Source organism: Spirillospora sp. NPDC047418 (assembly GCF_040643275.1).
Classification (GTDB): domain Bacteria; phylum Actinomycetota; class Actinomycetes; order Streptosporangiales; family Streptosporangiaceae; genus Spirillospora.
Genome location: NZ_JBEYTW010000010.1, coordinates 111,463 through 164,400 on the forward strand (window position 1 = coordinate 111,463; position 52,938 = coordinate 164,400).

Sequence of the window (52,938 nt, forward strand, 5' to 3'; positions counted from 1 at the left end):
CCGACACCGCACCCTTGCCCGACACCGCGCTCTTGGCCGGGGCTGCGTCCGGCGGCTCACGTCGCGCACGCCGCCCGGGCGTCCTGTCGCTCACCGCTCCATGCTGGCACCACCCCCGCCTCCGGCGGCCCCGCCCGCCCGGCGTGTCGCCTTTGTCATCACCCACACCCGCACCGTCACCCCGCGCCGGTTTTCGGGTGGGACGCGAAAGACGCCCGGGCCGTGGGGCGGCTCGGGCGTCTTTTCGGGTGCTGCGCCGAAGGTCAGCGGTTCTTCATGATCTCGCGCATGAGGACGGCGGTCTCGCTCGGGGTCTTGCCGACGCGGACGCCGACCTTCTCCAGGGCCTCCTTCTTCGCCTGCGCGGTGCCGGCGGAGCCGGAGACGATCGCGCCCGCGTGGCCCATGGTCTTGCCCTCGGGGGCGGTGAACCCGGCGACGTAGCCGACGACCGGCTTGGTCACGTTCTTCTCGATGTAGGCGGCGGCGCGCTCCTCGGCGTCGCCCCCGATCTCACCGATCATCACGATGGCGTCGGTCTCCGGGTCGTCCTGGAACGCCTGGAGGGCGTCGATGTGGGTCGTCCCGATGACGGGGTCGCCGCCGATGCCGACGCAGGTGGTGAAGCCGATGTCGCGCAGCTCGTACATCATCTGGTAGGTCAGCGTGCCCGACTTCGACACGAGGCCGATGCGGCCCGGCGTGGTGATGTCGGCCGGGATGATGCCCGCGTTCGACTTGCCGGGGGACGCGATGCCGGGGCAGTTCGGCCCGATGATGCGGGTCTTGTTCCCGGCCTTCTCCGCGTACGCCCAGAAGTAGGCGGTGTCGTGCACCGGGACGCCCTCGGTGATGACCACGCAGAGCGGGATCCCGGCGTCGATCGCCTCGACGACGGCGTCCTTGGTGAACTTCGGCGGGACGAAGACGACGGACACGTCCGCGCCCGTCTGCTCCATGGCCTCCTTGACGGTGCCGAGCACCGGGAGGCTGGTGCCGTCGAAGTCGACGCTCTGCCCGGCCTTGCGGGCGTTCACGCCGCCGACGACCCGGGCGCCGGAGGCGAGCATGCGGCGGGAGTGCTTCATGCCCTCCGAACCGGTCATGCCCTGCACGATGATCTTGCTGTTCTCGGTGAGCCAGATGGCCATGCTCATGCACCTGCCGCTGCGAGTTCGGCGGCGCGCCTGGCCGCCTCGTCCATGGTGTCGACCTGCTGGACGCCGGGCAGCGCCGCGTCGTTGAGGATCTTGCGCCCGAGTTCGGCGTTGTTGCCGTCCAGCCGGACGACGAGCGGCCGGTCGACGGCCTCGCCGCGGTCGGCCAGCAGCTTGTAGGCCGAGACGACGCCGTTCGCGACCGCGTCGCAGGCGGTGATGCCGCCGAAGACGTTCACGAAGACCGACTTGACGGCCGCGTCGGACAGGACGATCTCCAGCCCGTTCGCCATCACCTCGGCGGACGCGCCGCCGCCGATGTCGAGGAAGTTCGCCGGCTTCTGCCCGTCGAACTGCTCGCCCGCGTAGGCCACGACGTCGAGGGTCGACATGACCAGGCCCGCGCCGTTGCCGATGATGCCGACGCTGCCGTCCAGCTTCACGTAGTTGAGGTCCTTGGCCTTGGCGGCGGCCTCGAGCGGGTCGGCGGCGGCCTTGTCCTCGAACTTCTCGTGGTCCTGGCGGAACCCGGCGTTGTCGTCCAGGGTGACCTTGCCGTCGAGGGCCTTCACCTGGCCGTCGGCGGTGAGGATCATCGGGTTCACCTCGACGAGCGAGGCGTCCTCGTCGGTGAACACGGCCCACAGCCGCTCGATCAGCTCGGCGGCGCCGTCCAGGGCCTCCTGGGGCAGGCGGCCCTGCTCGGCGATCTCGCGCGCCTTGGCCCGGTCCACGCCGTCCAGCGGCGAGAGCGGCACCAGCGCGAGCCGGTCGTGCGGCACCTCCTCGATCTCCACGCCGCCCTCGACGGAGCAGATGGACAGGAAGGTGCGGTTGGCGCGGTCGAGCAGGAAGGAGAAGTAGTACTCCTGCGCGATCGCGCTCCCCTCCTCGATCAGGACCTTGTGGACCGTGTGGCCCTTGATGTCCATGCCGAGGATCTGGCCGGCGAGCGTCTCCGCCTCGTCGGCCGTGTCGGCCAGCTTCACGCCGCCGGCCTTGCCGCGGCCGCCGGTCTTCACCTGGGCCTTGACCACGACCTTCTTGCTGCCCGCGGAGAAGAGCTCCTCCGCGATGGCGCGCGCTTCCTGGGGAGTACGGGCGACCTTGCCGGTAGGCACCGGTACCCCGTACTCGGCGAAGAGTTCCTTCGCCTGATGTTCGAACAGGTCCACGAGGGCGTCCTTAACGGATCGACAGCCAAAGACCACACGAGTCGGCGATCTACACGGGTTTCCGTGCGGCCGGCACTCTGCGGTCCGCTCCGTCGATGCAGCCTAGTCAACCCGTCTCCGTGGTGATGCCGCCGGGTCCATATGTCACGGAGTGTCCGTCCTTGCAGGCAACTGTCACCGGGCGGCAGGTGTCTCCTCCTGAGGGGTGGGCACGAGTGGCTCGTGAGGAGGATGAACCAATTGACTTAGTTTGATGTACTTATTTCGCTTCTGCGTGCAGGTGCACGGTGTGGGACGCACGGTGTTCGGACGCGCGGTGCGGGACGCAGGGTGCGGCAAAGGGGGCGGACGCATGGCGATGGCGGAGGAACGGGACCCGTGCGTCGCCGCTCCCGTCCGCGGGCGGCCCGCGGAGACCGGCCCGGCGCGGCCGGCAGGGGTGGCTGGGTCGGCAGGGGCGGCAGAAGCGGCGGGGTCGGCAGGGGCGGCACGGTCGGCAGGTGCGGCACGGTCCCCGCAGCCCGGACGGCGGCGCCCGCGCAGGCGGTCGGGCATGCGCAAGGTCCGCCGCACCACCGCCCTGCTGATGGTCGCCGCGCTGGTCGCCACCGGCGGCGCCACCGTGCCGGAACCGTCCAGCCCCGGCTGGGCGAGCCCCGGGCTCGTCGGCGGAGGCGGCTGGCCGTTCGCCGGCGTCCCGCTCTCCCCCGAGCAGGCCGAGGGGGCCTCCTACCTGCCGGACAGCTCGGTCATCCGGCTCGCGGACGGGAGCGTCCGGCTCGTCCCGTCCGGCGGTGACACGCCCATCACGGTGGACGCGTCCGACCCGCGCGTCGACACGGCCGTCCGGTCCGACAACGCGTGGCTGTCGCAGGGCACGGTCCCGACCGGCGGGATGGGCCAGACCTACCGCGACATGGCGGCCCGCGCGCTGCTCGACCTGCGGCTCCTCACCCGCCCGAACGGGGCATCGCTCGCCTCCTGGTACACCAAGTGGCGGTACTGCTGGCCGCGCGACTCCGCGTTCACCGTCGCCGCGTTCACCGTCACCGGCCACCCGTCGGAGGCCCGCCGCGTGCTGCGGTTCCTCGCCCGCACGCAGAGCGGCGACGGCATGTGGGCCGCGCGCTACAACGCCGACGGGACGGCGGTCGCCGACGGCCGCCCGCCCCAGCTCGACTCGCTCGGCTGGGTGCTGTGGGCGGCCTGGTTCTACCGCGTCCAGACCGGCCCGCCCGACGAGCTTCCCGACCTGTGGACGATGGTGGAGCGCGCCGCCGACCACCTGGCGCGCTCGCTGGACGCCGAGGGCCTGCCGCCCGCCTCGTCCGACTACTGGGAGCGCGACCCGCGCCGCGAGCAGGACCCCCGGCGCCCCACGCTCGGCGTCGTCGGGCCGGTGCTCGCGGGCCTGCGGTCGGCCGCCGACCTCGCCCGGCTGCGCGGCGACACCGCCAAGCAGGCCGAGTGGCAGCGTGCCGCGCAACGCGTCTCCGACGCCGTGGCCAGGCAGTTCGCCCCCTACGGCTACCCGCGCTCGCCGCTGCCCGGCGGGTTGATGGACACCTCGGTGACCTTCCTCGCCCCGCCGTTCGCCCCGGCCGACGCCGGGATCACCACCGCGATCCAGGACGCGGCCCGCAAGCAGACGCTGCCGAACGGCGGGGTGCTGCCGGGCGAGCGCTGGTCCGGTACCCCGGACGTCGCCTGGACACCGGAAACGGCCCTGTTCGGCCTGAACTCCGCCGCCTCCGGCCGCACGGACGAGGCGGTCGACCGGCTCAGCTGGCTCGCCGCGCACCGCACGTCCCTCGGCGTCCTCCCGGAGAAGGTCGGCCCGACCGGCAAGCCCGCCGGCCCCGCCCCCCTCGGCTGGACGGCGTCCCTGGTCCTACTCAGCCTGTCCGCACTGGAACACCCACTCCCCATCCCCTAACCGAACCCCCGGATGCGTTGATCTGCGGCGTGTTGTTGTTATGAGCGCGTCGAAAACAACAACACGCCGCAGGTCAACGTTGTGGTGAGCCGGCGAGGTTCGTGGACACGCGCTAGGCGAACTGCTCGTAGGCCAGTTTCGCTACGAGCGCGGTGACGACGCAGAGCAGGACGATCCGCACGAATCCGGCGCCGCGCCTGATCGCCATGCGGGCACCGAGCTGCGCGCCGACCGCGTTGGCGACGGCCATGCCCAGCCCGACCGCCCACAGCACGTGCCCCTGCGCCGCGAAGACGAGCAGCGCGCCCAGGTTGGTGCAGCCGTTGATGATCTTCGAGGTGGCGGACGCGTCCACGAAGTCCAGGCCGAGCAGCGCGGTGAACGCGAGGACCAGGAACGTCCCGGTGCCCGGCCCGACCAGCCCGTCGTAGAAGGCGATCGCGACGCCCGGGACGAGGACGGCGGCGGCGACCCGGCGGCGGGTCCGCAGCACCGTGCGCGGCGCCCGGCCGAGGTCCGGCCGGAACACCACGATCGCGGCGACGGCCAGCAGCACCACCATGATGACCGGTTTCAGCACGTCCGAGGAGATCGCCGACGCGCACAGCGCCCCGCCCGCCGCGCAGCAGACCGCGAGCGCGCCCGCCGGGACGGCGACGCGGACGTCCGGCTTGGCCTTGCGCGCGTAGGCGACCGCGGCCGAGGCGGTGCCCGCGATCGAGCCGAGCTTGTTGGTGGCGAGCGCCGCCGCGACCGGCTGCCCCGGGGTGACCAGCAGCAGCGCCGGCAACTGGATCAGCCCGCCCCCGCCCACCACCGCGTCGACCCAGCCGGCCGCGACGGCGGCGGCCAGCAGCATGAGCACCTGCTCGGCGTGCACGGAGACTCCGGAGGTCAGGAGTGAAGGGTGAGAGGAGTGAAGGGGTGAGAGAAGTGAGGGGGCAGAGGAATGAGGGGGCAGCGGAGTGAGAGGACGGAAGTGAAGGAGGCGGAAGTGAGGGGGCGGCCCGGAATAGGGGGGCCGGTGTGAAGGACGGGGTGAAGGGGACGGCTCGGAGTAAGGGGGCCAGGGTAAAGGGATCAGGGCGAAGGGGCCGGGGGGCCACGGCGGGTAAAAGGGCCGGGGGCGGGGGTGGGGGTAAGGAGTTAACTTCAGGTCATTGATGACTCTATCGGTGCTGCCGGGGCGTTAGGAGGGCCACTCGTCGGCGAGGACGGCCCAGACTTGGGTGTCTCGGCGTTCGCCGTCCAGTGTGAACGCCTGCCGCAGGACGCCTTCGCACGTCATGCCGAGCCGCTTCGCCACGGCGGCGCTCGCGGTGTTGCGGGGGTCGCAGAGCCATTCGACGCGGTGCATCCCGCGCACCCGGAAGGCCCAGTCGATCATGACGCGGACGGCCGAGGTGACCAGGCCGCGCCCCCGCGCCTCGGGGGCGAGCCAGACGCCCGCCTCGCAGACGCCCTGGGCCGCGTTGAACACCCGGAAGACCGTCCCGCCCTGGAGGACGCCGTCCACCCAGATGCCGTACATGCGGCCCGCGTCCTTGGCCTGCTTGTCGGCGTAGGACTGGAGCAGGGCGCGCGCCGACTCCACGTCCAGCACGGTCCGCGCCCAGGGGATGTACTCCTCGATGTCCTTGCGGACCCGCACGGCGTGCTCGGCGAACTCCGCCGCCTGCCAGGGCTCGAACGGACGCAGCTCAGCGCCGTCGCCGATCGTGCGAGCGAACATGAAGCCTCCCAAGGGTACATACCGAACGTTTGTTATGTACCCTACGGGAATGCCCGCCCGAGGTGACCACGACGCCCGCCGCCGGGACGTGTCCGAGGCCGTCTGGCGCGTTCTCGCCGAGCGCGGCTTCGGCGGGCTGACCCTGCGCGCCGTCGCGGCGGAGATGGACGCCTCCACCGGCCTGCTCACCCACTACTTCCCGAACAAGCGGGCCCTCGTCGCGCACGCCCTCGACGTGGCCGACGAACGCACCGGGAGCCGTCCCCTGCGCACCGCGCCGCCCGGTTTGCCCGCCCTGCGCGCCGCCCTCCTCGACGTGCTGTGCCTCACCCCCGCCGCGGCGGCCATGAACCGCGTGTGGGTGAGCTCCTGGGACGTCTCGCTCGCCGATCCCGTCCTCGCGTCCCGCCAGAAGGACCGCTACGACAACTGGCGCGGCCGCCTCCGCCCGCATGTGACGGCGGCCGTCGCACTCGGCGAACTGCCCGCTGCCGCCGACGTGGACGGCATCGTCGCGTCCGCCGCCGCGTTCGCGCACGGCCTGGTCGTCCACGCCCTCTTCGACCCGGACCGCTTCCCGCCCGACCGCCAGACCGCCATGCTGGACGGTTTCCTCGCGTCCCTGAACCCGGCCTCCCCGCCGGGGTGAGGAGGCAGGGTGAGGAGGCGGGACGGCGCTGCGATGCTGGTGCCATGACGATCAGTACGCGCGCCCTCGGGGCCGATTTCGCCGCCCCGGCCGACGACCGCTACTTCGAGGACTACACGGCCGGCGCCGTCTACGAGTACGGGCACATCACCGTGTCCGAAGCCGAGATCCTGGAGTTCGCCCGCCGGTTCGACCCGCAGCCCATCCACGTCGACCCGGAGTTCGCGGCGACCGGGCCGTTCAAGGGGATCATCGCGAGCGGGTGGCACACGGGCTCGATCATGATGCGGCTGTTCGCGGACCACTTCCTGTCGCGCGTCGCCAGCCTCGCCTCCCCCGGGCTGGACGAGTTGCGCTGGCCCGCGCCCGTCCGCCCCGGCGACGTCCTCCGGCTGCGCGTCACCGTCCTGGAGGCCCGCCCGTCCCGCTCCAAGCCCGACCGCGGCATCGTCCGCACCCGCGCCGAACTCCTCGACCAGGACGACCGGATCGTCCTGTCCACCCTCCCCGCCAACCTCCTGCGACGCCGCCCCACCTGACGGCTGTCCCAAGCCGCGCTCCGTCTACCGGCCCGCTGGGGTGCGTCCGGGGACGGGGCAGGGCTTTTCGGGGGCGGGGTCAGAGCTTTTCGATGGTGGCGAAGCGGAGGACGAGGGTACGGACGCCGTATTCGCCGCCGAAGTCGACGCTGGCCTTTTCGCCGCGGTCGTAAACGGAGACGACCGTGCCCAGGCCGAAGGCGTCGTGGGTGACCTTGTCGCCGGGGGAAAGGGACGGGACGGGACGGTTTCCCGGTGAGCGGGTACCCGGGCGCGCCGCCATTCTCGACATCGCCGGGGTGGACATCGACGACGCTTCGCGCTCCCATTCGACGAGGGTCGCCGGCACCTCGCCCAGGAACCGCGACGGCGGGTTGACCTGCGGCGCGCCCCACGAGCTGCGCATCGTGGCGCGGGAGAGGTAGAGGCGCTGCCGGGCGCGGGTGATGCCGACGTAGGCGAGGCGGCGTTCCTCTTCGAGTTCCTTGGGGTTGCTCATGGCGCGCAGGTGCGGGAAGACGCCGTCCTCCATTCCGGTCAGGAACACGACCGGGAATTCGAGGCCCTTCGCGGTGTGCAGGGTCATCAGCGTGACGACGCCCTGGTCGGTCTCCTCGGGCTGCTCGCCGGGAGGGACCGGACCGCCCTTCGCGCCGCCCGGAATGGAGTCGGCGTCGGCGACCAGCGCGACCTGTTCGAGGAATTCGGGGAGGCGCCCTTCGGCCGATTCGCCGTCGAGGCGCTCCTCGAACTCGCGGGCGACGGCCTCGAGTTCCCGGAGGTTCTCGACGCGGGTCTCGTCCTGCGGGTCCTTGGAGTTCTGGAGCTCCTCCAGGTAGCCGCTGACCTTGAGGACCTCGGTGATGAGGTCGGCGGGGGTGAGCGTCCCGGCGGCGGCGCGCAGCTCGTCCAGCATCGTGACGAACTCGCGGACGGCGTTGATCGAGCGGGTCGCCATGCCGGGCACGTCCTCGGGCACGCGGAGGGCCTGCCAGAACGAGATCCGCTCGCGGGACGCGTACGCCTCGACGCACGCCTCGGCGCGGTCGCCGATGCCGCGCTTGGGGACGTTCAGGATGCGCCGCAGCGAAACGGTGTCCTCGGGGTTGGCGAGGCAGCGCAGGTAGGCGAGCGCGTCGCGGATCTCCTTGCGCTCGTAGAAGCGGACGCCGCCGACGACCTTGTACGGCAGCCCGACGCGGATGAACACTTCTTCGAACACACGCGACTGGGCGTTGGTGCGGTAGAAGACGGCGACGTCGCCGGGGCGGGCGTCGCCGTCGTCGGTGAGCCGGTCGACCTCGTGCGCGACGAACGCGGCCTCGTCGTGCTCGTTGTCGGCCACATAGCCGGTGATCTTGTGGCCCTCGCCCTGGTCGGACCACAGCCGCTTGGGCCGGGGGCGCGGGTTGCGCTCGATGACCGCGTTCGCCGCCGACAGGATCGTCTGCGTGGAGCGGTAGTTCTGCTCCAGCAGGATCGTGGTCGCGTCCGGGTAGTCGCGCTCGAACTCCAGGATGTTGCGGATCGTGGCGCCGCGGAACGCGTAGATCGACTGGTCGGCGTCACCGACCACGCACAGCTCGGCCGCCCCGACGCCTTCGACGTATTCCTCCTGGGGGGACGACCCCTCAGACCCCCCGGGAACGGCAATCGGGGCGGTCAGCTCGCGGACGAGCTCGTACTGCGCGTGGTTCGTGTCCTGGTACTCGTCGACGAGGACGTGCCGGAACCGCCGCCGGTAGTGCTCGGCGGCCTCCGGGAAGACCTGCAGCAGGTTGACCGTCATCATGATCAGGTCGTCGAAGTCCATGGCGCCGGCCTGCTGGAGCCGCGCCTGGTACATCTCGTACGCCTCGGCGAGCGTCTGCTCCATGTGCGTGGACGCGCGATCCTTGAACGTCTCGTAGTCGATCAGCTCGTTCTTCAGGTTGGACACCTGGGCGCTGAACGACTTCGGCGGGTACCGCTTCGGGTCGAGGTCGAGCTCGCGGCAGACGAGCGCCATGAGGCGGTTCGCATCGGCCTGGTCGTAGATCGAGAAGCTCGTGGGGAAGCCGAGGCGCTTGGCCTCGCGGCGCAGGATCCGCACGCACGCGGAGTGGAACGTCATCACCCACATGGCGCGCGAGCGCGGCCCGACGAGGGCGGCGACGCGCTCCTTCATCTCGGCGGCGGCCTTGTTGGTGAAGGTGATCGCGAGGATCTGGCCGGGGTGCGCGTCCCGTTCGTCGAGCAGGTGCGCGATGCGGTGGGTGAGCACCCGGGTCTTGCCCGAGCCCGCGCCGGCGACGATCAGCAGCGGGCCGCCGGAGTGCACGACGGCGGCGCGCTGCTGCGGGTTGAGGCCATCGAGCAAGGGGTGATCTTCGGTCTTCGACATCACGTGCGAGTCTACGGCGCGGCGCGGACGTTTTCGGCGCGTCCCGAAGTCCGGCCCCCGCGGCAGCATGTGGCCAGCCGCCCCGCCCCCGGTTGATTCGATCTCCGGACCGGCGGACGTTGAGCGGACGGACGCAGGGTCATCAGGGACTCGCGCACCGTCAGGGGAGGGTGGTTTCGATGACGATCCACCAGCAGGACTTCCATGCTCCACGCGCGCAGGGGGCGATCCCACCGATTCCGCGGCCCGCGCCGCGTCCGGTGCCGCGTCCCGTCCCGGTTCCGGTGCCGCTGCGGACCGGGCACCGGTTCCTCGTCTACAAGCAGGACCCGTCGGTCACCGACCCCGGTGCGCGGCTCGCGTTCATCCCGACCGTCGTGCTGAACGGCCCGGCGGACGCCCGCGTCCAGACCGAGCTGGCGCAGGTCACCCCGGTCGCCCGCAACGTCAACGGCGACTTCGTGTTCACCGCGGCGAGCCCGCAGTTCGACTGCGCGCACACGTTCGCGGTCGTCCGGCAGACGATCGCGATGTACGAGCGGCACAACGGCGGCAACCCGATCCCGTTCGCGTGGAACGTCGGCGGCAACACCGACCGCGTCACCGTGTTCCCGCATGCGAGCGAGGGCGCGAACGCCTTCTACACACGGACGGGCAAGGCGCTCAAGTTCCTGTTCTTCACCCCGCAGGGGCAGAGCGACGTCCTGTACACGTGCCGGTCGCTGGACATCGTCGCGCACGAGACGGGACACGCCGTCCTGGACGGCCTCAAACCGGGCTGGCTGTCGGCGGGCAACCCGCCGCAGACGGGCGGGCTGCACGAGGCGTTCGGCGACATCACCGCGATCTTCCTGGCGCTGGCGGAGCCGGACCAGGCGGAGGCGCTCGTCGCGCTCACCAAGGCCAACCTGCACGACAAGTCGTTCCTGCCGGAGCTGGCCGAGGAGTTCGGCAAGGCGCTCGGCATGCCGGCCGGGCTGCGCAACGCCGACAACGACCTCAAGCTCAGCCAGGTCGGCAACGAGGTCCACGCGATCTCGCAGGTGTTCACCGGCGCGGTCTACGACGTGCTCGCGGACGTGTTCACGTTCGAGATGAGCCGGCAGCGGCGCACGAAGGACCCGACGATCGTGCTGATCGAGACGGCGTCCGCGCTGTGCAAGCTGGTGTTCGACGCGATCGTGGCGTCCCCGGCGACCGGCGCCCGGTACGTGGACGTCGCGAACAAGATGCTGCAGGTGTCGGCGGACCGCGGCGACCCGGCGATCTACCGGACGTTCCTCCGCAACCGGTTCGCGGTCCGCGAGATCACCACGGCGGAGACGCCGCTGCGCGACCTGATGAGCGGGCGGATGACGATGACCGAGCCCGGCTACACCGGGGACGGCCAGGACGTCACCGAGGTCGCTGCGCACGACGAGCAGTCCGCGAGCCTGCGCGCCGACCAGGACAGGTCGCGCTGCTGCGGCACCATGCAGATGCCCGAGTACCAGGTCGTCGCCCCGGAGAAACTGGCCATGCGGGGCCCGCTGGAGGACGACGACATCCTCCGGGACGAGCTGGACGAGCTGCGCCGGGCCTTCAGCAAGTAGCTTCGGCGAGCAGCTTCAGCAAGTAGCTTCGGCAAGTAGCGAGTCGCGGGCCGGACGTTCCGGCGGGGAGGCGCCATGCGCGTGAAGATCGAGAGCACCGGCGGGTTCACCGGCCGGAACGCCGTCGTCGCGCTGTACGACACCGCGGCCCTCCCCGCCGGACGGGCCGGACGCATCCGGGCGGCGGTCGACGCGCTCGCCGCCGCCCAAGCCCCGGGCGGGCCCGACGAGAGCGGTGGCGGGCCCGACGAGAGCAGTGGCGGGCTCGGCGAGGTCGGCGCCGACCTGCCCGCCTACCGGATCACGGTGGACGAGACCGGCGAGGAGCCCCGCGTCTACGAGGTGCGGGGCGACCCGGCGGCGGGCGTGACGTCCGTCCTCGGCGCCCTCCTCCAGGGCCGCGAGCAGGGCGATCGGCAGGGCGATGGGCAGGATCCCGACGCGGCCTGACCCTCCGACCGGGCCCCCGGCCGGGCCGCCGCACCGGGATCAGGACGTTTTGCGGTGGTCGCGGGCTGATTCGGCGGCGGCGTGGACGGTGGCGAGGTCGGCGCCCGTCGCGGCCATGGACGCGGCGGCGACCGCGCCCTCGACGAGCGGTGCGTCCGCGAGCAGCACGTCGTCGCCGTCGGCGTCCTCGATCAGCATCTTCGCGCTGAGGACGGAGCTGCCGAGGTCGGCGAGCAGCACGACGCCGTCGCCCTCGTCCGCGGCGGCGACGGCCTGCTCGACCAGGTCGATGCTGGTGCCGAGCCGCCCCTCGGAGTCGCCGCCGGCGGGTTCGACGACGGCCTTGCCGACGCCCATCGCTCGGGCGACCTCGGCGACGCCCTCGGCCAGCGTCCGGCTGTGCGAGATGATCACGATGCCGACCATGTCAGCCCTCCCCCGGCCCGCCGGCCGGCGTCACATCGGCGAGCCCGCGCAGCAGCAGCGCGGTGGACGAGGCGCCCGGGTCCATGTGCCCGACGCTGCGCGGCCCGAGATAGCTGGCCCGCCCCTTGTGCGCCTGCATCGGGACGGTGTCGTCCGCGCCCTTGGCGGCGGCGTCGGCGGCGGCGCGCACGCATCCGGCGAGGTCGGAGCCGTCCGCCAGCGCCGCCTCGTAGGCCGCGACGGCCGGGGCCAGCGCGTCGACCATCGTCTTGTCGCCGTCGGCGGCCTTCCCGAGGTCGCGGACGCCGTCCAGCGCGGCCCGGAGCGCGGCACCGAGCGCGGCGGCGTCCACCTCCGCGGCGTCGCCGAGGGCCTTGCCGGCGCGGCGCAGCAGCGTCCCGTAGAGGGGACCGGACGCGCCGCCGGTCTTGGACACGATGGCCCGCCCGGCCGCGACCAGCACCTTCCCCGGCGGGACGTCGTCGGAAAGGGCGTCGTCGGAAAGGGCATCGCCGGCGAGTGCGTCGACGGCGGCGCGGAAGCCGCGGTCGAGGTTGTGGCCGTGGTCGCCGTCGCCGATGGCCGCGTCCAGCCGGGTGAGCCGCTCGGCGTCGGCCGACACCAGTTCGGCGGCGTGCCGGATCCAGGCGGCGAGATCCGCCCCGTTCACCGGCCCCACCGCAGCCCCGGCGTCTCGACCGGCGCGTCCCAGAGCCGGGTCAGCTCGGGCGTCACCCGGCACACGCTGATCATGCAGCCGGCCATCTCCAGGCTGGTCACGTACGGGCCGACGAGGCGGCGGACGACGCTCGCGCCGTGCCCCTCCAGCCAGTCGGCCGCCGCCGCGTAGGCGATGTACTGCTCGATCAGCGGGGTGCCGCCCATCCCGTTCACCAGCACCATCACCTCGGAACCGGACAGCGGCATGTCCGCGTCGATCGCGCTCAGCGACGCCGCCACGATCTCCTTCGCGGTGCCGATCCGCACGCGCTCCCGGCCCGGCTCCCCGTGGATGCCGATGCCGAGTTCCATCTCGCCCTCGTCCAGCTCGAACGTGGGCGTCCCGGCGGCCGGGACCGTGCAGGACGACAGCGCGACGCCGAACGACCGGCTGCGCTCGTTCACCTCCCGCGCGGCCGTGGCGACGGCGTCCAGCGCGGCGCCCTCCTCGGCGAGCGCACCGGCGATCTTCTCGACGAACAGCGTGGCGCCGGTTCCGCGCCGCCCCGCCGTGAACGTGCTGTCCTCAACGGCCACGTCGTCGTCGACGATGACGGAGGCGACCTCGATGTCCTCGTCCTCGGCGAGCTCGGCGGCCATATGGAAGTTCATGACATCGCCCGTGTAGTTCTTCACCACGTGGAGGACGCCGGCGCCGCCGTTCACCGCCATCGTCGCCGCGATGATCTGGTCCGGCACCGGAGAGGTGAACACCTCGCCGCAGCAGGCGGCGTCCAGCATGCCGTGGCCGACGAACCCGGCGTGCAGCGGCTCGTGGCCGGAACCTCCGCCCGACACCAGGGCGACCTTCCCGGTGCGCGGCGCGTCCGCCCGCACAACAGTGCCGTTCTCCGGGTCGACATTGAGCGACGGGTGCGCGGCGGCCAGTCCGCGCAGCGCGTCGGAGACCACGTCCGCCGGGGCATTGATGAGTTTGCGCATGTCTCTTGCTCTACCCGCGTCCGGCGCCGCGTCCCAGACCCAATCGATGATCGGCGGGGCGCGGGGTCCGTATAGGTTTCATCCGTGAGCCCGTCCGTGAGCGTAAGACCCACATTCCTGTACGACTGCGACACCGGCATCGACGACGCGATGACGCTGCTCTACCTGGCCTCCCTGGTCCGAGCGGGCGAGGCGGAGCTGGTCGGCGTCGGCACGGTGCACGGCAACATCGACCCGCTGACCGGCGCGCTGAACACGCTGCGCGTGCTGGAGGCGGCGGGGATCACCGGCGGCGTGCCGGTCGCGGTCGGCGCGGCCCGGCCGATGGCGCAGGACGTCCACTACGCCCTGGACTGGCACGGGACGGACGGCCTCGGTGACACGCACCTGCCCGACCCGGCCGGACGGCCCGTAGCCGAGCCGGCGCCCGCGCAGATCGTCCGGCTGGCCCGCGAGCGGCCCGGCGAGCTGACGCTGCTGGCGACCGGTCCGCTGACGAACCTCGGCGCGGCGCTGCTGCTGGACGGCGAGCTGCCGTCGCTGATCCGCGAGGTCGTGGTCATGGGCGGCGCGTTCGACCACCCCGGCAACATCACGACGCACGCCGAGGCGAACATCTGGCACGACCCGGAGGCCGCCGACCTGGTGTTCGCGGCGGACTGGCCGGTCGTGCTGGTACCGCTGGACGCGACGCACCCGACCGCCGTCCACGACGACTGGCTCGACCGGCTCGGCGCCCACGACGGCGAGGTCGCCCGGTTCGCCGCCCGCGTCCTGAAGTTCTACGAGGTCGCCTACACGCCGACACTGAAGCGCCGGGGCGCGGTCATCCACGACGCGCTCGCCGCCATGCTGGCGGTCGACCCGGGGCTCGGCGAGTACGCGCACCGTCCCGTCCGGGTGGAGCTGCGCGGCGAGCTGACGCGCGGCACGACCGTGTGGGACGCGCGGTCGCTGCCCGCCGAGGACGTCCGCCGCCCGGTCAAGGTCGCCGTCGGCAGCGACGTGCGGGCCTTCCAGGACCGCCTGCTCGCGGCCCTCACCTCCTTCTGAACCGAAGGGTTCTGAACGGCGGAGTTCTGAACCGGCCGGGTTCTGAACGGCGGGGCTCTGAACGGGCGGGCCGGTCAGCGGAGCGCTGGGGTCAGCGGAGGGCGGCGTGGACGGCGTCCATCACCTCGCGCGGGAAGCCGCCGGGCCCAGCGGACCGGGTGTCGTACGCGACGATGTACCGGCCGGTCCGGACGAGGATGGTCTTGCCGGCCGGGCCGTCGATGGAGTACGTCTCGTCGCCGACGTCCGGCACCGCGGTGCCGTTCGTCCCGGCGAGCAGGGCGTGCGCGTCCTCGGGGGTCCGCGCGACCCAGCCGATCCTGAACCGGAGGGTGCCGCGGCCGCCGACCCGGCACCCCCAGTGCTCGATCTCGGCCGTGCCGAGCCGGAGGGTCGACTCGGGATCGTAGGCCCGCTCGGTCACGTCCTCCGCCTTGGCGGTGAGCTTGCAGGCGTCCGGCCAGTCCGCCGCCGGGACGCCGCCCGTCCCGGCGGGGGCCTTGGTGTCGCCGGGCCCGTACGCGGTGATCCGCAGGCCCGCGTCGACGCTCTGGAGGCGGAACAGGCGGTCGCCCTTGATGAGGACCGACGCGGGCCCGAACTCGAACTCGGGCTTGGTCAGCGCGAACGGCAGCGGCACCGTGGTCACGGCGCCGCGCGCGGGGTCGATCACGTCGAGCCCGGCGGGGAGGAGCCCCGGCGGGAGCCCGGCGGCGGTGCGCCGGTGCTCGCCGAGCCACTCCCGGACGCCGTACACGTGCTCACCGACCGTGCCGAACGCCGTGTGGAGCCGGGCCGCCGGGCGCGCGTCCACCTTGCCGGTCCGCAGGTCGACGAACTCGGCGCGCAGACCGTATCCCCCGTCGTTGTTCGCCACCGTCACGACCGCGTGGCCCCCGGCCACGGCGACCTCCTTCGCGGCGAGACGCTCGTCGGCCAGCCGCCAGAGCTGCCTGCCGTCGGCCGCGATGAGCGTCGACACGTTCTGCTTCCGCACGTCGTAGGCGGTGAGAAGCGTGACGCCGCCCCGGACGACGTACTGCTGAGTGCCCTGGCCGAGCGGTCTCGTCCACCGCACCGCGCCGGAGGCGGGGTCGAGCGCGAAAACCTCGCCGGCGGCGCAGGTCATCCGCACCACCACCAGGCTGCCGTCGGTGTTCTGCTGTTCGAGCTCGCAGTTCTTGTCCGCCTTGGGGGCCGTCCAGGTCCACCGCTCCTTGCCGGTGCGGGCGTCCATGCCGGCGAGTCCGGGCTTGTCGCCGTCCTGGCGGGCGAGCACGGCGGTTCCCGCGTTCGCGGCCGGCAGCACCGCCCGGGTGCGGATCCGCTCGGACACGGGCAGCAGACCGTCGTCGGACGCGAGGCGCCGCTCGCTCGTCCACAGGGTCCGCCCGGTGGCGGCGTCGAGGGCGGCGGAACGCGGCTTGGCGTTCTCCCGCAGGGGGTGGTTGCTCACGCCGGCCGCCGCCGTGGTGACGACCACCGTGTCGGGGGTGACGGTGTAGGCGGTCACCACCCGCTTCACCTCGTGGTAGTGCCAGCGCGGTTTGCCGCCGGCGCCGTCGTAGACGTCGAGCCCGCGGTCGGAGACGACCACGATCTGCCCGGCGACGCTCTCCACCCGGACCAGAGGGGACCGCAACGGGATGTCGGCCTGCCACAGCTGCTTCGGTGTCCCGGCCGGGAGGCCGGACGTCCCGGTCTGCGGCGCCGCGGCGGCGGTGGACCGCTCCACCTCGATAGCGTCCGACTCGCCCTTCCCGTCGGAGCCCTTCGCGTCGGAGTCGGTGCAGCCGCCGGCGAGGACGGCGGCGCAGCTGAGAGCGCCCGCGAGCAGGACAGGGGCCGGGGGGCGGATCCGCATCATGAACCTCCAGGGGGAACCGCACGGCGCGGTCGCCTGCTCATGCGATCGCGGGGAGCGCATCGGATGTTCGCGGGGGATTTCTTGATCTTCGCATGGTGCGGGACCTGTCGAGCTCCATTCCAGACCTTATTGTTGAAACCGTGACCAACGTTCTGGACGATGATCAGTCGAGCGAAGCTCGTCCCCTGGATGGCGGTGGGCGGGGGCTGGAGGACGGGGAGTCGAGCGAAGCTCGTCCGTTGGATGGTGGCGGGCGGGGGCTGGAGGACGGGGTGCGGCGGGTTCTCGTTGTGATGGCGCATCCCGACGACGTCGACTTCGGCGCGGCCGGGACCGTTGCCGGCTGGACCGACCGGGGCATCGAGGTCGTCTACCTCATGGTGACCGACGGTGACGCGGGCGGCTTCGACGACAACGTGTCCCGCAAGGAGATGGCGACGCTGCGCCGGGAGGAGCAGCGCGCGGCGGCCAAGTGCGTCGGCGTGGGCGACGTCCGGTTCCTCGGGTACTCCGACGGCCGGGTCGAGGCGACGCTGGACCTGCGCCGCGACATCGCCCGGGTGATCCGGCAGGTGCGGCCGGACCGGGTGCTGATGCCGAGTCCGGAGCGCAACTACGAGCGGATCTACCCGAGCCACCCCGACCACCGGGCGGTCGGCTCGGCCGCGCTCGACGCCGTCTACCCCGACGCCCGCAACCCGTACGCGTTCCCGGAGCTGCTCGCCGACGAGGGCCTGGACGCGTGGACGGCGCGGGAGGTGTGGATCACCGGCGGGCCCGTCGTGAACCACTACGTCGACATCACCGACCAGTTCGACCGGAAGGTGAACGCGCTGCGCGCGCACGCGAGCCAGACCGGGCACATGGGCGACGGGCTGCCGGAGATGCTGCGCGGCTGGCTCGGCGCCAACGCCGCGGCGGCCGGCCTCCCCGAGGGGCGCCTCGCCGAGTCCTTCCAGGTCGTCGACACCGCCTGAGCCGTACGGCCGGCCCGTGGCCGTCGACACCGCCCGGTTCGTGGGCGGCACCGCCCGGTTCGTGGTCGGCTCGTCCGTGATCTCCCGGAGCTTTCCGGTTACTATCCAAATACGGTTCCTAACAAGCCGTAATTAGCCGTAGATCGGGCATGCACCCCATGTGACAGAACACGGGGGGTTGTCATGCCGGAAGAGATCGAAGCGACCGCCACCTCCTGCGCCGAGCCGGACGTGATCTTCAAGCATCTGTGCGTCGCCGAGGCGTGGGGCGAGTGGGGCGGCTTCTGGATCCGCGCGCGGCGGGAGGCCGACGGGACCGAGCACCCGAACGGGATCGGGGCCGTCCGGTCCGTCCCGCCCTGGCGCGAGGAGGTCGTGGCCTGGGACCCGCCACGGCACTACGGGTACGTGGCGATGGCCGGGCCGCCGCGGCGCCGCGTCCTGGCGGACGTCACGCTGGAGCCGCACTCCGGCGGCGGCACGCTGATCCGCTGGCGCGGGGAGATCGACGCGTTCCCCGGCACCGGCCCGTTCACGCGGAGGGCGCTGCGCCGCCGCTTCGGAACCTACGCGCGCCGGGTCGCCTGGCACTCCGAGCGCTGCGAACCGGGCTGCCCGGCCCGCCTTCCGGGCGTCCTCTAGGAGCCCGCGCGCTAGGGGGCGGCGCCCGGAGAAGGACGCCGTCCCGGGGACGAGGCATGTCCCGATCACCACTGTCCGCACGAATTCGGGGGGATCGATGCGGCGTCATATCTTCGTGCTCGCCTTGGCCGCGGGCGCCACCGCGGCGGGGCTCACCACCCACTGGGTCGTCTCCGACGCGCCGGCGCGCAAGAGCGGTGTCACCGCCGGCGCCACCGAAGCCATCACGGCCGGGCGGGGAGCGGCCGTTGCGAAGGACGTGACCCGGCCGTTCGACCGGCCGGCGCTGACGCAGGCCGTCCGCGCCTACATCGGCACACGTCCGGGCAAGGCCGGGGTGATGGCGACGGACCTGCGCACAGGGCTGACCTTCGGGGAGAACGAGAAGGGCCGGTTCGTCACCGCCAGCATCATGAAGGTCGACATCCTGTCCAGCCTCGTCCTGCAGCGCCAGCGCGACCATGGCGCCCTGACTCGGGGACAGCGCGACCTGGCCGGACGGATGATCCGGGAAAGCGACAACAACGCGGCGGACGCCCTGTACTCCGCGGCAGGCGGCAGCAGCGGCGTGAAGAAGGCCAACAAGAGCTTCGCCCTGAAGAGCACGACGCCGTTCTCGGGTTCGTGGGGTTCGTCCCTGACGACACCGGCCGATCAGGTGCGCCTGCTGACGAACCTGGTGTCGGCGAAGAGCCCCATCAGCGCGTCGGGCCGGGCGTACATCCTGAGCCTGATGGGTTCCGTCCTGCACGAGCAGGCGTGGGGGGTGAGCGCGGCGGCCCGTCCGGGCGAGAAGGTGGCGCTGAAGAACGGCTGGACGCCCGTCCACCATCAGGGGAACGGCTGGGCGGTGAACAGCATCGGCCGCGTCACCGGACGCGACCATGACTTCCTCATCGCGGTGTGCAGCGGCGACAGCCCGACGATGGGGGCCGGTGTGGCGACGGTCGAGCACGTCGCCGAAATGGTGGTGAGCACCATGCGCGACTCGCGCTGAGCGGGGTCTCCGCGTCCGCGCCCGGGCGGCGGGCCGGCCGCCCGGCGGACGCCGGGAGTGTCAGGGGCTCAGCGGCCGGGTCAGCTTCCTGCCCTCGGTCGCGGAGACGGCGACGCAGGTGACGGTGCGGTCACCGGACCGCCACGACTCGGCCGTCGGGTAGTAGTAGGAGTTCGCGAGGCTGCTCGCGGCCGGGTCGCGGTTGATCTTCGCCCGGGTGCGGATCTTGCAGCCGTTGGAGGCCAGTTCCCGCAGTTGCGCGTCCGGCGGCAGCGAGTATCCCGACAGCTTGAAGACGGCCGTCACCTCGCCGTCGTGCAACCCCGTGCACGGCACGACCTTGACGCTGTCGACCTCGACCGGCTCGGTGGCGGACGGGTTGGACGCCGTCGTGTTGTCGTTGATGCAGTCGCCGAGCTTCATCTTCTGCGCGTCCACCTCCTTGGGCTTCGTCTGGGTCGCGCGGGGCACCGCCCCGACACCGCCGGAACTGCCGCCGGAGTCGCTCGCCGCGATGATGACGCCGATCGTCACGCTCGTGAGGATCCACAGGCAGGACAGGACGATCCCGGCGACCGCGAAACCGCGGCCCCGCCCGCCGTTCCGGCCGATCTGGCCGAGCGAGATCGCCCCGAGGATGATCCCGAGGACGCCGAAGCAGCCGAGCAGCCCGGTGATGAACGCCGCGACCGCCAGGCCGTTCGTCCGGTCGTTGCCGTACGCGGGCCCGTAGCCGGGACCGGGCGGCATCGGCGGCGGGGGCGGATAGGGAGGTTGGGAACCCGGATAACCGGATCCGGGGGGAGGATATGCCATGACCAGCGACTGTACCGGTCATGGAACGCGGTTCTAGACGAGCCGGCGGGCCGCCGCCCAGCGCGACAGCTCGTGCCGGTTCGACAGCTGGAGCTTGCGCAGCACGCTGCTCACGTGCGTCTCCACCGTCTTCACCGAGATGAACAGCTCCTTCGCGATCTCCTTGTAGGCGTAGCCGCGCGCGATCAGCCGCAGGACCTCCCGCTCCCGCTGGGTGATCTGGTCCAGCTCGGGATCGACCGCCGGGACGTCCGTGGCGGCGAACGCGTCCAGCACGAAACCGGCGAGGCGGGGCGAGAAGACCGCGTCGCCGTCCGCGACCCGGCCGATCGCGTCGGTCAGCTCCGGGCCCGAGATCGTCTTGGTGACGTAGCCGCGGGCGCCGCCGCGCACGACGCCGATGACGTCCTCCGCCGCGTCCGACACCGACAGGGCGAGGAACTTGGACTGGACGGCGCCGTGCAGCCGCCGCAGCACCTCGATGCCCCCGCCGCCGGGCAGGTGGACGTCCAGCAGCACCACGTCCGGCCGCGCCGCGCGGATCACCGCCACCGCCTCGTCGACGTCGCCGGCCTCGCCGACGATCTCGACGCCGCCGCCCAGCTCCGCCTTGACGCCGGTCCGGAACATCTGGTGGTCGTCGACCAGCACGACCCTCTTCAACGCCTCGCTCATGACTTCTTTATCTCCAGCCGCACCTCGGTGCCCTCGCCCGGCGCGGTGCGGACGGTCGCCTTGCCGCCGTTGCGCTCCATACGTCCGATGATGGACCCCCGGACGCCCATCCGGTCCCCCGGCACCTCGTCCAGGTCGAATCCCTTGCCCCGGTCGCGGATGAACACCGCGATCTCGTCGCTCTCCACCTCCGCGTACACCGACACCGACGGCGCCTCGGAGTACTTCGCGGCGTTCACCATCGCCTCCCGCGCCGCCTGCAGCGCCGCGCCGAGCCGCTCGTCCAGCGCCGTGTCGCCCACGCAGACGATCTCGATCGGCACGCCGTGGTCGTCCTCGACCTCCCCGGCGATCTCCCGGATCGCGGCGGCGAACGTCTGGTCGGGGTCGGCGCGCGGTTGGTACAGCCACGTCCGCAGCGTCCGCTCCTGGGACCGGGCGAGCCGCTGCACCTCCCGCGTGTCGTGCGCGTTCCGCTGGATCAGCGTCAGCGTGTGCAGCACCGAGTCGTGGATGTGCGCGGCCAGCTCGGCGCGCTCCTGGGAGCGGATGCGCTCGTGCCGCTCGGTGTCCAGGTCCTGCCAGAGCCGCACCACCCACGGCGTCACGATCACCGCGACCCCGGTCAGGATGATCAGCATGGCGACGATCACGGACCGCGCCTGGGCGGCCTCCACGTTCTGCACGACGACGCCGCCGATGCCGCCGACCACCAGCAGCAGCCCCAGCAGGCTGCGCAGCCACCGCTGCCGGAGCGGCAGCGTCCACCGCTGCCGCTGGTCGCGGTCGGCCTGCTGCCACAGGATCGCGGCGCCGACACCGCCGACGACGAACGGCCACAGCGCCCACTGGACGACCCCGGCCGCGCCCCACGGCAGGACCGCGAGGCCCAGCGTGACCGCCGCGTAGGCGAGCAGCTGACCCCAGTCCCGGCCGCGGCGGCGCGCGGTCGTCGAAGCCTTGTCCGCCGGCGTGGCCTGCTCGTCCGGCGCGCCGCCCTCGGGCGCCGGCACCAGGATCCAGAACGCGGCGTACGCGGCGACACCGAGCCCGCTCGCCACCGTCAGCAGCACGAACGCGGCCCGGACGAGCAGCACGTCCACGCCCAGATGCTCGGCCAGGCCGCGGCACACCCCGGCGACGAGCCGGCCCTCGGCGACGCGCTCCAGCGCCGGCGGCCGCAGCGGCGCGGCCTCCGGCCGTTCCGCCGCCGTCCCGCCCGGCGCCTCCTGGCTCACCGCCGCCCTCCCCTCGGTACTCCCACGTCAACGATCGTCTCGCGTCCGCGCGGGGACCGCATCAGGGACCGCCCCCGGATCCGGCTCAGGGTCGGGTCAGGGACGTCCCCGATACCGCCCGCCGCGGGCGAGGGGCCACGATGGCAGGCATGGACGGCGAGCAGAACAACGGCGCGCAGAAACCGGACGAGCGGGGGCCGGACGAGCAGAGGCCGGACGAGCAGAGGCCGGACGAGCAGAGGCCGGACGAGCAGAGGCCGGACGAGCAGAGGCCGGACGAGCAGAGGCCGGACGAGCGGGGGCCGGACGAGCAGACCACGGGCGACCATGGGCCGGGCCAGCAGGCTACGGGCGAGCAGGCTACGGGCGAGCAGGCTACGGGCGAGCAGGGCACGACCCAGCAGACCACGGGCGACCAGGACACAGCCCAGCAGGGGGCGGGTGAGCGGGCGGAGCGGGGTTACCGGCGGCTGGCGCGTGACGCTGATCGGCGGCTGCTCGCCGGCGTGTGCACCGGGCTCGGCCGCTACACCGGCATCGACCCCGTCGTCTTCCGCGTCGGCTTCGCGATCCTCGTGCTGGCGCACGGGCAGGGGATCTTCCTCTACGTCGCGGCGGCGCTGCTGATGCCCGCGAGCCCCGGCGAGTCGTCGCTCGCGGAGCAGCTGTTCAAGCGGTGGTTCGACGCGCAGGCCGTCCTGTCGATCCTCGGCGCGCTGCTGTGCGTCAGCGTCGCGTTCACCCTGCTCGGCGGCGCCTACACCGACACGATGGCCGCCCTGGTGGTGTTCGGGCTGGTGCTGGTGGTCGCGCACTCGCGCGGGGCGAACCTCACGGCGGCGGCCCGGTCGGTCCCCGAGCGGCTCGCCGGGCATCCGCCGGAGCCGTCCGCCGCGTGGACGCGGTCGGAGGACGTCATCGTCGGCGGCGTGTCCCTCTACAAGGACCTGTCCCGGCCGACGCCGGCCGGCGGCGGGCTGCCCGCGGGCATGGTCGACCTGGCCGAGTACTCCGCCACCCGCGCCGACGCGCGCACGGACGGCGCCTACACGGGCGGCACGCGCACGGACGGCGCCTCGGCGGCGTCCAAGAAGGCACGGTGCGGCGAGGACGGCGGCCGCTCGCCGGCGGCGACGATCACGCTGCTGGCCGCCATGGCCGCGGGCGCGGCGATGATCCCCGTCGCCAAGGGCTACCCGGCCCCCGACTCCTGGCTGATCGTGATGGCGCCCGCGCTCGCGGTCATCGGGCTCGGCCTCGTCGTCGGCGGCTGGTTCCGCACCCGCGGCCTCGCCGCGGCGGGCACCCTGCTGACCCTCGGACTGCTGACAACGACGGTGGTGGGCGACATGCCGCGTAACACCGACTACGGGGACATCGACTGGCATCCCACCGACGTCTCGCAGACGACCCAGACCTACAAGGTCGGCGTCGGCCAGGGCGACCTCGACCTGACCGCCCTCCCGATGGCGCCCGGCCAGCACGTCACGATCCACGTGCAGGTGGGCCTCGGCGGGCTCGCGGTCACGCTGCCGCCCGCCGCCCGCGTCATGGTGGACGCCCGGATCACGCTCGGCGACCTGAACATCCAGCACCGGACGACCAGCGGCCCGAACGCCAAGGTCACCCGCGTCCTGGAACCGGAGGCGACCGGCGCGAACCCGCCGGTGATCGAGCTGCGCATCCGCGGCAAGATCGGTGACGTGGACGTGCACCGTGCCTAGCGGATCCGCGGCGAACGAACCTGGAGGGACGATGGCCAAGCGATTCCGGTTCGACCCGGCGGGCCCGGTGACCGGGCTGTTCTTCCTCGTCCTCGCGGCGCTGTTCCTGGCGGAGGGGCTGACGGAGAAGCAGATCGTGTCCGCGACGGTGCTCGCCCCGGTGGTGCTGATCGGGCTCGGCGCCGTCGGGACCGTCCGGGTGCTGACCCGCGGCCGCCGCCGCGACCTGCGCTGACCCGCCCGTCCGGTCTCCCCGCACCCCCGGAACGGGAAGTAGTGTGATCCCGACGGCAGGTGACGGAATGGAGTCGGATGTCAGGGCAGACCGGGACACCGGAGGCGGGTTGCACGGACGTGCTGCCCGGGTCCCGATCGGCGCTGGACCCGGGGCGGGCCATCAAACCGGGACGGCACGGACTCTCCCCCGAGACCGTCGCGGGCATCCAGCGTGAGCGGCTGATCGACGCGTTCGTCCAGGTCGCCTCCGAGCGCGGCTACGCGCACACCACGATCAGCCGGGTCACCGAGGGCGCCGGCGTCACGAAGAAGACGTTCTACGCGCACTTCACCGACCTCGACGGCTGCTTCCTCGCCGCCTACCAGCGCGGCATGGACATCCTGCTCGCGCGCATGACGCAGGCGTACGAGTCCGCGGCCGACCAGCCGGACGGCGTCCACGCCGCGCTGCGCACGCTGCTCGCCACGCTGGCCCGCGAGCCCCGCTTCGCGCGGGTGTCGCTGGTGGAGGTGAACGCCGCGGGGCCGCGGGTCCGGCAGGCGCGCCTCGACAACCTCGCCCGGTTCCGCGACTTCCTCACCGGCGCGTCCCTGCCGCCCGTCCCGGTCGCCGTGGTGGACGCGATCGTCGGCGGCATCTACAGCGCGATCCACGTCCAGATGGAGACGGGCGAGGCCGACGAGCTGCCGTCGCTGCTGCCGTCCCTGACCTACTTCGCGCTGCTCCCGCTGATCGGCCGCGAGGCCGCCTCCCGCTACCTCACCGACGACCCGCGCTAACACCCGCGCGTGGAGGTTACTGCGCGTGGACGGTCACCGCGCGCGGATGTCGCTGTGCGTGGATGTCGCTGTGCGTGGATGTCGCTGTGCGTTGAGGGTTACTCCGCGTGGAGGGTTACGGCGAAGGCCGGGCCGGGGTTGGTGAGGGCCTGTGGCGCGCCGTGTACGCGGATGCGGTTGGCGCGCAGCGGCCGCTCGGTGACGCCGCGCTCGGTGATCGTGACGACGGCCAGCTCGCCCGCGACGAGGGTGCTGACGCCGCCGCGGACCGTCCCGCCGTGGCCGGGCGGCCAGGTGGTCAGCCAGGTGCCGTCGTCCAGCGGGACGTGCCGGGGCTCGCCGGCGTCGAACCGGACGAGCCGCCACCACGCGTCGGGACGGGCCGCCAGCTCACGGACGCGGGCGGCGAGCTGCCCCATGGTCGGGGGACGGACGCTGAGCGCACGGCCGTGCGGGTCGTCCTGGCCGTGCATGGTGAGATCGGGAACCACGGAAAGGTCCACGGGAAAGGTCCTTCGTGTACTGGTGTCGGCCGGTGAGAACTGGGTTCAGCGACAACACGAAGGACACAGCGCGCTGGCCGCGCGGCGCAGGGCCACGGGGCTGTCGGTCGACACGCGCTCGGTCACGGACACAAGAAGACACGCACCGCCGCCCCTTGTCAAACCGACCACGTTGTCAAACCGATCACGGCCGCGCCGCGCACCGGCGGGTCAGCGGCTGATGATCAGGTAGACGATGCCGCTCAGGACGAGCGTCACGATCAGCGACCCGAGACAGCCGAGCCGGGACGAGAAGAAGAGGAACATACCGCCCTCTTCCCCCGAAATTTCTGTCACCGCCCGGTGACCATCCGACGTCTTACCTGATAGAGACCTCTATTGGACGGTTACGTGTGTTTCATTGCGGAAACAGGAGAAGAAGAGGGTTACCCCTATACGGTCGGACGGGAGCCGCCCCGGAACGGGCGCGGTCGAGTCGACGCTCCTGGAGGAGCACGTGACCCCCCAAAATCCAACAAATGCCGAAGAAATGGCACATATGGACGAGGTGGACGTCCATTACGGCGTCCACCACGCCACCGAGAACGACGAGGAGCAGGTCCTTCGCGATCTGTACGGCGGCGCCGACGACGACGGCGTCTTCAGGGCCGCCGCGCGGATCGACACGGCGGCCGGCGCGAAGATCAGCGCAGCGGCGGCGACGGGCGCGACCGGAATGATCGGCGCGGCCCGCAAATCACTCGGAATGTCGGGCCGGCCGAACACCATCACCAAGGAGTACGCGTCCCGGCACGGGAACGAGTTCCTGCGCGCCTCCTGGTGCGACATGGCCATCACCTACTGGGCGCGGCACAGCGGGAACGCCTCCGCCGTCCTGCCGGGTGGAGACCGCGCCTACACCGTGTGGCACGCGCAGGACTTCCAGAAGGCCGGGCGCTGGCACAGCGGGACGACCGCGAGCGTCAACCAGGCGAAGCGCGGCGACATCGTGTTCTTCGACTGGGGCTCCAGCAACAGCATCGGTGCGATCGACCACGTCGGCGTGGTCGAGGCCGTGCTCGGCGGCGGGCGGCTGCAGACCATCGAGGCCAACACCGATGACGCGGTGAAGCGCCGCGTCCGCGGCTCCGGCGTGATCGCCGGTTACGGACGGCCCGCGTACGGCGGGGGCAACTGGACGGAGGACATGGTGAAGAAGCTCCCGGAGCTGGGCAAGGGCGACACGGGCGAGCACGTGCAGAGCGTGCAGGGGCTGCTGCAGGCGCGGAGCCATCCCGAGGTGCGGATGACCGGCACGTTCGACGACGTCACCGAGAAGGCCGTGAAGGCGGTCCAGCGGTGGGGCAAGGTGGATGACGACGGCATCGTCGGTCCGATAACCTGGTCGGTTCTCCTTCGCGTGCACTAGCCAGCATTGCCCCAGACCTCGGTAAATAAGCGATGCCAGGGGCTAGTACGGGATTCAACCGCGGATTAGGTTCGTAGGGTCGCCTTCCACGGAGGTGGCCCCGATGACGTGGCCTGACCAGCGTGCTCCGCCCTGGGGATGTTCTCTTCCGAGTCCACCCCGAGACGTCCCTGGGAGAAACGCATGCCACGAATCCGTGTCGAGGTCGACGGCGCGACGTACGAGGACGACGTCGAACCGCGCCTCCTTCTCGTCCACTATCTGCGCGAACGGCTGGGGAAGGTCGGGACCCCGGTCGGGTGCGACACCAGCAACTGCGGCGCCTGCACCGTCCTGATGGACGGGATGAGCGTGAAGAGCTGCTCCGTGCTCGCCGTCCAGGCGGACGGCCGCGACGTGACGACCGTCGAGGGGCTCGGCGTCGACGGGACCCCGCACCCGATGCAGACGGCCTTCCACGAGGAGCACGCGCTCCAGTGCGGCTACTGCACGCCCGGCATGATCATGGCGTCGCTGGATCTGCTGCGGGAGAACCCCGACCCGTCCGAGCAGGAGGTCCGGGAGGGGCTCGAGGGCAACCTGTGCCGGTGCACCGGCTACCAGAACATCGTGAAGGCGGTGCGGCGGGCGGCGAGCGATATGCGCGAACCCGCCGGGCAGGAGGTGACGCCGTGACCGTGCAGGAGGTCGGCAGCCCGCGCCGGCGGTCCGAGGACGCCCGGCTCATCACGGGCCGTACCAAGTGGACCGACAACATGAGCCCGGCGGGAACGCTGCACGTGGCGTTCCTGCGCAGTCCCTTCGCGCACGCCCGGATCACGGGCATCGACACCTCGCGCGCGAAGCAGAGCCCGAACGTGGTCGCCGTGTTCAGCGGCCAGGACCTCGCCGAGGAGCAGGGCTCGCTGCCGTGCGCGTGGGTCGTGACCGAGGACATGAAGCACCCCGAGCATCCGTCCATGGCGGTGAACGAGGTGCGCTACGTCGGGGAGCCCGTCGCCTGTGTCGTGGCCCGCGACAAGACCGCGGCCGTCGACGCCCTGGAAGAGATCGATGTCGACTACGAGCCGCTGTCCGCGGTGGTGGACATGGAGGCGGCACTGGCCGAGGGTGCCGATCTCGTCCACGACGACTTGGGGACGAACAAGTCCTACACGTGGGTGTTCGAGAACGGGGATCTGGACGCCGCGATGAGGGACGCGCCGGTCGTCATCGAGCGGCGCTACGTCCAGCAGCGGCTCATCCCGACGGCGATGGAGCCGCGGTCGGTGCTGTGCGTCCCGGAGGGGGACGAGTTCACGCTGTACTCGGCCACGCAGATCCCGCACATCCTGCGGCTGATGCTGGCCACGGTCACGGGCATCCCCGAGCACCGGATCAGGGTCGTCGCACCGGACGTCGGCGGCGGCTTCGGCTCCAAGCTCCAGGTGTACGGCGAGGAGGTCCTCGCGCTGCTGCTGGCCCGCAGGCTCGGCCGTCCGGTGAAGTGGACGGAGACGCGCAGCGAAGGCAACATGACCGTCCACCACGGGCGCGACCAGATCCAGCGGCTCACGCTCGCGGCCGAGCGGGACGGACGGATCCGCGGCCTGAAGGTGGATCTGCTGGCCGACATGGGCGCGTACCTCATGCTGGTCACGCCCGGCATCCCGTTGCTGGGCGCGTTCATGTTCAACGGCATCTACAAGATGGACGCGCTGTCGTTCACCTGCACGGGCGTGTTCACGACGAAGGTGCCCACGGACGCGTACCGGGGCGCGGGCCGTCCCGAGGCCACGTACGCGATCGAGCGGCTGATGGACGAGCTGGCCGCCGAACTGGGCATCGACCCCATCGAGGTGCGTCGCCGCAACTGGATCAAGCACGAGGAGTTCCCGTACGAGACGATCGCGGGCCTCACCTACGACTCCGGTAACTACGAGGCCGCGACGGACAAGGCCCTGGAGCTGTTCGAGTACGACAAGCTGCGGGCGGAGCAGGCCGACCGGCGCGACCGGCAGGATCCCGTGCAGCTCGGCATCGGGGTGTCGACGTTCACGGAGATGTGCGGGCTCGCACCGTCCCGTGTACTGGGCTCGCTGTCGTACGGCGCGGGCGGCTGGGAGCACGCGGCGGTGCGCGTCCTGCCGTCCGGCAAGGTCGAGGTGGTGACGGGGTCGTCCGCGCACGGGCAGGGCCATGAGACGGCCTGGGCGCAGATCACCGCGGACAGGCTCGGTGTCCCGTTCGAGGACGTGAAGGTCCTGCACGGCGACACGGCCATCTCGCACAAGGGAATGGACACCTACGGTTCCCGTTCGCTGGCCGTGGGCGGGGTCGCGTTGTTCTCCGCCTGCGAGAAGGTCGTCGACAAGGCCCGCAAGGTCGCCGCGCACATGCTGGAGGCGTCCGAGCAGGACCTGGAGTTCACCGCCGGGCGGTTCAGCGTCCGCGGCGTCCAGCAGGAGGGCAAGACGCTGCAGGAGGTCGCGCTGGCCGCGTTCGCCGCGCACGACCTGCCGGACGGCATCGAGCCCTCGCTGGACTCCGACGCCACGTTCGACCCGGAGAACTTCTCCTTCCCGCACGGCACGCACCTGTGCGCGATGGAGGTCGACACCGAGACGGGCATGGTGAAGATCCGCAAGTACGTGGCGGTGGACGACGTCGGCAAGGTCGTGAACCCGCTCATCGTGGAGGGGCAGGTCCACGGCGGCCTCGCGCAGGGCATCGCGCAGGCGCTGTACGAGGAGGCCGTGTACGACGCGGAGGGCAACCTCACGACGACGACCATGGCCGACTACCTGATCCCGTCGGCGGCGGACCTGCCGACGTTCACGGTCGACCGCACCGAGACGCCCGCGACGACCAACCCCCTGGGTGTGAAGGGCGTCGGGGAGGCGGGCACGATCGCGTCCACCCCGGCGGTCGTGAACTCGATCGTGGACGCGCTGCGCCCGCACGGCGTCCACGACGTGCAGATGCCCTGCACACCGGAGCGCGTATGGCGCGCATTGCGCGGAGAAACGAAACCGGGCGCCGCCCAACCGGGCGCGGCCGGCGGGCTCGGTTCGGCCGGAGGTGACCAGTGATCCCCGCGACGTTCGACTACGTGCGGCCCGCCTCGCTGGACGACGCCGTGCGGGCGCTGTCCGACGCGGGCGAGGACGCGAAGGTGCTGGCCGGCGGGCAGAGCCTCATGCCGCTGCTGCGGATGCGGCTCGCCATCCCGGACGCGCTGATCGACCTGGACCGCCTGGACGGGCTCCGGGAGATCCGCGACGAGGGCGACTCGATCGTCATCGGCGCGATGGCGACGCACCACCAGGTGATCCGCGATCCGCTGGTGCGCGAGCACGTGCCGCTGATCGCGACGACGACGGAGACGGTCGCCGACCCGGCCGTCCGGCACCGCGGCACGTTCGGCGGGTCCCTCGCGCACGCGGACCCGGCGAGCGACCTGCCGGCCGTGGCGCTGGCGCTGGACGCGGTGCTCCTCGTCCGGTCGGTGCGCGGCGAGCGGGAGATCCCCGCGTCGGAGTTCTTCGTCGACTGGATGACGTCGGCGATGGAACCGGACGAGCTCCTCGTGGGCGTGCGCGTGCCGAAGCTGGGCGCGGGCTGGGGCGTGCACTACGAGAAGTTCCACCGGACGGCGCAGGCGTGGGCGATCGTCGGTGTCGCGTGCGCCGTCCACCGCAGCGGCGACGGCATCGAGGAGGCGAGAATCGCGCTGACCAACATGGGGCCGACCCCGGTGCGGGCCAGCGCGGTGGAGACCGCCGTCAGGGGCGGGTCCGCGTCGGAGGACGCGTTCCGGACCGCCGCCGCGCAGGCCGCGGCGGGCACCGAACCGCCCACCGACCTGGACGGGTCGTCGGAGTACCGGACGCATCTGGCGACCGTGCTCACCGCGCGGGCACTGTCCGCCGCCGCGGGCTGACCGCTCTCAGGATGGGTGCGTGACAGGTTCATGCGGCCGGTTCCCGGTGCCCGCCGGGTTCCGGCCGCATGATCGCCATTTGCCCGGGTACCGGGCCCCCACTGGCGACGGGACGGACCGCCGCCGTAAGGTCGCGGACAAGGTCTCCGGACGATAAGGACTTTTGATCATGGAGCTCGACCACGATTTCACCGTCCCCGTACCGGTGGATCAGGCCTGGTCGGTGCTGCTCGACGTGGAGCGGGTCGCGGCCTGCATGCCGGGCGCGACCCTCGACTCCGTCGAGGGCGAGGAGTACTCGGGGCGGATGAAGGTGAAGGTCGGCGCCATGACCATCACCTACCGCGGCACCGCGCGGATCGTCTCGGCGGACGAGTCGGCCCGGGCGGTGACGCTGGAGGCGGCCGCGAAAGAGGCCCGCGGGTCCGGCACGGCGTCCGCGACCGTCCAGGCGCGGCTGCGCGCGGAGGGCGCCACGACGCGGGTGAGCGTGCACACCAAGCTGAACGTGACGGGACGGCCGGCGCAGTTCGGCCGCAACATCCTGTCCGAGGTCGGCTCGAAGATCATTTCGCGGTTCGCGAAGGCGCTGGCGACCGAACTGGAGTCGTCCGGCGAGGCCGCCGCGGCCCCCGCCACCGCACCGGCCGCCGAACCCGCCGCGGCGCCCGCCGAGCCCGTGAAGCCCGCGGAGGACACCGACAAGCCCGGCCCCGTGAAGGCGACCGAGGAGGCCGCCGCCAGGGCCGAGGCGGCCGTCCCCGCCGCCGCACCCGAGCGCCCCGCAACCGAACGTCCCGCAGCCGAGCGTGCCGCACTTGAACGTCCCGCACGGCGGCTGCACGTCGCGGACGAGGACGACGCGATCGACCTGCTGGAGGTCGCGGGGCCGTCGGTCGCCAAGCGCGCCGTCCCGGCGCTCGGCGGGCTGGTCGCGCTGCTGCTGGCCGTCCGGTTCCTCGTCCGTCGGCGGCGCCGCCGGCGCTGACCCCCGAACGGGGTCAAACCGGGGTCAACGATCGCCCCGCAAACGGCGGCGACGGTGGAACGGGCCGCCGCCGATGCCGTCGGCTTGTCCCGTGGACACCATCGAGCTTCAGCGGATCGCCCGGATCGAGAACGACAACTGGTGGTACCGCGAACGGCGGCAGATCCTGTCCGCGGAGCTGCTGCGGTTCAGTGTGCCGGGGACGGCCGTCGACATCGGCGCCGCGTCCGGCGGGAGCTGCCGGGTCCTGGCCGAGCACGGCTGGCGCGCGACCGGCATCGACCTGAGCCCGGATGCCGTGGCGCTGGCGCGCGCGCAGGGCGTCGAGGCGTACGACGGCGATGCCCGCTACCTGCCGCTTCCGCCGTGCGAGTACGACCTGGCGCTGGCGCTGGACGTCCTGGAGCACATCGAGGACGACGCGCGGGCGGCGGCGGAGATCGCGCGGGTGCTGCGGCCGGGCGGGATCGCGCTGCTGTCGGTGCCGTGCGACATGGCGCTGTGGTCGGCGCACGACGTGGCGCTCGGCCGCGTCCGCCGCTACACCCGCCGCACGCTCACCGAGCTGGTCGAGGGCGCCGGTCTGGTGCTGGAGGCGGTGTGGAGCCGGGGCGTGCTGGTCCGGCCGCTGCTGCGCCCGTTCCGGCACCGCACCGCCCGCCGCGAGGACCTGGCCCCCCTGCCCCAGCTGGCCAACAAGGCCCTGAGCCTGACAGCGGCCCTAGAACGCCGCCTGCCACTCTCGGCCTGCCCCGGCATATGGCTATGGGCAAGAGCCCGCCACCCCGGCTAACCCCCACCACCCCGGCCGACCCCCCGTTGATCTGCGGCGTGTTGTTGTTATGACGCACCTGAAAACAACAACACGCCGCAGGTCAACGGTTGAAGATGCGGTCTACGGCTCGGGCGGCGGCCTGGCCGTCGTCGTGGGGGCAGTACTTCACGAAGAAGCGGTCGTAGGCGTCGGCGTACCACTGCTCGCTGTCGGGGGCCGCCTTGACGGCCCTGGCGACGTCCGCCGACGTCGTCACGACCGGGCCGGGCGCCTCCGCCTCCAGGTCGATGTAGAGGCCGCGCACGTGGTCGCGGTAGCGCTCCAGGTCGTAGGTGAAGAAGACCATCGGGCGGCCCAGGACGGCGTAGTCGAACATGGCGGACGAGTAGTCGGTGACCAGGACGTCCGCCGCCATGTACAGGTCGGCGATGTCGGGGTAGCGGGAGACGTCCATGACGAAGCCGTCGGCACCGGTCGCTACCGGAAGGGACCTGTCGGTGACGAGGTGGTGCGTCCGTAGGAGGAGGACGTGGTCTTCGCCGAGGGCGGCCCGCAGGGTTTCCACGTCCAGTTCGAGCGAGAAGCCCTGCCTGCCGGGGCCGTGCCGCCGGTCGTCCCGCCATGTCGGCGCGTACAGGACGACCTTCTTGCCGTCGGGGATGCCCAGGCGCTTGCGTATGCGCGTCCCGACGCTCTCCCATTCAGGGCTGCTGAGGATGTCGTTGCGCGGATATCCGGTTTCCAGGACGTCTCCGTCGTAGTGGAACGCCCGGCGCATGATTTGGGTGGCGTAGGGGCTCGGGGACAGCAGCAGATCCCAGCGGGGCACTTCCCATTCCATCCAGTCGTGGCGTTCGGTGCGCTGGTAGGGCATGTCCCTGAGGTCGCGGGCGAGACGCTTCAGCGGGGTTCCGTGCCAGGTCTGGACGTAGGTCTGGCCGTCGCGCTTGAAGTACGAGGGCGGAAGCCCGTGGTTGGTGACGATGTGCCGTGCGCGCGCGAGGACGCGGTAGTGCTCGCGGCTTCCGGCCAGGACGGTCCTGGTGTTCACGTCGGTCGTGCTGTCGATCGGGAACTGGCCGTCCTGGGTGACCCACACGCATTCCAGGTCGGTGTCGCGGCGGGCGAGTTCCTCGTAGATGGCCCTGGGGTTGCAGCTGTACTGGGTTCCGTTGCAGCTGTCGAAGACGACGATGTCCGCCAGCGGGCTCCGCAGATAGACGGGGTAGTCGCGCTGGTGGAGCAGAACCTGCGCGTGGCCGCCTCGCTCGTCGTCGCCCAGTGCGGGACGGCTGTGCAGTGCCAACGCGTCGATCTGGTGGACGCCGACCTCGAACTCGTGCGTGCCGACGCGCCGCCGGCCGGGCAGCCGCGGGATCGCCTCGCGTTCGACGACGACCGCCACCTCGCCGGAACCCGCGCTCGCCAGCACGTCCCAGGTTCCGCTCGTCAACGGCAGGTCGGTGCCGAACACGGCCATGGTCGCGGGCGTGAAGGCGGTGGTGAAGTGGTCCTGCTCCCAGGTGACGGGGATGCGGTGCTCGTCGCCCGACCGGCGCCGCCGCAGGACGAAGTGGTCGGGCCGGGGGGCGCGCTTGCCGGGGGCGGCCTGGTCGCCGGTCAGGGTGAGGTGACCGGCGGCGTCCCATTCGGCGGCGCGGACGACCGGCCGGGCGGTGCGTTCGACGGCGCGCAGGTTGCCGAACGCCGTCCGGGTGAGCGCCAGTTCGCGGCCGTGCTCCCCCGGCAGTGCGAACCGGGCGGGCTTGACGTTGCTCGCGACGGTGAGCCGCAGCGGGCCGCCCTCGCCGGTGAGCCGGATGTCCCAGTCGATGGCGTCCCGCAGGTGCGGCTGGTGCGGGGCGGGCCCGCTCCGGACGGAGGCCAGGAACTCCAGCGGGAGCTTCGCCGTGAAGTCGAACCCGGTGCCCTCCGCCATGCGCAGGACGGCCGACTGGCGCAGCGTCACCTCGCCGCGGACCTCTTCTCCCCCGTGCCGGCGGGCCGCGACCATGGCGACCCCGGCGCCGAGGGCGCGGCGCGTCCAGCCGGTCAGTTCGAGCATGTCCCCGTCGCGGCGGATCCGGGTGAGGACGGCCTTGGCGCGCTTGACGTGGACGACGAACACGTCGTCGTCGCCGGCCGCCGGCTGGACGGCCACGTGCTCGTCCACCTGCCGTGCCGCCGTCCACCGCACGGCCGGGGGCGTCGCGGTGAGCCGCTGCACCGCCCTGCGTCCCGCGGTCGAGACTTCGGCGAACAACTCGTAGGTGGCCGTCCGCCACTCGTCGCCGTCGAGGAGGTACTCGGGCTCCACCCGCACGATGAACCCGGACCAGTCGTAGGAGACGCTCGCCTGACCGGACCCCGCCGTGACCTCCGGGCAGCGGGTCCGCTCCACCGGCAGCCGGATCTCCCTGCCGGTCTTCACGTCCCGCATCCAGACCCGGATGCGGGAATCGGTCGCCGCCGACACGTCGAACCGGTCGAAGTGGGCGTGCCCTTCGACGATGAGGGTGTCGACGTCCCATTGGACGCGGTCGACGTCCCCCCACAGGCCGATCTCGTCGGTGACGTCGTACACGTCCTCGGGGATGTCGCGTTCGGCGTCGTCGAGGAACGGGTAGCGGGCGTACCAGCGCGGACGCAGACGGCCCCTGGGCACGATCGGGACGTCCCGGAGCCCGCTCTCCTCGAACCGGAGCACGTCGAGCAGTTCGGGCACCATGCGCTCGCGGAGGAGGTGCAGCTCCAGGCGCCTGATCGCGTCCAGCCGCTCGGTGGCCGAGCGGTCGGCGTCGGCGACGACCTCCGCGCCCAGCTCGACCAGGCGTTCCCGCTCCTCCCAGGTGGCGGCGGGCAGGGCGAGCATCAGGTCGCGCACGTCCAGGTCCAGCGCGTACATGTCGTGGACGGCGAGGAGTTCGGGTGCGTGGTCGTGGACGAAGTTCCGGATGGCCGCGAGGGTCGCCATCCGGTCGGTGATGTGGTCCGGGTCGGGACGGAGCCGCGTGGCCGTTCCCGGGCGGTCGCGCCAGAAGTAGACGGCCGTGTCCAGGACGTCCACCACGGAGGCCAGAAGCTGGGCCTGGACGGCGACCAGGGCGTCCTGGCCGGGGCCCAGTTCGAAGCCGTGCGCGTCCCAGAACGAGCGCCGGTACACCTTGTTCCAGAGCGTCCGGTCTTGCAGGAGGGTGGGGTGGCGGGTGACATGCGTCGACGTCATCGTCTTCGCGTAGGGCTCGCGGTGCAGCGGTGACTGCCAGACCTGTTCGCCGTCCATGCACATGACGTTTCCGCCGGCGAGGTCCGATCCGGTGGAGTCGAGGGTGCCGGCGAGCAGTTCGCAGGCGTAGGGCGGCAGCGCGTCCTCGCCGTCCGCGAACGCCAGGTATCTGCCCTTGGCCTGTTCCACGCCGGCGTCGGCGGCGGACGCAGTGGAGGCTCCGGGGCCCGGCTGGAGCAGCGTGAAGCGGTCGTCGCGCCCGGCGAACTCCTTGGCGACGACCGCCTCGGCGTCGCCGGCGCCGTCGTCCACCATGAGCACCTCGACGTCGCGCAGGGTCTGCCCCGCGAGCGACTCCAGGCACTCGGCGAGGCGGCCGCCGGTGCTGCGGAACGGGACGACGATGCTGATCTGCGGGGACACGAGCGACTCCGTGATGGGGTGAGCGGGGTTTGGAGGAGGTTGGGTTGGTCAGCGGCCGGGCCGCGGGACCCGGTCGAGCACGCGGTCGAATACGCGGTCGAGCACGCGGGCGGCGACGCGGCCGTCGTCGTGCGGGCAGTACCGGGCGGCGAAGGCGGCGCGCGCGTCCCGGTACCCGGTCTCCAGGGCGGCCGGGTCGCTCAGCACGTCGACGACCTGGCGGGACGTGCTCAGCATCGGCCCGGGGGCCTCGGCGTCGAAGTCGAAGTAGAAGCCGCGCACGTGGTCGCGGTAGCGCTCCAGGTCGTAGGTGAAGAAGACCGTCGGGCGGCCGGTGACGGCGAAGTCGAACATGGCCGACGAGTAGTCCGTGACCAGCACATCGCTGATCAGGAAGAGTTCGGAGATGTCGGGGTAGACGGACACGTCCATCACGCAGTCGCCCGGCCGCAGCTTCGGCCGGTCGGTGACGAGGTAGTGCGTCCGCAGGAGCAGCACGTGGTCGCGGCCGAGCGCCGCCCTGAACTGGTCGAAGTCGAGTTCGAGGCGGAACGCGCGCTTGCCGATCGCGTGGTGGAAGTCGTCCCGCCACGTCGGCGCGTACAGCACGACGCGCTTCCCCTCGGGGATGCCGAGCCGCCGCCTGACCGCCGCCGCGATCTCGTTCCGGTGCGGGCTGTTCAGGATGTCGTTGCGGGGGTAGCCGCTTTCGAGGACGTCGCCCTCATAGCCGAACGCCCGCCGGAACAGCGGCACGGAGAACGCGTTCTGCGCGAGGAGCAGATCCCACTGCGGGACGTCGTGCTCCATCCAGTTGACGCCCTCGGTGCGCTTGTAGGGCATCTCCTTGACGTCGTAGCCCAGCTTCTTCAGCGGCGTCCCGTGCCAGCACTGCACGTACGTCTGGTCGTCCCGTTTGGTGAACCATTCCTTCTGCGACCAGTTGCCGAAGACGAAGCGCGCGCGGGCGAGGGCCTCGTAGTGCTCCCGCGTGCCGACCAGGACGGTGCGGGCACCCACCGGCCTGCCGAACTGTCCGTTCTCGGTGACCCACACGCATTCCAGGTCGGTTCCGCGCCGTCGGAGTTCGTCGTAGATGCCGCGCGGGTTGCACGAGTACTGGCGTCCCCGGTAGGCGTCGAACACGGCGAGGTCCCGGACGGGCAGGTTGAGGTGGCGCCGGTAGTGCCCGGACCGTAGCCGGCTCTGCGCGTAGGCGCCGCGCTCATCGTCGTCCAGGGCGGTCTCGATCCGCAGCACGAACTGGTCGGTCTTGTAGGCGCGGACGGTGATGCGGTGCAGACCCGCCTCGAACGGCTCGGGCAGGTCGCGGAGGGTGTGGCGCCTGATGAGGACCGGTTGTTCCTGCCCGTTGATGGTCGTGATGAGGTCCCAACGGCCCGCCACCAGCGGACGCGACAGTCCGAACACCGGCATGCGCGCGGGAGAGAACTTCGCCGTGAACCGGTCGCCGTCCCAGGACAGCTTGACGGTGTGCTCCTCCGACGACCGCCGCCGCCGGACGAACAGGAAATCGGGCCGTGCGGCACGGTCGGTGCAGGTCCCGGCCAGGTGCAGGGCACCCTCGGACGACCAGGACACCTCGTCGAGGATGAGGGCCTTTCCGCGCACGACGATCCGCAGCGTGCTCCGCCGGGTCCTCGCGATCTCCAGTTCCCCGCCGGGGACGGGGAACGCGGTTCCGGCGGCGTCCGCGTCCAGGTACGGCTTGACGCCGCCCGGGAGGCTGACCTCCCAGTCGACCGACCGCCGGGCCAGCCCCGCCGCGGGCAGCCTGGCCCGGAACCCCTCGCCGCCGACCCGCTCGACCGGCCCGGTGACCGTGGCGCGGCCCGCCTTCGGTGCGGCGGTGACGCGCGGCTCGTCGCCGAGCGGGGCGCTGCTCCAGCCGTCCAGGCACAGTTCGCCGCCGTCCAGATGGCAGCCGACGACCGCCGCGGGCGTCCGCCGCACCTGCAGCACGAACCGGTTCCGGGCCGCGACGCCCTGGACGAGGACGCCTGGCGCGCACTCCCGGTCGTCGGGCCACTGCGGGCCGGGCAGGCGCGGGTTCGCGAACGTGCGGCGCCGCCGCAGCCCCCGGTTGACGATCTCCACGCAGGGGACCCAGTCGACGTCCCGCCAGCGCCCGAAGATCTTCAGCCCGGCCGGGTCGATCTCCGCGACGAACCCGGACCAGTCGTAGGAGACCGCCGACTGCCGCGACCGGGCGGTCACGTCCGGCCGCCGGACCCGTTCGACGGGGACGCGCATCAGGCCGCGCTTGTTCGCCGCGACCAGCCACACCCGGATCCGGGAGCCGTCCTCGGTGGACGAGTCCAGGTGCCGGATGTAGGCGTGCCCCTCGATGCGCAGCCGCCCGTCCACCCAGGCAGCCCGGTCGATGGCCGCGACGGGCTTCAGCTCGTCGGTCACGTCGTACACGTGCGCCGGGACGGCCCGCTCCTCGTCCTCGAAGAACGGGTACTCCGCGTACCAGCGGTGCCGCAGGCCGCGCCGGACCCGCGGCGCGTCCGACGCCTTGCGGAGCTGGACGAACCGCAGGACCTCCAGCAGTTCCGGCAGCATCCGGCGGCAGAGCAGGTGCAGTTGCAGGCGCGTCATCGCGGGCAGCCGCTTCACCACGCGCGGGCCGATGCGGCGGGCCAGCGCGGCGCCGATGGCGACGAGTTCCTCGCGGTGCTCGTCCTGCGTTCGCGGGAGCGCCTCGAACAGGACGCGCAGTTCGATCGGGACGAGGGCGTGCTCGTCGTAGGCGTTCAGCAGCTGCGGCGCGTAGCCGGCGAGCCCGTCCCGCAGTGCGCGTGCGGACGCCATGCGCTGGTTGATGTTGTCCCAGTCGTAGCGGTCCTCGGTGATGGACCCGGGACGCTTGCGCCAGTAGTAGACCGTCTCGCTCAGGACGTCCACGGACTTGGCCAGGGCGTGCGCGCGCGCCGTGACGGGCGGGTCCTCGTAGAAGCCGGTGGGGAATTCCAGGCCGGCCTCACTCCAGAACCCACGCCGGTAGACCTTGTTCCACGGCGTGCGGTCTCGCATGAGCACCGGCTTGGACGACACGTGCGTCCGCGAACACGAGTCCGTGAAGACACCGTCGTGCAGGGGCGACTGCCATTTCCGGTCGGCGTCCATGCGCTCGACGTTGCCGGACGCCATGTCGGAGCCCGTCCGGTCAAGGGAACCCGTCAGCCGTGCGTAGGCGTCCTTCTGCACGACGTCATCGGCGTCGGCGAAGGCCAGGTACTCGCCCCGCGCCTGGCGGACCCCCGCGTTGCGGGCGGGGCCGGGGCCTTCCTGCTCGCGCGTGAACAGGCGGAACCGCTGGTCACGGGCGCACATCTCCTTGGCGACCACGGCGCTGCCGTCGGTGGACCCGTCGTCCACCAGGATCACCTCGAGGTCGCGCAGAGTCTGCCCGGCCAGTGACTCCAGGCACTCCCTGAAGTACTCCTCGGTGTTATGGAACGGCACGACGACGCTGAGCTTCGGCATGGGGCCTCCTCCTCGCCCCACCGAGCATGGTGACGTTACGGCACCACATGAACACGCATCGCCATTGCCGGGGCCTCCCCTGACACAGACTTGACCTCGAATGGCCCCGCGCTTACGGTCCCGTGACCATCCGTCCGCCCGGCACTAGCCGCGAAGGCTCACTCCGCGGGCTTCGCGAAGGCGCTGAAAACCCTGTCCTCGTTGCCCGACACGAGCTGCTCGACCAGGAAGAGGCGGCCGTTCGCGTACAGCCGGTCGGACCCGCTGCGCAACGCGAAGTCGGCCTTCCGCGAGAACTCCCACATGACCGACGTCCTGCCGCTCGCGGGATCGACCGACACCAGCCTCGGCCGCCGGCCCCTGTTCTTGTACCGCCCGGTCTTGGGCTGGGCGGCGATGAGCCGGCCCCCGTCCATCCCGATCGGGAACAGGTGGTTGCCGTCCGGGTTCTCGGTGCTCCACCGTGCGCGGCCGGTGGCCAGGTCGAAGGAGACGATCGGCGCGAACGTCCTCTCCTTCTCGTCCTTCACCGGGCCGGCGTTCGTCCTGATGTAGAGGCTGTCGTCGCTGACCACGACGTTGTTGCAGCGGTTGGGGTCCTGGTAGCACCGCACCGAGAACCTCCCGGTGACGTCGATGCTCGTGATTTGCGCACCGGACTCGTCCAGTACCACGTACTGCGTCCGCTCTTTGTCCGAGCCGTCGCGCTTCAGCCCCAGGACGACGGGACGGCCCGACGGCATCGTCGCGACCGAGTATCCCTGGGGCACCACGTAGCTCCACAGGGACCGGCCGCTGTCCGGGTCGATCCCGTCCACGCGGCGGGCCTTGCCCCTGTCTCCGTCGCAGGAGAACCCGGCCACCAGCGCCGGACCGCTCGCAAGCCCCTTCATCGCGCAATCCGCGCCGCGACTGTCACGGTTCCACAGCGGCTCCCCGTCGGCGAGCCGGAACGCGGCGGTGGCGGAGCTCTCGTCCACCACCACGACGCCGCCGCTGATGACGACCTGCCCTTCCCGCACGCGCTCGGCGGTGGGCATCGGCTGCTCCCAGAGCTTCCGGCCGCTCTTCAGATCGACGGCGGCGATCCGGTCGCAGCGCTGCCTGCCCGGACCGAACTGGACGGCGACCCGGTCGCCGTCCGCGCGCGGCGACGCCGCGCACACCCTGCCGGACAGCGGCACCGACCAGCGCCGCTCGCCGGTCGCGGCGTCGTACCCGGTCACCTCGGTCGCCCGCGTGATCGCCAGCGTCGGCCCGGCCGCCCAGATCCGCGGCTTCAGGAAGTCGCCGCCGCTGATCGTCCGGCCGTCCAGCGTCCACAGCGGCGCGCCGTCCCCGGCCCCGCAGGCGGCGACGGGCAGCACGAGAGCCAGTACCGTGCCGAGGGCCGCCCACCGGCCGCGACGGCGCCGGGCCGCCCGATCGCTTGGCATCACCGATCTCCCCCGGGTGTTTGATCGACAAGACACCCATAAGAGGCATCCGGCCCCATCCCGGTTCCCGCGGAATGCGCTGTGTCGCCCGGAATGCGCTGTGCGGCCCGGCATGCGCTGTGTGGCTCGGCAGGCGCTGTGCCGCCGGGGGCGGCTCGCGGGCGGTCTACGGCTGTGCGGGGCGAATGCCGGGGGCGACGCCGGATTCGGCGACGGCGGTGCGGACGCTCTCCGCGAGCGCCGCGAACTCGTCCGCGCGCGGCGACGTCGACCGGAACCCGAGCCCTATCCGGCGGAACGGCGCCGGCGCCGCGAACCGGTGCAGGCCGAGGTTCGGCGCCCGGCGGGTCTCCACCGGCAGCGCCGTCTCCGGGACGAGCGTCACGCCGAACCCGCCCGACACGAGCTGCACCAGCGTCGCCAGGCTCGTCGCGTACGTCGCGGCGGCGGCGCGGGCGCCCACGTCGCGGCAGATGTCCAGGGCCTGGTCGCGCAGGCAGTGCCCCTGGTTGAGGAGGAGGACGTCCAGGTCGTTCAGCGCCTCGCGCGGGATCTCCTCGTCGCCCAGGTCGAACCCGGCGGGCGCGACGAGCACGAAGTCCTCGTCGTACAGGACGATCTCGGTCACGCCTGTCGAGGGCACGGGCAGCGCGAGGAGCACGACGTCCAGCCGTCCGGCGAGCAGTTCCGTGACGAGATGCTCGGTCTGCTCCTCGTGCACCGACAGCTTCAGGTCGGGGAACTCCTTGGCGAGCCTCGGCAGGACGATGGGCAGCAGGTACGGCGCCACGGTCGGGATCACGCCCACCCGGAGCGGCCCCACCAGCGTCCCCTGGACGGCCTTGACCTCGTCCACCAGGCGGTCGAGTTCCGCCAGGACGACCTCCGCCCGCCGTGCCACCTGCTCCCCGGCGGGGGTCAGCATGACCTTGCGGGTGGTCCGCTCGACGAGGCAGGTTCCGAGGGTCTCCTCCAGCGCGGCCACGGCCCCGGAAAGGGCGGGCTGGCTCATGCGCAGCGCGGCGGCGGCGTCCCGGAAGTGCAGGTGTTCGGCGAGCGCCAGGAACGCCCGCAACTGAGCCACCGTCGGTCTGCTGATCGCCATCTCACCCGAACGGTACTCCAACGACCATCACGGACCGTGAGGAGCCCCAGGTCGGAGCGAGTGTGTTCCACCACATCCCAGTTTCGGCGACGGGGACTTGGGTCGGCGGGTCAGCGAATCGGCAGCCGATCTGGATGCGGAATGGGGGCGCCGGGGTCCGCGATGCGCCTCGTGAACGTGCCGTGGAAGCCGAACGGGATGTGGTGCTTCAGACGCAGCGTGGCCACATGCTCCAGGCCACGGGAATCGAGAATGGTGAGTTGCGACCGATGCTCAGCAGCGAGATACACGACGGTCAGCAGCCATCCGTCGTCCTCGGCGGCGTCCGGTGTGCGGGGCACGAAGATGGGTTCGCCCACGTACGCGTGCGGGCCGAGTTCATGGACCTCAGTACGGCCGGAGTCGTTGTCCACTTTCAGGACGCTGTCGTACTCGCCGCTGGTTCCCGTCCGTCCGCTCATGTAGGTGAACCGGTGCGGACGGGTGGAGCGGCGCCAGTCGTACTGCGGAAGCTCGCCCTGCACATCGGAGAGCCGCGTCGCGATCACGCGTCCCGCCGACGTGATCCGGTACCGCATGAGCCTGCTCGCGGGCAGTTCGGGGAACCGCGTGCGGAACCCGGTGAGGTCGCGCCGGATGTCCTCGTAGTCGTCGAACTCCACCAGGTCGACGACCGTGTCCGTGCCGTCCTCGAAGGCGTTGGCGACGTGCAGGTGGACGAGCGTGTCGTGCTCGATGATCCGCGCCGGGCCCCCGTCGCGCGGGACGAGCACGAACCGCGTCCCCTTGTCCGGGCGGTGCCGGATCGCGTCGAACATGGGCCCGCCGCTCAGCATCGTGCGCAGGTCGAACATGTACGGGTCCAGGACGAACACCATGTGCTCGGTGGTCAGCGCGAAGTCGTGGTTCCACGGCATGTTCAGCATCCGCACCTTGGCGAGCCGGCGCATCCGGCCCTGCCGGTCGACCTTCCAGCAGTTCAGGTGCGGCAGCGGCGCGAACTCCTGCCCGAAGTTGAACATCTCCCCCGTCACCGGGTCCCACTTCGGGTGGGCGGAGAACGCCTTGAGCATCCCCCGGAGCCGCCCGCCGAAGTCGTGGACGCCGAAGGTCTCCAGGGTGTCCGGGTCGAGGCGGTACGGCGGGCCGCCCTCCCACAGGGCCAGCAGCCGCTCGGCGTGCATGACGACGCCGGTGTTGGCGGCGTTGGCGGGGCCCTTCGCCTTGGCGAAGTTGGTCCAGAACCCGCCGGGGAGCGCCGTCCCGACGGCGGGCCTGCGCGCCCGTCCGGCGACCATGCCGTCCAGGAACTGCGGCGTCCGCACGTACCGGTTGCGGAACCGCACGCTTCGCCCGTCGAAGCTGAACTGCGAGACCATGCCGTCGCCGTCGAAGAGGTGGTGCAGCAGCGTGCGCCCGACCTCCCACTTGCCCGGCCCGATCCGGTAGAGCGTCCCGGTGAGGTCCGTCGGAAGGTCCCCGTCGACCTCGTCGATGACGTAGTCGTGCTCGTGCATCAGCGGGGTGAAGATGCTCTCCATGTCCGGCGCGGTCTGCAAGGGCACGGCGGCCTCCCGATCTGGATACAGACGTCCCCAGAAACGTAGGTACAAACTTACCCGCGCGTCAACGTGCGTCAACGTGCGTCCCCGGGCCGCCCGCGACGGCCCGGGGACGATGCTCAGCCCCGGTGGGGCTTCTCGTGGGTCCAGCCGGCCGAGGTGACGGTCGTGTAGCTGAGGACGTCTCCAGGCCGGCGCTTGGGAACGTCCACGGCGATCACCTCGAAGCCCATGAGCCGGTAGGTGTCCGGGTCGAGGACGATCCGGGTCTCCGTCGCGGCGTCCCGCATCGCGAGCCCGATGCCCGCGCGGCCCTTGGCGTCCTTCACCTTGCCGATCGCCCGCACGCCCGGAACATCGGCCATGGTCCGGAAAACGACCGACCGTGCCTTCGGCGGGACGGGGTTCAAGGTGATGAGCCGAAGCCCCTTCCAGAGGTAGTCGACCGCGGCGGTCCCGGCGGGCTCGAGCATGAGGTCCTTGTACCGCTCGGGCTCTTCACCGAACCGCTGGAGCCGCTGCTCAAGGGTCAGCATCTGAAACTCGCACTCGCGCGGCCGATCGGCGTTGGCCGCGCACTTCTTCTTGATGTCCGCCGGGTCGTGCCGCGCCAGCGCGGCCTTCTTCTGCTCCGGCGTCGCGACCTGCGTCTCCCAGCCGGGCGTCCCCAGGTCCTTCGTGGTCAGCGTCAGCCAGTGGCCGTCCGCCCACACGCGCATGCTCTGCGGCGAACCGGCCTTCTTCCAGGCGGCGGCGTCCTTCGGTGTGAGCGGCTTCGCCCCGGGCGCCACCTTGGCGTACTCGACGTCGGGATCGGAGCCCGAACGCGCCTTCCAACGGTCCCAGCTGTCGGCTGCGACGATGGAGTAGCCGTTCGCGTCTCCGACGCGGTACACGCTCCCTTCTTCGCTCACGACGTGCCAGTAGCGTCCGGTCGGCTCGTTCATCGCATGCTCGGCCGCGGCGAGCAGGACGCGCCGCGCGTTCGGGTCCGGGGTGCCGGGACCCCGGGCGCCGTCATCCGCCGGGCTGCCGCCGGTGAGCACGGCGGCGACGCCCACGGCGAGCGCCATGGCTGCGGCAACCCCCGCCAGCCCGAACACGGGACGCCCACTGATCCGGCGCCGCGCGACGGGCGGTTTCCCTGCCCGCATCCGGCGGCGTCCCTCGGCGATGACCTCCTCGGACGGCGGGTCCTCCAGCAGCAGAGCGCGGATCATGCGGTCATCGTTCATCGCTGTCCTCCCCGAGGGCGGCCTTCACCTTGGCGCGGGCACGGCTCAGCCGCGACGTGACCGTGCCGTACGGAATGCCGAGCGCCTCCGAAATCTCCTGGTTCGACAATTCGCTCAGCGCGCTGAGCAGCAGGACGTCCCGCTGATCCCGGGTGAGCGACCGCAGCGCCTTCGCCAGGCGCGGCTGCATCCCCTCGGCCCGGACCCAGTTGACGACCTGCTCCTCGTGCCCGCCGTCGCCCCTCTCCGGGCCGACCTTCGCCAGCGCCCGGTACCGGCGCGCCTCCTGCCGCCGGTGCTGCGCCACCAGCTTCGTGGCGATGCCGAACAGCCAGGGGCGGACGCTCCCCCGCTCCGGGTCGAACCGGTGCCGCTGCCGGAGCGCGATGACGAACGTGTCGGCGGCGATGTCGTCCGCCACGTCCCGTCCGAGCCGCCCGGCGACGTAGCGGTGGATGTCGGTGAAATGCTCGTCGTAATGCACCGCGAAGTCGTCGGCCTGACGCGGTTCGGGCCGCACGATCCCGGTGCCCTTCACGTCGGGTGACCTGTCATTGAGGCGCCTCTCTGCGAACGGACACGGTCACCCATCACTCCGCCGCACCCCCAAATCTGCTCCCACCAGATTCACACGACAGGCACGCGGCCCGTGTACGTGGTTACGTAAACTCCGAGCGAGGAGAGGTGCGATGAAACCGATGTCCGCGAGCGACCCCGCGGTCGTGATCAGCCTGCGCGAGCACGAGTCGCTGAAGGAGACGGCGTTCCTGCTCGGCATCCCCGCCAACGCCCGCCACCTCGCCGCCTCCATCGAGAGCCTGCGCGGCGGCCGGGCCCAGCCGCACGAACTCACCGAAGACGGCGGCCAGAAAGCCGAGTGAAGGTCCTCTTCACACCCACTCCCGGGTCTTCAGGACGGCGCCTCATCGGTACCACCGGCGTCCGCCATCGGAACCGTGCCTTGCGGAGCATCGGCCACCGCGCCCCGCGCAGACGGTGGTGAGCTCGGCCGAGAGCCAGCGCGTGGCGTCCGTGCCGCGCTCCGCGAGCCTGTAGAGGACCTCCGGGACACCGGGCCGGTCGCCGCGAACGCCGGCACCGCCCTCAGCGCGAACACGTCGCCGGCCGGGCCGACGTCCCCGCCGCGCGCCTGCTCGGGGGACACGTACGCCGGCGTCCCGACCACGCCCGTCGAGGTGGCGGCCAGGCCCTCCACCAGTCCCGCGCCCAGCACTCCGATCACCCCGGCAGGCAGTGGCCCGTGCCACTGGACCGCCCGCCCCTGGACCATTCGAGGAACACCTGGCCCATCCCGCCCGCGCCGAGCCGCCCTTCCAGCCGGTAGGTCCCCACCTCGCGCGGATCACCGCCCCGGCGGCGGCTCCCCCACTCCGCCGATCAATTGCCGCCGCTGGCAAGCGCCGCGCGGCGTCCCAGCAGCGAAGCCTGCTCTGCCTTCAAGCGACCAAAGCCCTGGTGGGCGTAGTCGCTGATCGCCTCAGCGGGAAAGTGGACGACCGACAGGTGCTCGGCGTAATCACCCTCGGCCCACCGCGCCGCGGTGATCTCATAGCCGGAAACATGCGCGCACAAGTCGAGCAGGAGCGGCGGCATCTCCGCCTCCATCAGGAGATCGGCGTGGCCCACGACCAGATCGCGCATGGCCCGGATGTTGGGGAGGAAGACGGCCGTCACCCACAGCCGCCAGTCTCGGAGTTCCTCCTCGGTGGGCGGCGTCGCGTCCTGGAAGACCGACACCCCGCCCGGCCGCGCGTGCCGTTCGGCGAAGGCTCCGAAGATCCGCTGCAAGCACGCCCACGAATGCTGGTGAATCACCCGCACCTCACCAGAGGGTCGAGCCTCAACTCACCCGACCGGCCCCGATCAGCGGAGATCGCAGTCCCCCACCTTGATCCGATCGACGAGATCAGCAAGCTGCTCTTTCGCGATGACCAGATGCGACGCCGAAGGATCCTTGCTGTCGCGAATACCCACATGCGGCTCAAGGGCGGCCAGTTCGACACAGTCTGTCGTGCCGCCACCATGGCTGTAACTACTCTTCCGCCAAGCCATCACGTTGCCCATCCATCCTGGATAGATACTCTCGGGATTGATCTTCGCTCCAAGCCCGTGCCGCAATCCGGTTGAACCTCAGAGCCACGGCGGCGGCCTCCATCTGATCGTCGATGACCCGTCCCATCCCCAGCGCGCTGCTAGAGAAGGCCGCGTGGCGGCGACCTGGAAGGGTGCAACAGTAAAACGGTCCGTCCAGGCCGATGTGGGGCACGGCTGCGAACGGCAGTATACGTATCGATACGTAGGACAATCTACCCATTTGTAGCAGGTAGTCCCGTTGTGCGGCCATCACTGCGACCGTCCCCGCTGACCGCACAGCACCCTGTTCGAGTACGGCCCATATCTGCGGCTGACCATCCAACATGGCGGCCTGTAGTTCCATCCGTGCAGCGAGAGTCTCCTCGACATCGTGGACGAATCCAGCAGCATGACCTGCTTCGAGCAAGCCCCGCGCATAGTCCTCGACCTGAAGAGGAAGTGGCACGACACTGTTTGCGAACATGCAGTGCTCGATGGCCTTGCGGTAGTAGCGGTCGAGGCGGGATGGGGCGTTTGCGTCGATTCCGAGTTTTGCGTAGCCGAGCCAGATGGTGAAGACGCCGCCGGTGTCCCAGGCCTTGTCGAGGGCGGTGCACTCGCGGGTGCCGAGTTGCTTCTCGCCGGACTCGTACTTGGAAACCTGACCGATCGAGCAGTTGAGGACCTTCGCGACGTTGGCCTGGGTCAGGCCGTGCCGCAGGCGCAGGAAGCGCAGGTAGTAGGCCATGAAGGCGTAGATCGACTCGTGCGGGTCGGGGGACGGACGGACCATGATCACGTACCTCCGCACTTCATCTATTTTCTGATGTTGTCGGCAATAATGACAAGCCTATGACGAGCAAGTCAACCTGTGGCGCGAAAGACGAAACTGTCCGCGACAGAGGCGATCACGAGAATGGGTATCGACAAATTCCGCAAGGATGACTTCATAGACGAAACGGACTCGCTTCCGGCCGTCCAGCCGGTCGAGGGACGATGGGCGGAGCCTTATCGGGCGGGCGGCACCGGGCTGTGGACGGTGCAGCTGCGCCGGCCCGAGATGATCCGGAACGGCGACGGCCGCCTGGTCGCCACGCTCACCGCGGGCGACCTCCACACGCTCGGCGACCTCATGGCCCAGCAGGACGAGCTGGCGAGGGAGGGCCGGCGGTGAGCGCCATGATCGAGAGAACGTCGGCCGGGCCCGCTGCTCTGCGGCGAAGCCTTCTCGCGACGCCCGACGCCGTCCAGCAGGGCCGTCTCATCGTGGAGTCGCAGGTCCTCCAGTGGAGGCTCCCGCGGAGCACGGTGGACGACGCGGTCCTCGTGGCGTCCGAGTTGCTGACGAATTCCGTCCGGGTGGTGCGAAACCAGGCGATCACGCTGCGCCTGGCGCTCGTCCCCGGCGGGCTGCGCATCGAGGTGTGGGACGCCTGCCCGGAGGAGCCGCGGGCGTCCACGCCCGACCTCGCGATGCCGACGGAGCCCCTGCCGGACGACGCGCCGGACCCGGGCGGGTGGGGGCTCGGCATCATCGCGACCCTCGCCGAGGAGCACGGCTGCCGTCCCGAGCACGGGGGCAAGAGCGTGTGGGCCGTCCTGCCCGCGTCCGTGAGGAGGAGTTCATGAACCGGCCGTACGAGTTCGTCAAGGGCACCTTGTGCAACGGGGAGGACTCCGGGTGCGGGTGCGTCGAGGTCGCGACCAACGTCGTGGACGCACCGGACGGAATGGTCGCCGTCCGGGACACCAAGACCGGCGACCTCCTGGAGTTCGACCGCCATGAATGGGAGGGCTTCATCCAGAGCGTCAAGAACCACGAATTCGACATTTGACGCACATCAGACCGCGGGCCCCGTTCCCCCCTGGGCGGGGCCCGCTTGGTGGGAGGCTCGGCCCGTGACCATCCGGCCATTCGATTACGACGCCTATTGGCGGGATGAAGACCGTGACGACTGGCGACGGCAAGGGCTGCATTGGCATTGCCACGCGTCCCGTATGGACGCCAGTACTTACGGGGACGACCAGGCGCGCCGGGACGGCAGTAGCGAGCTTGCGCCGCGCGAGGTCCGTGCCTGGCTTCACAAGCCGTCCCCGACGATCCGGCACGCGCCGGTCACACCGGAGGACGCGGTTGCGTGGCTTCGCGGTCAGTGGGAGCAGGTCAGGGGGCAGGTGGGTCGGGAGGCTACTGCGATCCCGGACGAGACGCGGTTCGGGACGGCCCTCTACAACCTGCGCTGCGGCAACGACCTGTGCTGGGGTTTCTGGCTCAATTCGTCCATCCACCTGCATCTGGCCGTTGTCGGCACCGCCCAGCCCTGCCACTGAGCATCCACAAGTAGGACGTCAGCGAGGTGCGTCGGTGATGCGGTCGAGCCATTCGCGCATGAGGCCGCGTTCCGGTTCGGTCAGGGCGGTGGCTTGAGGCAGGACGGCACGGAGGGCAACGGCGGCGCCGACCGGGCCGGGCGCTGAAGGCGCGGGGGCGTCGGTCGTGATCGCGGCTATGACCGCCTCGCGGGCCATGACCGACAGTTCGAGGTCGCGGGCGGCCTCGGGCATCGCGATCAGCGCGATCGTCGTGCCACTACCGGCGGCGTGGACGAGCTGGACGGCCCGCTCCTCACTGACGCGCAGCCGTCCCGCCTCGGCGATCCGGTGGACGCGGGCGGCGAGGATCTCGATCCCGGCGGCCGCCGCCGGTGGCATCGCGCCGGGGCGCGGCTCGCACATCAGCAGGTACAGGGCCGGGTTGGCCAGGCCGAACTGGAGGTGCTCGTCCCACCCGGCCCGCAGGTCGTCCACCGGGTCGGTGTCGGGCTCGGGGGTGGACTTGGTGCTCAGGTAGGTCGCGAAGCCCTCGGTGGCGACGGCGTCCAGTAGGCCCTGCTTGTCGCCGAAGAGCCGGTAGATCGTCGGCGCCTGGACTCCGGCCTCGGCACCGACCGCACGTGTCGAGACCGCCTCCCGGCCGCCCTCGGCGAGGAGCTTGGCGGTGGCGGCGAGGATGCGCTCCCGCGGGCCGTCCCCGGCCACTACGTCATCGACCTGCACGCTAATGACGATAACAGAAGCCCGTTAGCGTTGATTGCTTAGCAGTGTTAGCGTTGGACTGTTAGCACTGATTCACGACGTGGAGCGGTGCGGTCGCCGTGCGCGCCGCCGACGCGTCGCGAGGCAAGGGAGAACCGCATGATCATCGTTACCGGCGCCACCGGGCAGCTCGGCCGCGGGACCGTCGAGCGGCTGCTCGAACGCGTCCCCGCGGAGCGGATCGGAGCGAGCGTCCGCGACGTGGAGAAGGCGAAAGACCTCGCGGACCGGGGCGTTCGCGTGCGACGGGGCGACTTCGCCGACCCGGCGAGCCTCGCCCACGCGTTTGAGGGCGCGGCGCAGATCCTGATCGTCTCCGCCAACTCCATCGGCGAGGACCTGCTGCGCCTGCACCGTGGCGCGATCGGCGCGGCCAAGGCGGCGGGCGCCCGCCGGATCCTCTACACCAGCCACATGGGCGCGAACCCGTCCTCTCTCTTCCCGCCCATGCCGGACCACGCCGCCACGGAGGAACTGCTGCGGGCCTCGGGCGTTCCGTTCACCTCGCTGCGCAACGGCTTCTACGCGTCCACGACGGTGGCGCTCGTCGGCGCCGCGCTCCAGAGCGGCGAACTGGCCGTACCGGAGGACGGGCCGGTCTCCTGGACCGCCCACGCCGACCTCGCCGAGGCCACCGCGATCACCCTGGCCGAGGAGACCTTCGACGGCATCACCCCGGGCCTCACCGGCGGCGAGGCGATCGACATGGCCGGCGTCGCGGCGCTCGCCTCGGAGTTCTCCGGACGGCCGATCGAGCACGTGGTCGTGCCGGACGCCGAGTTCCGCGCCGGGGTGGTCGCGCGCGGCGTCCCCGAGTTCGCGGCGGACATGCTCGTGGACATGTTCGCCGCCAGCCGCCAGCGCGAGTTCGCGGACGTCGACCCCACACTCGGACGCATGCTGAACCGGCCCCCGACCCCGCTCCGGGACGTCCTGAAGGCGGCCTTCAGCGATTGACGGCCGAACCGCCGCCTCCGCCGTCCGGGGCGGGGCGGCGGTCGGTGCGGTAGAGATGCACCAGGCCGCGGGTCACGGCGGACGGCCACACGGTCGCGTGCTGCTCGTCGGGGATGACCTCGCTGCGGACGCCGATGTTCCGCCCGCCGCGCAGCCGGGCGGTGAAGGCGGCGAGGTCGGCGACCATGTCGAGATCGGCCAGATCCTCGCGCATGTCGGCGGTCATGATCGGCCAGCTCCGGTCCGGGCCGTCCTCCAGTTCGCCCACGGCCAGGTAGACGTCGCTGGGGCCGCGGTCGGCGATGGGCGCTCGTTCATGATCGAGCAGCAGATGGTCGTCCCACCACAATGAGGGGCTCACCGCCAGGAACCGGCGGAATCCGTCCGGGCGGTGTGCGAGGGCCCAGCAGGTGAACAGCCCGCCGAGGGAGAAGCCGCCGAGTCCTCGGTCGGCGGGGTCGAGGGGGTGGGCCGACTCCAGGTGCGGCGCGATCACCCCGCCGATCAGGTCGAGCATCGCGCCGGCGCCGCCCGTCCCGTACGGGGTTCGGCCGCCCTGGTATCTGGGCGCGGCGCCGGTCGGCGTCAGATCGCGCACGCGTTGCGCCCGCAAGCGGCGGGAGTCGTCGGTCGCGGGTGAGATGCCGACGATGACGACGGGCCGCAGTTGCCCCAGCGAGAACGCCAGCGTGTTCTGCGCGATCTGTGCCGTGGCGGTGAACGTCAGGAAGCCGTCTAGCAGGTACAGCGCGGGGAACGGGCCCGGCCCTGCAACCGCCTCCAAGCTGGGCGGCGGTAATGCCACCGAGACGTGCCACCGGTCCGTGGGCCGGTCTCCGGCGGTCAGTGTGTACCGCACCGCACCCGGCATTTCGACGGGCTCTGCCGCCCAATTCACAGCCATGGGGAAACTCTAGAAACGAGTGCGGCCGAAAGAAGGCGTTAACGTCCGGTCGTGCGGCTTTCGTCACTCAATGCGTAGTGGACGCCCCGGAACCTCTACACTTGCTGCGCTACGCAGCGTTAGGCTCGATTTAGGGCGAGTCTGTGTGATTTACGTCTATTGGATGGACGTTCAGTGGCACCCGGACAGCTCATCTTCCCACGTCACAGCACTATCCGAGGGATTGATAGGGAAGTCCTATCGCATTCTTGAGATTCATCGATTTCTCTTTTTGATCGATCAGAGGCACGCTGAGTGACATCGGCTGCTGAGGCGGATAACCCCCGCGGCCCTCCCTGCGCCTCTCATGTGGAGGCGACCCTTTCTCATGGCGAAGGAGCATTCGTGCTTACTGTCGGTGACCAGTTCCCCGAGTACGAGCTGACTGCGTGCGTCTCGCTGGACGCCGAGAACGCGTTCGAGACGATCAACCACAAGTCCTACGAGGGCAAGTGGCGCGTCGTCTTCTTCTGGCCCAAGGACTTCACCTTCGTGTGTCCGACCGAGATCGCCGAGTTCGGCCGCCTCAACGAGGACTTCGCCGACCGCGACGCACAGGTGCTGGGCGCGTCCGTCGACAACGAGTTCGTGCACTTCGCGTGGCGCAAGGACCACCCGGACCTGCACGAGATCCCGTTCCCGATGCTGTCCGACCTCAAGCGCGAGCTGACCGAGGCCCTCGGCATCCTCACCGCGGACGGCGTGGCGCAGCGCGCGACGTTCATCGTCGACCCGAACAACGAGATCCAGTTCTCCATGGTGACCGCCGGTTCCGTCGGCCGGAACGTCAAGGAGGTCCTGCGGGTCCTCGACGCGCTCCAGAGCGACGAGCTGTGCCCCTGCAACTGGAACAAGGGCGAGGACACCCTCGACGCCACCAAGCTGCTGGCCGGCGCCGGCGCCTGACCCCGATCGGTTCGACAACGGCCGGCCGCGTCGCGCGGCCGGCCGTTGGCAAGGAAATGTCACAATATAATTAGCGTTTACGCGCAGATAGGAAGATCACACCTCTGAACTCCAGACACAAGCGCGTAGATCTGGTATT

At 71.4% G+C, this 52,938-nt stretch carries 51 protein-coding genes (1 of these 51 only partly in view); 25 read left to right on the forward strand and 26 right to left on the reverse strand.

Features of this window, described 5'->3' with window-relative positions:
* From ABZ806_RS08945 to sucC, 3 genes are all read right to left on the reverse strand, one after another.
* On the reverse strand, positions 1–94 hold the start of the coding sequence (locus tag ABZ806_RS08945) for a cell division protein PerM (protein ID WP_500216305.1). It extends 1,877 nt beyond the left edge of the window; only the first 94 of its 1,971 coding nucleotides appear in the window; the start codon lies at positions 92–94; the stop codon falls past the left edge of the window.
* A 169-nt stretch (positions 95–263) separates the two neighbouring features.
* Positions 264–1,151: a succinate--CoA ligase subunit alpha gene (gene sucD, locus ABZ806_RS08950; RefSeq protein ID WP_500216306.1), complete on the reverse strand. Its 888-nt coding sequence runs from the start codon at positions 1,149–1,151 to the stop codon at positions 264–266.
* 2 nt (positions 1,152–1,153) lie between these two features.
* Complete coding sequence (gene sucC, locus ABZ806_RS08955; RefSeq protein ID WP_500216307.1) at positions 1,154–2,332, reverse strand: ADP-forming succinate--CoA ligase subunit beta; 1,179 nt, start codon at positions 2,330–2,332, stop codon at positions 1,154–1,156.
* 553 nt (positions 2,333–2,885) lie between these two features.
* Between sucC and ABZ806_RS08960 the strand changes: the two genes are divergently transcribed.
* Positions 2,886–4,268 carry a glycoside hydrolase family 15 protein gene (locus tag ABZ806_RS08960; RefSeq protein ID WP_500216308.1) on the forward strand — a complete coding sequence of 461 codons (1,383 nt, stop codon included), beginning with the start codon at positions 2,886–2,888 and terminating at the stop codon, positions 4,266–4,268.
* Between the two features lie 112 nt (positions 4,269–4,380).
* Here ABZ806_RS08960 and ABZ806_RS08965 read toward each other — a convergent pair whose 3' ends face one another.
* Entirely contained in the window at positions 4,381–5,127 is a 747-nt protein-coding gene (locus tag ABZ806_RS08965) for a TSUP family transporter (RefSeq protein ID WP_500216354.1), read from the reverse strand.
* Between the two features lie 330 nt (positions 5,128–5,457).
* Positions 5,458–6,000, reverse strand: coding sequence for a GNAT family N-acetyltransferase (locus tag ABZ806_RS08970; RefSeq protein ID WP_500216309.1), 543 nt, complete (start codon positions 5,998–6,000; stop codon positions 5,458–5,460).
* 49 nt (positions 6,001–6,049) lie between these two features.
* Between ABZ806_RS08970 and ABZ806_RS08975 the strand changes: the two genes are divergently transcribed.
* Both ABZ806_RS08975 and ABZ806_RS08980 read left to right on the forward strand, forming a co-directional pair.
* On the forward strand, positions 6,050–6,649 hold the full coding sequence (locus ABZ806_RS08975; protein WP_500216310.1) for a TetR/AcrR family transcriptional regulator: 600 nt from the start codon (positions 6,050–6,052) through the stop codon (positions 6,647–6,649).
* Positions 6,650–6,693: 44 nt separating this feature from the next.
* A complete protein-coding gene (locus ABZ806_RS08980) occupies positions 6,694–7,188 on the forward strand; it encodes a MaoC family dehydratase (RefSeq protein ID WP_500216311.1) in 495 nt (164 codons plus the stop codon).
* Positions 7,189–7,267: 79 nt separating this feature from the next.
* Here ABZ806_RS08980 and pcrA read toward each other — a convergent pair whose 3' ends face one another.
* Positions 7,268–9,571: a DNA helicase PcrA gene (pcrA, locus tag ABZ806_RS08985; RefSeq protein ID WP_500216312.1), complete on the reverse strand. Its 2,304-nt coding sequence runs from the start codon at positions 9,569–9,571 to the stop codon at positions 7,268–7,270.
* Between the two features lie 179 nt (positions 9,572–9,750).
* Between pcrA and ABZ806_RS08990 the strand changes: the two genes are divergently transcribed.
* Positions 9,751–11,163 (forward strand): hypothetical protein, encoded by a 1,413-nt coding sequence (locus ABZ806_RS08990; protein ID WP_500216313.1) that lies wholly within the window; start codon positions 9,751–9,753, stop codon positions 11,161–11,163.
* Between the two features lie 75 nt (positions 11,164–11,238).
* Positions 11,239–11,613 carry a hypothetical protein gene (locus ABZ806_RS08995; protein WP_500216314.1) on the forward strand — a complete coding sequence of 125 codons (375 nt, stop codon included), beginning with the start codon at positions 11,239–11,241 and terminating at the stop codon, positions 11,611–11,613.
* Positions 11,614–11,652: 39 nt separating this feature from the next.
* Here the strand turns inward: ABZ806_RS08995 and dhaM are convergent, their stop codons facing one another.
* The 3 genes from dhaM to dhaK are packed head-to-tail and all read right to left on the reverse strand — an operon-like array spanning position 11,653 to position 13,701.
* Entirely contained in the window at positions 11,653–12,039 is a 387-nt protein-coding gene (gene dhaM, locus ABZ806_RS09000) for a dihydroxyacetone kinase phosphoryl donor subunit DhaM (RefSeq protein ID WP_500216315.1), read from the reverse strand.
* A 1-nt stretch (position 12,040) separates the two neighbouring features.
* The gene (dhaL, locus tag ABZ806_RS09005) at positions 12,041–12,709 is read right to left on the reverse strand and encodes a dihydroxyacetone kinase subunit DhaL (protein ID WP_500216316.1); all 669 of its coding nucleotides are present in this window, start codon (positions 12,707–12,709) and stop codon (positions 12,041–12,043) included.
* Positions 12,706–13,701: a dihydroxyacetone kinase subunit DhaK gene (gene dhaK, locus ABZ806_RS09010; RefSeq protein WP_500216317.1), complete on the reverse strand. Its 996-nt coding sequence runs from the start codon at positions 13,699–13,701 to the stop codon at positions 12,706–12,708. Before dhaK ends, dhaL begins: the two co-directional genes overlap by 4 nt.
* A 96-nt stretch (positions 13,702–13,797) precedes the next feature.
* On the opposite strand from dhaK, the gene ABZ806_RS09015 reads away from it, so the two are divergent.
* Positions 13,798–14,754 carry a nucleoside hydrolase gene (locus ABZ806_RS09015; protein WP_500216318.1) on the forward strand — a complete coding sequence of 319 codons (957 nt, stop codon included), beginning with the start codon at positions 13,798–13,800 and terminating at the stop codon, positions 14,752–14,754.
* Positions 14,755–14,845: 91 nt separating this feature from the next.
* On the opposite strand, the gene ABZ806_RS09020 is transcribed toward ABZ806_RS09015, so the two are convergent.
* On the reverse strand, positions 14,846–16,618 hold the full coding sequence (locus ABZ806_RS09020; RefSeq protein ID WP_500216319.1) for an outer membrane protein assembly factor BamB family protein: 1,773 nt from the start codon (positions 16,616–16,618) through the stop codon (positions 14,846–14,848).
* 296 nt (positions 16,619–16,914) lie between these two features.
* Here ABZ806_RS09020 and ABZ806_RS09025 point away from each other — a divergent pair, with 296 nt between their 5' ends.
* From ABZ806_RS09025 to ABZ806_RS09035, 3 genes are all read left to right on the forward strand, one after another.
* Positions 16,915–17,598, forward strand: a complete 684-nt coding sequence (locus ABZ806_RS09025) for a PIG-L deacetylase family protein (protein WP_500216355.1) — start codon at positions 16,915–16,917, stop codon at positions 17,596–17,598.
* A gap of 183 nt (positions 17,599–17,781) precedes the next feature.
* Positions 17,782–18,240: an SRPBCC family protein gene (locus tag ABZ806_RS09030; RefSeq protein WP_500216320.1), complete on the forward strand. Its 459-nt coding sequence runs from the start codon at positions 17,782–17,784 to the stop codon at positions 18,238–18,240.
* Positions 18,241–18,337: 97 nt separating this feature from the next.
* The gene (locus ABZ806_RS09035) at positions 18,338–19,237 is read left to right on the forward strand and encodes a serine hydrolase (protein WP_500216321.1); all 900 of its coding nucleotides are present in this window, start codon (positions 18,338–18,340) and stop codon (positions 19,235–19,237) included.
* Positions 19,238–19,297: 60 nt separating this feature from the next.
* Here the strand turns inward: ABZ806_RS09035 and ABZ806_RS09040 are convergent, their stop codons facing one another.
* Genes ABZ806_RS09040 through ABZ806_RS09050 form a run of 3 tightly spaced genes read right to left on the reverse strand, consistent with a single transcriptional unit; the run spans position 19,298 to position 21,897 of the window.
* Complete coding sequence (locus tag ABZ806_RS09040; protein ID WP_500216322.1) at positions 19,298–20,053, reverse strand: DUF4190 domain-containing protein; 756 nt, start codon at positions 20,051–20,053, stop codon at positions 19,298–19,300.
* 33 nt (positions 20,054–20,086) lie between these two features.
* The gene (locus ABZ806_RS09045) at positions 20,087–20,728 is read right to left on the reverse strand and encodes a LuxR C-terminal-related transcriptional regulator (protein WP_500216323.1); all 642 of its coding nucleotides are present in this window, start codon (positions 20,726–20,728) and stop codon (positions 20,087–20,089) included.
* A complete protein-coding gene (locus ABZ806_RS09050; RefSeq protein ID WP_500216356.1) occupies positions 20,725–21,897 on the reverse strand; it encodes an ATP-binding protein in 1,173 nt (390 codons plus the stop codon). Before ABZ806_RS09050 ends, ABZ806_RS09045 begins: the two co-directional genes overlap by 4 nt.
* Positions 21,898–22,115: 218 nt before the next feature.
* On the opposite strand from ABZ806_RS09050, the gene ABZ806_RS09055 reads away from it, so the two are divergent.
* From ABZ806_RS09055 to ABZ806_RS09065, 3 genes are all read left to right on the forward strand, one after another.
* Positions 22,116–23,690 carry a PspC domain-containing protein gene (locus ABZ806_RS09055; protein ID WP_500216324.1) on the forward strand — a complete coding sequence of 525 codons (1,575 nt, stop codon included), beginning with the start codon at positions 22,116–22,118 and terminating at the stop codon, positions 23,688–23,690.
* 31 nt (positions 23,691–23,721) lie between these two features.
* Positions 23,722–23,925, forward strand: a complete 204-nt coding sequence (locus ABZ806_RS09060; RefSeq protein ID WP_500216325.1) for a hypothetical protein — start codon at positions 23,722–23,724, stop codon at positions 23,923–23,925.
* A 77-nt stretch (positions 23,926–24,002) separates the two neighbouring features.
* Entirely contained in the window at positions 24,003–24,707 is a 705-nt protein-coding gene (locus tag ABZ806_RS09065; RefSeq protein ID WP_500216326.1) for a TetR/AcrR family transcriptional regulator, read from the forward strand.
* Positions 24,708–24,805: 98 nt separating this feature from the next.
* On the opposite strand, the gene ABZ806_RS09070 is transcribed toward ABZ806_RS09065, so the two are convergent.
* Complete coding sequence (locus tag ABZ806_RS09070) at positions 24,806–25,210, reverse strand: cysteine dioxygenase (protein WP_500216327.1); 405 nt, start codon at positions 25,208–25,210, stop codon at positions 24,806–24,808.
* A 538-nt stretch (positions 25,211–25,748) separates the two neighbouring features.
* On the opposite strand from ABZ806_RS09070, the gene ABZ806_RS09075 reads away from it, so the two are divergent.
* From ABZ806_RS09075 to ABZ806_RS09100, 6 genes are all read left to right on the forward strand, one after another.
* Positions 25,749–26,618 (forward strand): peptidoglycan-binding domain-containing protein, encoded by an 870-nt coding sequence (locus tag ABZ806_RS09075; RefSeq protein ID WP_500216328.1) that lies wholly within the window; start codon positions 25,749–25,751, stop codon positions 26,616–26,618.
* A 183-nt stretch (positions 26,619–26,801) separates the two neighbouring features.
* Complete coding sequence (locus tag ABZ806_RS09080) at positions 26,802–27,293, forward strand: (2Fe-2S)-binding protein (RefSeq protein WP_163064016.1); 492 nt, start codon at positions 26,802–26,804, stop codon at positions 27,291–27,293.
* Positions 27,290–29,689, forward strand: a complete 2,400-nt coding sequence (locus tag ABZ806_RS09085) for a xanthine dehydrogenase family protein molybdopterin-binding subunit (protein WP_500216329.1) — start codon at positions 27,290–27,292, stop codon at positions 29,687–29,689. Before ABZ806_RS09080 ends, ABZ806_RS09085 begins: the two co-directional genes overlap by 4 nt.
* Positions 29,686–30,540: an FAD binding domain-containing protein gene (locus ABZ806_RS09090; RefSeq protein ID WP_500216330.1), complete on the forward strand. Its 855-nt coding sequence runs from the start codon at positions 29,686–29,688 to the stop codon at positions 30,538–30,540. The genes ABZ806_RS09085 and ABZ806_RS09090 overlap by 4 nt, the downstream gene beginning before the upstream one ends.
* A gap of 169 nt (positions 30,541–30,709) precedes the next feature.
* Positions 30,710–31,528 carry an SRPBCC family protein gene (locus ABZ806_RS09095; RefSeq protein WP_500216331.1) on the forward strand — a complete coding sequence of 273 codons (819 nt, stop codon included), beginning with the start codon at positions 30,710–30,712 and terminating at the stop codon, positions 31,526–31,528.
* 91 nt (positions 31,529–31,619) lie between these two features.
* Positions 31,620–32,321, forward strand: coding sequence for a class I SAM-dependent methyltransferase (locus ABZ806_RS09100; RefSeq protein ID WP_500216332.1), 702 nt, complete (start codon positions 31,620–31,622; stop codon positions 32,319–32,321).
* A gap of 82 nt (positions 32,322–32,403) precedes the next feature.
* Here ABZ806_RS09100 and ABZ806_RS09105 read toward each other — a convergent pair whose 3' ends face one another.
* From ABZ806_RS09105 to ABZ806_RS09135, 7 genes are all read right to left on the reverse strand, one after another.
* On the reverse strand, positions 32,404–35,952 hold the full coding sequence (locus ABZ806_RS09105; protein WP_500216333.1) for a bifunctional glycosyltransferase/CDP-glycerol:glycerophosphate glycerophosphotransferase: 3,549 nt from the start codon (positions 35,950–35,952) through the stop codon (positions 32,404–32,406).
* 48 nt (positions 35,953–36,000) lie between these two features.
* Positions 36,001–39,465: a bifunctional glycosyltransferase/CDP-glycerol:glycerophosphate glycerophosphotransferase gene (locus tag ABZ806_RS09110; RefSeq protein WP_500216334.1), complete on the reverse strand. Its 3,465-nt coding sequence runs from the start codon at positions 39,463–39,465 to the stop codon at positions 36,001–36,003.
* 158 nt (positions 39,466–39,623) lie between these two features.
* Complete coding sequence (locus ABZ806_RS09115) at positions 39,624–40,901, reverse strand: outer membrane protein assembly factor BamB family protein (protein WP_500216335.1); 1,278 nt, start codon at positions 40,899–40,901, stop codon at positions 39,624–39,626.
* Positions 40,902–41,067: 166 nt separating this feature from the next.
* On the reverse strand, positions 41,068–42,006 hold the full coding sequence (locus ABZ806_RS09120) for a LysR substrate-binding domain-containing protein (RefSeq protein ID WP_500216336.1): 939 nt from the start codon (positions 42,004–42,006) through the stop codon (positions 41,068–41,070).
* A gap of 110 nt (positions 42,007–42,116) precedes the next feature.
* Positions 42,117–43,571 (reverse strand): carotenoid oxygenase family protein, encoded by a 1,455-nt coding sequence (locus ABZ806_RS09125; protein WP_500216337.1) that lies wholly within the window; start codon positions 43,569–43,571, stop codon positions 42,117–42,119.
* Positions 43,572–43,687: 116 nt separating this feature from the next.
* Positions 43,688–44,803 carry a hypothetical protein gene (locus tag ABZ806_RS09130; RefSeq protein ID WP_500216338.1) on the reverse strand — a complete coding sequence of 372 codons (1,116 nt, stop codon included), beginning with the start codon at positions 44,801–44,803 and terminating at the stop codon, positions 43,688–43,690.
* Positions 44,793–45,341, reverse strand: coding sequence for an RNA polymerase sigma factor (locus ABZ806_RS09135; RefSeq protein WP_500216339.1), 549 nt, complete (start codon positions 45,339–45,341; stop codon positions 44,793–44,795). Before ABZ806_RS09135 ends, ABZ806_RS09130 begins: the two co-directional genes overlap by 11 nt.
* A 151-nt stretch (positions 45,342–45,492) precedes the next feature.
* On the opposite strand from ABZ806_RS09135, the gene ABZ806_RS09140 reads away from it, so the two are divergent.
* Positions 45,493–45,684, forward strand: coding sequence for a type II toxin-antitoxin system Phd/YefM family antitoxin (locus ABZ806_RS09140; RefSeq protein WP_500216340.1), 192 nt, complete (start codon positions 45,493–45,495; stop codon positions 45,682–45,684).
* Positions 45,685–46,201: 517 nt separating this feature from the next.
* On the opposite strand, the gene ABZ806_RS09145 is transcribed toward ABZ806_RS09140, so the two are convergent.
* Genes ABZ806_RS09145 through ABZ806_RS09155 form a run of 3 tightly spaced genes read right to left on the reverse strand, consistent with a single transcriptional unit; the run spans position 46,202 to position 47,690 of the window.
* Entirely contained in the window at positions 46,202–46,645 is a 444-nt protein-coding gene (locus ABZ806_RS09145; RefSeq protein ID WP_500216341.1) for a hypothetical protein, read from the reverse strand.
* A gap of 42 nt (positions 46,646–46,687) precedes the next feature.
* Positions 46,688–46,888, reverse strand: a complete 201-nt coding sequence (locus ABZ806_RS09150) for a DUF397 domain-containing protein (protein WP_500216342.1) — start codon at positions 46,886–46,888, stop codon at positions 46,688–46,690.
* Positions 46,857–47,690, reverse strand: coding sequence for a helix-turn-helix domain-containing protein (locus ABZ806_RS09155; protein WP_500216357.1), 834 nt, complete (start codon positions 47,688–47,690; stop codon positions 46,857–46,859). The genes ABZ806_RS09150 and ABZ806_RS09155 overlap by 32 nt, the downstream gene beginning before the upstream one ends.
* Positions 47,691–47,813: 123 nt before the next feature.
* On the opposite strand from ABZ806_RS09155, the gene ABZ806_RS09160 reads away from it, so the two are divergent.
* The 4 genes from ABZ806_RS09160 (at position 47,814) to ABZ806_RS09175 (ending at position 49,228) form a co-directional block, all read left to right on the forward strand.
* Positions 47,814–48,071: a hypothetical protein gene (locus ABZ806_RS09160; RefSeq protein ID WP_500216343.1), complete on the forward strand. Its 258-nt coding sequence runs from the start codon at positions 47,814–47,816 to the stop codon at positions 48,069–48,071.
* Positions 48,072–48,076: 5 nt separating this feature from the next.
* Positions 48,077–48,526, forward strand: coding sequence for an ATP-binding protein (locus tag ABZ806_RS09165; RefSeq protein WP_500216344.1), 450 nt, complete (start codon positions 48,077–48,079; stop codon positions 48,524–48,526).
* Positions 48,523–48,732 carry a DUF397 domain-containing protein gene (locus ABZ806_RS09170; RefSeq protein ID WP_500216345.1) on the forward strand — a complete coding sequence of 70 codons (210 nt, stop codon included), beginning with the start codon at positions 48,523–48,525 and terminating at the stop codon, positions 48,730–48,732. Before ABZ806_RS09165 ends, ABZ806_RS09170 begins: the two co-directional genes overlap by 4 nt.
* A 64-nt stretch (positions 48,733–48,796) precedes the next feature.
* Positions 48,797–49,228 (forward strand): hypothetical protein, encoded by a 432-nt coding sequence (locus ABZ806_RS09175; protein WP_500216346.1) that lies wholly within the window; start codon positions 48,797–48,799, stop codon positions 49,226–49,228.
* Positions 49,229–49,246: 18 nt separating this feature from the next.
* On the opposite strand, the gene ABZ806_RS09180 is transcribed toward ABZ806_RS09175, so the two are convergent.
* A complete protein-coding gene (locus tag ABZ806_RS09180; protein WP_500216347.1) occupies positions 49,247–49,954 on the reverse strand; it encodes a TetR/AcrR family transcriptional regulator in 708 nt (235 codons plus the stop codon).
* A 138-nt stretch (positions 49,955–50,092) separates the two neighbouring features.
* On the opposite strand from ABZ806_RS09180, the gene ABZ806_RS09185 reads away from it, so the two are divergent.
* Entirely contained in the window at positions 50,093–50,950 is an 858-nt protein-coding gene (locus tag ABZ806_RS09185; protein WP_500216348.1) for an SDR family oxidoreductase, read from the forward strand.
* Here ABZ806_RS09185 and ABZ806_RS09190 read toward each other — a convergent pair.
* Positions 50,940–51,854, reverse strand: a complete 915-nt coding sequence (locus tag ABZ806_RS09190; protein ID WP_500216349.1) for an alpha/beta hydrolase — start codon at positions 51,852–51,854, stop codon at positions 50,940–50,942. The two genes, ABZ806_RS09185 and ABZ806_RS09190, sit on opposite strands and share 11 nt — an antisense overlap.
* A 384-nt stretch (positions 51,855–52,238) precedes the next feature.
* Between ABZ806_RS09190 and ABZ806_RS09195 the strand changes: the two genes are divergently transcribed.
* On the forward strand, positions 52,239–52,799 hold the full coding sequence (locus ABZ806_RS09195; protein ID WP_500216350.1) for a peroxiredoxin: 561 nt from the start codon (positions 52,239–52,241) through the stop codon (positions 52,797–52,799).
* The last annotated feature ends 139 nt before the right edge of the window (positions 52,800–52,938 follow it).

What these genes read in the sequence shown, in the direction of transcription:
- sucD (WP_500216306.1), bottom strand. Translation starts at nt 1,151, where the DNA reads ATGGCCATCTGGCTCACCGAGAACAGCAAGATCATCGTGCAGGGCATG.
- ABZ806_RS08960 (WP_500216308.1), top strand. Translation starts at nt 2,886, where the DNA reads ATGCGCAAGGTCCGCCGCACCACCGCCCTGCTGATGGTCGCCGCGCTG.
- ABZ806_RS08965 (WP_500216354.1), bottom strand. Translation starts at nt 5,127, where the DNA reads ATGCTGCTGGCCGCCGCCGTCGCGGCCGGCTGGGTCGACGCGGTGGTG.
- ABZ806_RS08970 (WP_500216309.1), bottom strand. Translation starts at nt 6,000, where the DNA reads ATGTTCGCTCGCACGATCGGCGACGGCGCTGAGCTGCGTCCGTTCGAG.
- ABZ806_RS08975 (WP_500216310.1), top strand. Translation starts at nt 6,050, where the DNA reads ATGCCCGCCCGAGGTGACCACGACGCCCGCCGCCGGGACGTGTCCGAG.
- ABZ806_RS08980 (WP_500216311.1), top strand. Translation starts at nt 6,694, where the DNA reads ATGACGATCAGTACGCGCGCCCTCGGGGCCGATTTCGCCGCCCCGGCC.
- pcrA (WP_500216312.1), bottom strand. Translation starts at nt 9,571, where the DNA reads ATGTCGAAGACCGAAGATCACCCCTTGCTCGATGGCCTCAACCCGCAG.
- ABZ806_RS08990 (WP_500216313.1), top strand. Translation starts at nt 9,751, where the DNA reads ATGACGATCCACCAGCAGGACTTCCATGCTCCACGCGCGCAGGGGGCG.
- ABZ806_RS08995 (WP_500216314.1), top strand. Translation starts at nt 11,239, where the DNA reads ATGCGCGTGAAGATCGAGAGCACCGGCGGGTTCACCGGCCGGAACGCC.
- dhaM (WP_500216315.1), bottom strand. Translation starts at nt 12,039, where the DNA reads ATGGTCGGCATCGTGATCATCTCGCACAGCCGGACGCTGGCCGAGGGC.
- dhaK (WP_500216317.1), bottom strand. Translation starts at nt 13,701, where the DNA reads ATGCGCAAACTCATCAATGCCCCGGCGGACGTGGTCTCCGACGCGCTG.
- ABZ806_RS09020 (WP_500216319.1), bottom strand. Translation starts at nt 16,618, where the DNA reads ATGCGGATCCGCCCCCCGGCCCCTGTCCTGCTCGCGGGCGCTCTCAGC.
- ABZ806_RS09025 (WP_500216355.1), top strand. Translation starts at nt 16,915, where the DNA reads ATGGCGCATCCCGACGACGTCGACTTCGGCGCGGCCGGGACCGTTGCC.
- ABZ806_RS09030 (WP_500216320.1), top strand. Translation starts at nt 17,782, where the DNA reads ATGCCGGAAGAGATCGAAGCGACCGCCACCTCCTGCGCCGAGCCGGAC.
- ABZ806_RS09035 (WP_500216321.1), top strand. Translation starts at nt 18,338, where the DNA reads ATGCGGCGTCATATCTTCGTGCTCGCCTTGGCCGCGGGCGCCACCGCG.
- ABZ806_RS09040 (WP_500216322.1), bottom strand. Translation starts at nt 20,053, where the DNA reads ATGGCATATCCTCCCCCCGGATCCGGTTATCCGGGTTCCCAACCTCCC.
- ABZ806_RS09045 (WP_500216323.1), bottom strand. Translation starts at nt 20,728, where the DNA reads ATGAGCGAGGCGTTGAAGAGGGTCGTGCTGGTCGACGACCACCAGATG.
- ABZ806_RS09055 (WP_500216324.1), top strand. Translation starts at nt 22,116, where the DNA reads ATGGACGGCGAGCAGAACAACGGCGCGCAGAAACCGGACGAGCGGGGG.
- ABZ806_RS09060 (WP_500216325.1), top strand. Translation starts at nt 23,722, where the DNA reads ATGGCCAAGCGATTCCGGTTCGACCCGGCGGGCCCGGTGACCGGGCTG.
- ABZ806_RS09065 (WP_500216326.1), top strand. Translation starts at nt 24,003, where the DNA reads ATGTCAGGGCAGACCGGGACACCGGAGGCGGGTTGCACGGACGTGCTG.
- ABZ806_RS09075 (WP_500216328.1), top strand. Translation starts at nt 25,749, where the DNA reads ATGGACGAGGTGGACGTCCATTACGGCGTCCACCACGCCACCGAGAAC.
- ABZ806_RS09080 (WP_163064016.1), top strand. Translation starts at nt 26,802, where the DNA reads ATGCCACGAATCCGTGTCGAGGTCGACGGCGCGACGTACGAGGACGAC.
- ABZ806_RS09095 (WP_500216331.1), top strand. Translation starts at nt 30,710, where the DNA reads ATGGAGCTCGACCACGATTTCACCGTCCCCGTACCGGTGGATCAGGCC.
- ABZ806_RS09110 (WP_500216334.1), bottom strand. Translation starts at nt 39,465, where the DNA reads ATGCCGAAGCTCAGCGTCGTCGTGCCGTTCCATAACACCGAGGAGTAC.
- ABZ806_RS09115 (WP_500216335.1), bottom strand. Translation starts at nt 40,901, where the DNA reads ATGCCAAGCGATCGGGCGGCCCGGCGCCGTCGCGGCCGGTGGGCGGCC.
- ABZ806_RS09120 (WP_500216336.1), bottom strand. Translation starts at nt 42,006, where the DNA reads ATGGCGATCAGCAGACCGACGGTGGCTCAGTTGCGGGCGTTCCTGGCG.
- ABZ806_RS09130 (WP_500216338.1), bottom strand. Translation starts at nt 44,803, where the DNA reads ATGAACGATGACCGCATGATCCGCGCTCTGCTGCTGGAGGACCCGCCG.
- ABZ806_RS09140 (WP_500216340.1), top strand. Translation starts at nt 45,493, where the DNA reads ATGAAACCGATGTCCGCGAGCGACCCCGCGGTCGTGATCAGCCTGCGC.
- ABZ806_RS09150 (WP_500216342.1), bottom strand. Translation starts at nt 46,888, where the DNA reads ATGGGCAACGTGATGGCTTGGCGGAAGAGTAGTTACAGCCATGGTGGC.
- ABZ806_RS09155 (WP_500216357.1), bottom strand. Translation starts at nt 47,690, where the DNA reads ATGGTCCGTCCGTCCCCCGACCCGCACGAGTCGATCTACGCCTTCATG.
- ABZ806_RS09160 (WP_500216343.1), top strand. Translation starts at nt 47,814, where the DNA reads ATGGGTATCGACAAATTCCGCAAGGATGACTTCATAGACGAAACGGAC.
- ABZ806_RS09165 (WP_500216344.1), top strand. Translation starts at nt 48,077, where the DNA reads ATGATCGAGAGAACGTCGGCCGGGCCCGCTGCTCTGCGGCGAAGCCTT.
- ABZ806_RS09170 (WP_500216345.1), top strand. Translation starts at nt 48,523, where the DNA reads ATGAACCGGCCGTACGAGTTCGTCAAGGGCACCTTGTGCAACGGGGAG.
- ABZ806_RS09185 (WP_500216348.1), top strand. Translation starts at nt 50,093, where the DNA reads ATGATCATCGTTACCGGCGCCACCGGGCAGCTCGGCCGCGGGACCGTC.
- ABZ806_RS09190 (WP_500216349.1), bottom strand. Translation starts at nt 51,854, where the DNA reads ATGGCTGTGAATTGGGCGGCAGAGCCCGTCGAAATGCCGGGTGCGGTG.